The sequence below is a fragment of the Flavobacterium cucumis genome (assembly GCF_900148835.1).
GTDB lineage: Bacteria > Bacteroidota > Bacteroidia > Flavobacteriales > Flavobacteriaceae > Flavobacterium > Flavobacterium cucumis.
The window spans coordinates 173,015-230,685 of record NZ_FRYK01000001.1 but is presented as its reverse complement, the minus strand read 5'-3'; the positions used below and the strand labels follow the sequence as shown (position 1 = coordinate 230,685).

Here is a 57,671-nt window from a genome sequence, read left to right as displayed (position 1 = left end):
AGTTTAGGAAGAAAAGAATGGCTGATTGAAATAGAAGCGATTGCGATAATAGAAAAAAAAAATCCCGATATTATCGGGATTTATATTTTAGATTCTTAAGTTTTGTTATTTAATAAACTCAACCGCTTTCTCCAACGCGGCTGCAATCCCATTCATATTTTTTCCTTTTCCTGAAGCAAAGAACGGTTGTCCGCCACCATTTCCATCGATTAGTTTTCCTAATTCTCTGATGACGTTTCCTGCGTTTAATCCTTTTTCAGCGACTAATCCTTTTGAAATGTAGCAGTGAATATTTGGCACATTATCTTCAACTGATGCTAAGAATACAAATGCGTTTGGTTTAGAAGTTCCAATAGCTTGCGCTAAATCTTTAGTCGAACTCATCGATAAATCTACTTGTTTAGCTAAAAATTGAATGCCGTTTATTTCTTGGAAATCGGTAACCAATGTATTTTTTAATCCTTCGATTTTTTCTTTAACTAATTGCTCTAATTGTTTTTTCAATTTCGCATTATCATCTTGTAACGAAGCAACTGATTTTAAAACATCTTGAGGGTTTTTCAATACTTCTTTGATTTCTGCTAACGTATTTTCTTGCGAAGTATAAAAATCTTTCACCGCATCACCAGTAATCGCTTCAACACGACGAATTCCGGCCGCTACAGCTCCTTCTGAAACAATTTTGAAATGCCAAATATCAGCCGTGTTTTTCACGTGAATTCCTCCACATAATTCTTTGCTTTCGCCAAATTCAATCATACGAACATTATCCCCATATTTTTCTCCAAACAATGCCATCGCACCTTTATCTAATGCTTCTTTGATTGGAATGTTTCTATGTTCTACCAATTGTAATTGCGCTTCAATTTGTTGATTCACACTTGCTTCTACTTGACGTAATTCTTCATTCGAAACTTTAGAAAAATGCGAGAAGTCGAAACGTAAATAATTTGGATTAACCAATGAACCTTTTTGCTCCACATGTGTTCCTAAAATGTTTCTCAAAGCCAAATGCATCAAATGCGTAGCCGAGTGATTTTTAGAAGTCGAAGTTCTTAAATCAGTGTTTACTTTCGCTACAAATCCAGCTTCAATATTTTCTGGAAGTTGTTTTGCAAAATGTAATATTAAGTTGTTCTCTTTTTTTGTGTCGATAATTTCGATGGTTTCGTTTGCCGAAACTAATGTTCCTTTATCACCCACTTGTCCACCACCTTCTGGATAAAATGGTGTTGCATTTAAAACAATTTGATACAAAACACCATCTTTTTTAGAATCTACTTTACGAATACGAGTGATTTTAACGTTGTTTTCGGTTTGGTCATAGCCAACGAAAGTTTCTACGTTTCCATCAATTAAAACTTTCCAGTCGTCAGTCGTTACTTCCGAAGCTGCACGAGAACGCGCTTTTTGTTTTTGCAATTCGGTTTCGAATTCGGTTTCGTTAAACGAATAGCCTTTTTCTTTTAAAATTAAAGCCGTTAAGTCTTTCGGGAAACCAAACGTATCGTACAATTCAAATACTTTTTCTCCTGAAACTTCTTTTCCAGATGTTTCAGCAACTACTTTATCTAATAATTGTAATCCTTGTTCCAAAGTTCTTAAGAAAGACGCTTCTTCTTCACGAATTACATTGGTAACCAATTGTTGTTGCGATTTAATCTCTGGGAAAAATTCACCCATTTGATTCGCTAACACTTCCACTAATTTGTTGATGAAAGGTTCTTTCGTTCCTAAAAACGTAAATCCGTAACGAATCGCACGACGTAAAATTCTACGAATTACATAACCAGCACCTGTATTTGAAGGTAATTGTCCGTCAGCAATAGCAAAAGCTACCGCACGAACGTGATCCACAATAACACGAATCGCAATGTTCGTTTTGTTTTGTTCTTCTTGTATTGACAAGTCGCGACTTGTCATTGCATCATTTGAAGTATATTTTAATCCTGTAATTTCCTCAACTTTCGCGATAAGCGGTGTGAAGACATCTGTATCGTAATTAGAAGTTACGTTTTGCATCGCCATACACAAACGCTCAAATCCCATTCCGGTATCTACGTGTTGTGCTGGTAATTTTTCCAACGAACCATCGGCTTTACGGTTGAATTCCATAAATACGTTGTTCCAAATTTCCACTACTTGCGGATGATCAGCATTGACTAAATCTCTTCCTGAAACTGCATTTCTTTCAGCTTCAGTTCTTAAATCGATATGAATTTCTGAACACGGACCACACGGCCCTTGGTCGCCCATTTCCCAGAAGTTATCTTTTTTATTTCCTAAAATAATTCGGTCTTCCGAAACGTATTGTTTCCAAATATCAAACGCTTCTTGGTCAAACGGAACATTCTCTGCTGGATTTCCTTCAAAAACAGAAACGTATAAACGGTCTTTGTCTAACTTTAATACTTCAGTAAGAAATTCCCAAGCCCAAGCTAACGCTTCTTTCTTGAAATAATCACCAAACGACCAGTTTCCAAGCATCTCAAACATGGTGTGGTGATAGGTGTCAAAACCAACGTCTTCTAAATCATTGTGTTTTCCAGAAACACGAAGACATTTTTGCGTATCGGCGATTCTTGGACTTTTTGGAGTTCCATTGCCTAAGAAATATTCTTTGAATTGGGCCATTCCCGAGTTGTTGAACATCAAGGTTGGATCGTCTTTTAAAACGATAGGCGCAGAAGGAACAATTAAATGTCCTTTTGATTCAAAAAAATTCAGGTATGCTTTACGAATGTCTTGCGATTTCATTGTCAATAATTTAGGTCTTTTTTTATTTGTTTATTGTGATGCGGAAACGAAGTGAAATGTTCAAAAAAATAGCCCAACTAAAAATAAAATAGCTCAAGAATGAAACATTTCTTAAATTTGTTCGTATAACCTATGTCAATCAATAAATTTGGCACAAAAATAGTATATTTTCATATATGTCGAAGGTAAAATATTATTACGATTCAGAAAATTTAGCATACAAACGCATTCAAACTAAAAAGAGAAAGAAATTTGCTTACGTTGTATTGTTTTTGTTATCCTCGGCATTGTTTGGATTTTTAAGTTTCATTTTGTTAATTAACACGAATTATTTCGAAACACCAAAAGACAAAATTCAAGCTAGAGAAATTGAGGTTTTAAAATTGAATTATACCGTTTTAAACAAAAAGTTAGACTTGATGGATGATGTTTTAGAAGCTATTGAAAATAGAGACAACAATATTTACCGAATTTATTTTAACGCTACACCCATTTCAGAAGAAGAACGAAAAGCAGGATTTGGGGGTGTTAATCGTTACAAAGATTTACAAGGTTTCAATAATTCTGAATTGATTGAAAATACTACAAGACGTGTTGATGTTTTAACCAAAGAATTGGTGATTCAATCGAAATCGTTAGACGAAATTGTAGCTTTAGCGAAACAGAAAGAGAAATTATTGGCAGCTATTCCTGCAATCCAACCTGTTAAAAATGAAGATTTAAAACAGATGGCTTCTGGTTTTGGCTATCGAAGCGACCCGTTTACTAAAATTAGAAAATTCCATTACGGAATGGATTTCACAGCAAGAACCGGAACACCAATTTATGCTACAGGGGATGGGGTAGTTTACAAGGCAGATGCTTCACTGTCAGGTTATGGAAATCATATTGAAATCAACCATGGCTATGGATATAAAACCTTGTATGCACATTTGAGTAAGTACAACTGTCGTCCAGGTCAGAGGGTAAAGCGCGGAGATATTATCGGATATGTGGGAAGTACAGGGAGAAGTCAAGCGCCACATCTGCATTATGAAGTATTTAAAAATGGAGAACGTGTAAATCCACTGAATTTCTATTACGGAAGTATTTCAGCAAAAGAATATGTGGAGATTTCAAAATTAGCGAACCAAGAAAACCAATCGCTGGATTAGAGTTGGGAGTTAGGAGATGGAAGTTGGGAGTGATTATAGAATTTAAATTTCATAAATTTCTTAAATCAGTGTTCTAAAAATTAAAAAATGAATTTAAAAAATGCATTTAGAATTAGCACCAAATAAAAGATATTACAGCATTGGCGAAATTGCCAAAGCATTTAACGTGAATGCGTCTTTGATTCGTTTTTGGGATAAAGAATTTGATATTCTAAAACCTAAGAAAAACGCCAAAGGAAATCGCATGTTTACGCCAGAAGATGTAAAGAATTTACAATTGATTTATCATTTGGTAAAAGAGCGCGGATTTACCTTAGAGGGAGCCAAAACACATTTGAAAGAAGGTCAGAAAAAAACACTAGATAAATTTGAAATCATTTCAAAACTAGAAGCGATTAAAGCACAATTGAATACAATAAAAAATCAACTATAAACAATTAATTAAACTTTTAAAATTTAAAAAACATGAGAAAATTTTTGCCTTGGATAATAGTAGGAGGATTATTATTAATCATCGGATTTTGGTACATTGGGATTAAAAACGGAGCTGTTCGTGTAAATCAAGAAGTAAATAAAGAATGGGGTAATGTAGAAACTTCGTACCAAAGAAGAAATGACCTTATTGGAAATTTAGTTAAAACGGTTCAAGGTTCGGCTGATTTCGAGAAATCTACTTTAGAAGCGGTAATTAAAGCACGTTCTGAAGCTACTTCTGTAAAAATTGATCCTACAAACATTACACCTGAGCAATTGGCACAATTTAATCAAGCACAAGGAAACTTAAATAGTTCTTTGTCAAGATTACTTGTAACTGTGGAGCAATATCCAGATTTAAAAGCAAATCAAAACTTCTTGAAATTGCAAGATGAACTAGCGAGTACAGAAAATCAAATTTTAACAGCAAGAACACGTTTCAACGAATCGGTGCAAAAATATAACAACTACATTTTGGTTTTTCCAAATTCAGTGTTTTTAGGAAGTTATAAAGAGAAGCCTTATTTCGATGCAGTGGCTGGTGCAGAAAAACCAGTGGATGTAGAATTTGACTTTAATAACGAGAAAAAATAATGTCAAAAACCGAAGATTTCTTATCAAAAGCAGAAGAGCAAGAAATTGTTAATGCCATTGTTGAAGCCGAAAAAAACACTTCGGGAGAAATTCGTGTACACATTGAAGAACATACAGAAAAATCGCCTCTTGAGAGAGCTCAGGAGGTTTTTTTTGAATTGAAAATGGACGAAACGCAAGATCGAAATGGTGTTTTATTTTACATATGTGTTTCCGACAAAAAGTTTGCTATCATTGGCGACAAAGGTATCAATGAAGGAGTAGAGGCTGACTTTTGGGATTGTACAAAAGATACGGTAATTGCTAGTTTTAAAGAAGGTAACTTCAAGAAAGGCTTGGTAGAAGGAATTCTTAGAGCAGGCGAACGATTGAAAAAATATTTCCCTTATCAATCTGATGATACCAACGAATTGTCTAACGAAATCTCAAGAAGTTAATATGAAAAAGTTATTTTTATTTGTATTAGCTTTAAGCGGATTGATGGCTCATGCGCAGTTTGATATTCCAAAAAAACCTAGTTTTCAAACGAGTGTTTACGATTATGCTGATGTTTTAAATCCGCAAGAAGAAAAAGAGTTAGAAAATAAGTTAGTTCGCTATTCTGATTCAACTTCTACTCAAATTGTAGTAATTTCAGTTGAAGATTTAAAAGGTGAAGACATTGGCATTTTAACTCCAAAATGGGCACATGAATGGGGAATTGGTCAAGAAAAAGAAGACAACGGAATTCTGATTTTATTATCCAAAAACGATAGAAAAATTTGGATTGCTCCAGGATACGGAGTTGAAGATAGATTAACCGCAGGAATTAATGGAGAATTGATCCGAAACATCATTATTCCAGAATTTAAAGCTGGGAGTTATTACAACGGTTTAGACAAAGGTGCCGATGCTATTTTTGAAGTTTTAAAAGGAAAATACAAAGGTTCTAGAAAAGAATCAAGTAATCCTTTACCATTCATCTTAATTGTAGTTTTTATTATTATTCTGTTAGTTTTAGCTTCCAGAGGAAATAAAGGTGGTGGAAATTTTAGAGGTGGCGGCGGCTTAGATTTAGGCGACATTATTATTTTAAGCAGCCTAGGTAGAAGCGGTGGCGGTTTTGGTGGTGGCGGAAGCTTTGGCGGTGGTTCATCAGGAGGATTTGGCGGCGGCTTCGGTGGCGGTGGTTTCTCAGGTGGTGGCGCTGGTGGAAGCTGGTAGTTTGAAATAAGATTCTCTAATCTTGTCATTCCGATGAAAGAGGAATTTCCAACGAAGTAGGCTTACTTTGAGCGAAGCTAAAAATAAACTTGTAATTGAAATTTTAAAAAAAACTCGTTAGCTATACTAACGAGTTTTTCTATTTCTATTTCTGTCTGAAATAAATATCAATTGGAACACCACTAAAATTGTAGTTTTCTCTTAATTTATTTTCAATAAAACGCTTGTACGGATCTTTTACATATTGTGGTAAGTTCGCAAAAAACACAAACTGAGGCGTTGGTGTTGGCAACTGCATACAATATTTAATCTTAATATATTTTCCTTTTAATGCCGGTGGTGGTGTAGCTTCAATAATGGGCAACATCAACTCATTGAATTTCGAAGTCGAAATACGTTGTTTTCTATTTTCAAAAACTTCAACCGCAGTTTCTAATGCTTTTAATAAACGTTGTTTCGTTAAAGCTGAGATAAATAAAATCGGCACATCAGTAAAAGGAGCAATTTCTTCTCTAATTTTTCTTTCGTAATCACGAGTACTCATGGTATCTTTTTCAACCAAATCCCATTTGTTGACTAAGATTACGATTCCTTTACGGTTTTTCTCGGCCAACCAAAAAATACTTTGATCCTGTCCTTCAAATCCGCGTGTAGCATCGATAACTAATAGGCACACATCGCTGTGCTCAATCGCTCTTACCGAACGCATTACCGAATAAAACTCTAAATCTTCTTTTACTTTTGCTTTACGTCTAATTCCCGCTGTGTCCACTAAGTTGAATTCAAATCCAAAACGGTTGTATTTGGTGTCAATTGCATCACGAGTAGTTCCAGCAATATCAGTTACCACAAATCTATCTTCGCCAATTAAAGCGTTAATGAATGATGATTTTCCTGCGTTTGGTCTTCCCACTACACAAAATCTTGGTAACGGATTTTCTTCTTCTACCGCTTCTGGCAATTCTGGTAAAACTTCAACGATTTTATCTAACAATTCCCCAGTTCCACTTCCGCTCATTCCCGAAATCGTGAAATATTCACCTAATCCTAGATTATAGAACTCCACTGCGTCTTTTTCACGCATGGCGTTGTCTACTTTATTGACTACTAAAAGTATAGGTTTTTTAACTTTACGAAGCAATTTCGCTACTTCCTCATCCATTGGCGTAATGCCTTCTTCAACATCAACCACAAAAACAATAGCATCCGCCTCGTCAATAGCTAATTCTACTTGACGACGAATCTCTCCTTCAAAAATATCATCCGAACCTTTTACATAACCTCCGGTGTCAATTACCGAAAATTCTTTTCCGTTCCACTCACTTTTTCCATAATTTCTATCACGCGTAACACCGCTTACCGAGTCAACAATGGCCTCTCTTCGCTGAATTAAACGGTTAAAAAATGTGGATTTTCCAACATTTGGTCTTCCTACAATGGCAACAATATTGTTCATAATTTTATTTTGAATCGGCAAAAGTACGATTTTTTTTGGAGTTTTTTCCAGCTATCCATTACAACGTCAAAATTTTACGTCTTTTTTTCTAAATTTATTGCAGCAATTTCTAAGGGCACTACCACAATAAAAAGAAAAAACAGGTGTAAAATTTGCGAGGTTTTCATTCTTATCTGGGCTAGATTCAAAATTTTATTCAACATTTGTTAAAAATTTATATATTCGCATAAATCCCAAGTGTATGGAACCCGAAAAAAGCATCGCACTTCGTCCCAGATTTGAGGTAGAATCAAATAATAGTGTTGCGCAAATCTTAGAAAGAGCCAAAACTTTAAAATCCGAATTAAAGTCGGATTATCAAATCAAAATCATAGACGAACATCTGTATTTTTATTTCAGTAAAGAAAAGCGAAAATATTATTCGCCTTTTTTGCATTTGGAACTAGAAGCTAATGAAGATAAAACTACCATAAAAGGTTTGTTCGGACCTGAGCAATTGCTTTGGACGCTTTTTATGTTTTTACATTTTATTGTTGCTGGATTGTTTTTGGTTTTTGCCATGATGGCATATACGCATTGGTCACTAAAACAATCTGTAGTTTTAGATTTTGGTATTATGGGTATAATGGTCTTTTTTTGGTTTTCGCTCTATTTTATGGCACGATTAAACCGAGAACGAGGTGTGCCACAAATGCACGAATTAGAAATTTTGATGTACAAGGTTTTGGAGTAGTTATTAAAAAAAAAATGAAATTAAAATTTGTATTTATCTAATTCAATTGCCTCGTCAAAATAAAGTTTGAATTTTTTCGATAATTCAGAATCTTTGAATTTGATTATTGTGTAAGAACTGTCCCAAGCAGTTATTTCAAAAATTGCATTTTCTATTTGAAAATTATCGTTGATCCAAACATTGTCGTTTCCTTCAACAAAAGGTGAATTGAATTTATCGATTTTTGGATTTTCAGATTTATTAATTGTAGAAATTACACCCCAAACAATTTGAATGTCAGTTTCAATTATTTTTTTGAAGTCATCTGATGTGATAACTGAAAAACTTTTATTAAAGTCGATTGGTAATTTTTTCTTTGTAAAATTTATTACATCTAAATCAGATAAAACCCATTCAAATTTAGAAATGTCTATCCATGAATTTAAAAGGTTGTTCAGGTCTGTATGGCAATACAATTTCTTAGTATCTCTGATTATCCAATTCAATTTTATCCCATTTTCAATTTATTAACTTTAATCGTCAGATCTTCCAACTTCCAACTTCTGACTCCCAACTTTTATTTCTGGTTATACCCAAAACGTTTTAATTGGTATGCACTGCTTCTCCAATCTTTATTTACTTTAACGTAAGTAGCTAAGTGAATTTGTTTACCAAAGAACTTCTCTAAATCTTCACGAGCCTGAATCCCAACTTTCTTCAAAGCAGCACCTTTGTGTCCAATGATGATTCCTTTTTGCGTATCGCGTTCTACCATAATTACGGCACGAATTCTAATAATGTTGTCGTCTTCAATGAATTCTTCTGTTTCAATTTCCACGGCATAAGGAATTTCTTTATCGTAATTCAACAAGATTTTTTCGCGAATGGTTTCGTTTACAAAAAAACGTTCTGGTTTGTCAGTCAAAGCATCTTTTGGATAAAATGCAGGTGAAACTGGAAGTAATTCGATAATTCTATCAAAAACGGTTTGAACATTAAAGTTTTCTAGAGCTGAAATTGGGTAGATTTCGGCATTGGGTACTTTTTCTTTCCACATTTGCATTTGTTCTTCCAACTGCTCTTGGTTTGATTTGTCAATTTTATTCAACAATAATAAAACCGGAATCTTAGAATGGATAATTTTATTAAAAAACGCTTCGTCTTTTAATTCTTTTTCGCCTATCTCTACCATGTAAACCAAAATGTCAGCATCTTCAAAAGCCGATTTCACAAAATCCATCATCGAATTTTGTAATTCATACGCAGGTTTTATGATTCCTGGCGTATCTGAAAATAAAACTTGAAAATCATCTCCATTGACAATACCTAAAATACGATGCCTAGTAGTTTGTGCTTTCGATGTAATAATAGAAAGACGTTCCCCTACAAACGCATTCATAAGAGTTGATTTCCCTACATTCGGATTTCCAATAATATTAACATAACCTGCTCTGTGCTCCATTTCAATATATTTATGGGTACAAAGGTAGTGATAACGCTTGAATTAGTAGAAAGAAAACATTATTTTTAAAAAAGTCTTGTATTTTTAAATAAAGGTTGTACCTTTGCACTCACAAATCGCGGGATAGAGCAGTAGGCAGCTCGTCGGGCTCATAACCCGAAGGTCACAGGTTCGAGTCCTGTTCCCGCTACTAAGAATTATTGAATTACAACCGTACATCGCGGGATAGAGCAGTAGGCAGCTCGTCGGGCTCATAACCCGAAGGTCACAGGTTCGAGTCCTGTTCCCGCTACTAGAAGCCCAGCAAAATGCTGGGCTTTTTTATTTTTTAGAAAATTATGAATCCAAAAAAAATTGCCGAGTACAGAAAATTACTCAATGTAACGAAGACTGCTACGCTAAAAGAATTAAAAACCATTTACAGAAATAGCATGAAGGAAGACCATCCTGATACTATTGCTGATCCAATGGAGCGTTTAGCTGCTGAAGAAAGAAGTAAAAATATTATTGAGGCATACCATTTTTTGGTTAGTATTGCTCCTGAAACACAAGAAAAAAATAAAGAAGTTTACCAAAAAATTACTTCAACGGTAAATATTCAAGATTTTTATATGGATAATGGAGTGTTATACATTTCATTCTTAGATGGAAGCAATTACGAGTATTTTAGTGTGCCAAAAGTTACTTATATTAAAATGGTCAATGCAGAATCACCAAGTCGTTTTGCAAGAAGACATATTTATAATGAGTTTTTATATCGGAGTGCTAGCAAAATTGTAGCGGAATAAACAATTGTTAAAAAAATATTCCTATTTTTGATATACTAACCAAAAAACTATATCAATATGGAAATGAATTATTTAGCTGTTTTAGTAGCTGCTTTGTCAAGTTTTGTTGTTGGATTTGTCTGGTACAATCCTAAAGTCTTCGGAACCATTTGGATGAATGAGATCGGAATGACTGAGGAAAAAGCAAAATAAGGAAACATGGCTAAAATATTTGGGTTAACATTCGTTTTTGCATTCATGCTAGCGTTTATGATGCCAACATTGGTAATCCATCAAATTGGTGCTTTGCAATTAGCTGGTGGAAACGAAAAAGACGAGGCTTTTTTAGCTTATATGCAAGTTCATGGGCATATGTTTAGAACTTTTGGCCACGGAGCATTGCATGGTTTTTTTGTTTCTTTATTTATTGCAGTTCCAGTAATTGCAACTAATTGTTTATTCGAACAAAAATCTTTCAGATATGCAGCAATTACTTCAGGTTATTGGATTGTGGTAATGACCTTAATGGGAGCTATCATTTGTGGCTGGAAATAAAATAAATTTTAACATTTAATTATATAGGAATCGCTCTACTTTTGTGGGGCGATTTTATTTTTACCTTGGACAAAATTTCATTTAAAATATACAATTCAGTTGCGGCATTACCTGCACTTTGGGACATTGTTGCCCAAAGTAATGTTTTTCTACAAACACCTTATCTTTCTGTGCTTGAGCGCTCAGCTCCTGTAAATATGGAGTGTTTTTATATTGGTATTTTTGAAAAATCGGAACTAATAGGTGTCTCTTTAGCTCAATATTTAGATTTGAATAAATTGGAATCCTTTGGAGAAAGGGATAAATCGTTTAAAATCGCTATTCGTAATTTTATCTTCAAAAACTTCGCTTCTCACACACTTTTCCTTGGAAATAATATGATTACAGGGCAAAACGGTTATGTTTTTACCAAAGAAATCGAATTTGAATATATCAGTGATATTCTAATTCAAAGTGCAGAGGAAATAACTTCATATTTCAAGAAAAAAGGAATCTCGATTCATTTGGTGTCTTTCAAAGATTTTTACGAACATTGCGCGATAGAGTTGAAGAAATTTCGTTTCTCCAATACTTACGAATTCAATACGCAACCCAACATGATATTTTATCTGGATGAAAATTGGAAATCATTAGAAGGGTATGTAGCCGTACTTTCTAAAAAGTATCGCGACCAATTTAAAAGAGCTCGTAAAAAATTTGATGGCATTCAAGTGAAGAATCTTTACTATGAAGAAGTACTTCAAAATGAAGAAAAGATATACGAATTGTATCATTATGTAGCCAAGAATGCCCCTTTTAATACGTTTTTCTTATCTAAAAATCACTTTTCTACCTTAAAAGGACAATGTGGGAATCGGTTCCAAATTTTTGGTTATTTCTTGAATGAAGAATTGGTAGGATTTCATACGTTACTACTAAATGGCGAAACGCTTGAAACCTATTTCTTAGGGTATAACGAACATATTCAAAAAGAAAATATGTTATACTTGAATATGTTGTACAACATGACTGAATATGGAATTGAAAATGGTTTTAAGCGAATTATTTTCGGAAGAACAGCTCTTGAAATTAAAAGTTCTATTGGTGCAACACCAGTTCAAATGTCGGGTTTCATTTATCATAACAATAAGTTGATTAATCGATTTATTGGTGAAGTTTTTAAAAAATTAGAACCTGAGCTGAATTGGCAACAGCGTCATCCTTTTAAATAATTTTGTTTTATCTTCGTGTAAAATTTAAAGTATGGCACGAACAAGCTCAACAGAAACCCAAATTAAAAATATGCTCATTCCAGTAGTACAAGCTATTGGTCGTTCGGGAAAGTTAATTTATTTGTTGATTTTGTTGGTTGTTGGGTTTTTACTATATCAGTTTTTTACTAAAAGCAGCGAATCTTCAACGGTAGAATACAATTCAGCACTAATTGAAAAGCAAATTAGAAGTGTTGGAAAGTTAGTTGTTACAGAAGGCCATTACGCAGAAGTAATTACGTATAAAGACCAACAAAAGTATTTTATGGATTTCATAACTTTTGAGAAAAAAGCTTTGATTGTAGCGAATGCCGATGTTTTAGTAATGTATGATTTACGTCAGTTACAATATGATATTGATGAAAAGAATAAAACGGTTACTTTGAAAAAAATTCCAGATCCCGAATTAAAAATCAATCAAGATCTACATTTTTACGATGTTGATCAAAGCCGATTTAATCCGTTTAATGCGCAAGATTATAACAAAATAAACAAAAAGGTTAAAGCAGAACTGACTAAAAAAATAGAAAAATCTAGTTTGAAGTCAAATGCTAAAAACCGATTGTTAAGCGAACTTTCTAAAATTTTAATTTTAACCAATACTATGGGTTGGACATTAAGATACGATGGACGCGAAGTAAAAACCGATAAAGATATTGAGTTGAAAATAAATTAGAAAGTCCCGATTCATCGGGACTTTCTAATTTATAATTTGCTCTCTAAACTTTGCCAACCACCACCATTAATGCAGTCAATTCCGTGTTGTTTTAAAATGGAAGTTGCTTGAGCACTTCGCATTCCTGAACGGCAACAAGCGATAATCGGTTTGTTCCATTTTTTAATGGTTTCAATGTTTCCGTTTAATACTTGTAAAGCAATATTTTTAGAACCTTTAATATGTCCGTCTCTATATTCTTCTGGAGTTCTTACGTCTAAAATAATAGCGCCTTTTTGAACATATTCTTGAACATCGTTCGTTTTATTCCCCAATCCTAAAAAATCTAAAATTCCCATAATTGTTTCTTTTTTTGACAAAGATAAAGGCGATTGAGTAGCTTTTCAGTAACAAAAGTTACTTTTGAAATTTGAATGATTTAATAGTGTGATTCTCTATTGTTTTCTATGATAAGTGAAACGACTAAAATCAACGTCAAGTTAAATCTACTGTGTCTATGTGTTTAAACAATACCTTCTTTTTCAAAAATTAATTCCAATCCATTGTCAATCAAATGCGCAACTTCTGGGCGATTGCTTTTTACTTTTTCTAAGTGGTTCAAAACTTTGTCTACCAAATCAGAATTCCCTTCTTTTTTTGCCAATTCTGCAATCTCTACTGATAACAACCAATCATTTGGATGTCCTGAAGACAGGGAAGCGAATGCTTCTTTTAAAGTGGTTGTAGCAGTTTTTCCTTCTCTAATATTGCGAACACTTAAGTATAGCTTTTCTAATTCTTCTCTTTCAGAAGATTTTTTCTGTTTAATCGTTTGCGAAGAGGGAACGTGATTAATCATATCAAAACTATTCACATCTGCTGGACCAGAAAAAGCTGAAATTACTTCTTGTCCCACAGCCATATCATAAATGCCCCATTCGGGTTGGAAAAGAAGAGTGTCGTTGTGAGTTACCGTACAGTTTTTAAATTTGATTATTAAAATTTCGCCTTGTAAGTTGCGTGTTCCGGTTACTATTTCACCAATAACTTTAATATCTCCCTCAAATTCTAAAGTAACTTGTTCGCCTTCATAAATATCGTAAGCACGCAAATCCCTTGGACTCATTTCTTCAATGGCTAAGTTGATACCTTTTAGTTTTCCAATTGGCGAACCAAAACCTGCTGCATGATATTCCGTTCCGTGACCTACTAATTCTTTTTCTCTGTGAGAGAGTGCTGTTTTTCCGGTGGTTTGAATATAAACTGGTTTTCCTTCATCTTCAATTACATTAGTAAATACACCCGAAATTTGAAGTCCAGTACTCAATTCAATAGTTCCTAAGGCTTTAGAATAAATCAATTTTTTAATTCCAGAGAGGCCACCAGTTCTAAGAGCCATTTTGTTTGCAAATTCTTCTAAAACTTCACTTAGTTTTGCGAAATCAGGAGTGACATAAAGTTGCGGTTGTGGTTTTGTAATATCAAAACTTTGATCAGCTGCCGAAATATCATACGGAATTTTCTTCACATTATCCGTCATACACCAAGCACTTTCTCCTATAGAAGAAAGTAATCCAGCACCATAAATTTTTGGGTTATCAAGGGTTCCAATTAAACCATATTCTACCGTCCACCAATGTAAATTTCGAATACGCGACATTTCCGATAATTCACCCATATTATTTTGTATGAAATCGACTTGCTCCTCAGCTTTTTTGATTTCTTCTTCAGGTGTATCTTCTGCTTCTTTTAAAATTGAAAGCAAACGAATCGCTTCATACAATTCATAATCACGTGCCGATGAAATGGCTTTACAACCAATTTCACCAAAACGTCTTAAATATTCCGCGTATTCTGGATTCGCAATAATAGGAGCGTGGCCAGCACCTTCGTGAATAATATCGGGAGCTGGAGTATATTCAATGTGTTCTAATTGACGAATGTCGCAAGCAATAACCAATACATTATAGGCTTGAAATTCCATAAAAGCATTTGGCGGAATAAATCCATCAACAGCGACTGCTGCCCAACCGATTTCTTTCAAAATTCGGTTCATGCCATACATGTTCGGAATGTTGTCGATTTCCAAACCTGTTTTTTTTAGGCCTTCTAAGTACGAACTATGGGCTACTTTTGAAAGATAAGCTACATTTTTACGCATTACATAGCGCCAAACCGCTTGGTTTATCGGTGTGTAATCATCATAAACCTGAGGTTTAATGAATTGTTTTAAATGTTTGGGTAATCTGTCAATCAGCGGATTGCTTTCAAAATGCGTTTCCATAATTTTACTTGTCATGTTTGATGTAAAATTACGACTTTTTCAGAAAGGAGGAAAACATTTTAAGAAATTGCTAGTTAATGTTTATTTTAACAATTTTATCTAATTTGTCTCTCGGAGTAGTTGCTCGTTTTTAGCTTTTCGTTTTTTTAAGACATTAAGATAACGTAGTGCAATTTTATCTCCATAATCGGTGTAAGACTTGGTCGTCCATTCAATGGCAGTATCTAAATTGCCGTTAATTTCGTTAATAATTCCCATGTTATAGCAGGCTCTTCCTGCAATTTTAGGGTCGCTATTTTTGGTTTCCATTAGCCATAATTCGGCCGCGCTATCCCATTGTCCTGCTTGCGCTCTTCTTTTTGCAATTTCAAAATTTGAAGTTCCTTTTACATAATAATCTCTGTTTACCCTTATGCGATAAGGCATAATTTGGGTCGCATAATTAGCTCCGATATCTTTTGCTGCTGAAAGTACAATATCTTTTCGTGATTGAATCGTTTCAAACGCTTTTATAGGATTAATTCCCCTTCCGTTTAATTGAACAGATTTGTTTGTCGAATAGACATCAACAATGGCTTTGTCGTTATTGTCATATATTCTCCAACCTGATTTGATAAGCGTTTTGATAGTGGCTTCGTGTTCGATAATAGGAATTTTTAATCCAAAAGCATTCTTGGCTTCACTTTTAATAGTTCTGTAACTTATTTTAGAATCAGTGTCAAAATAGGAAAGTTCGTAAATAGCATCTAAGTCATTGACTTTACAAATTTCGTTTACTTTTTGCCAAGACAATTCACTAGTAAACTGGTCAATACCATATTTTTTGGAAGCCATCGTATCAATCAATACAACCCTTTCAATTTTATTATTTTTGAGTAGCTCACTTTTTAAATTTTCTACAGCGGTGTAACTTCCTAGTTTATCTAAATCTTTTCCTTCTGCTGTTAAAATTTTATCTACGGCATCAAAAACTTCGTAACTTTTCTCAGGTAAACTTCTGTTGATAATACCAATTTTTGAAGTTTGTTTGTTCAGTAAAATTGGTGCAGGTTCAGTCACGGGAAGTGTTAATCCGTTAGTTGGACTACACGATATTGATAATATCAAAGAAATAGAAATGACTAATATTTTAAGATGATTTTTTTTCATATTTTCAATTTGTTATAAAAATAGAAATAAAATCCACACTCCAATATTTTTTTTCTATTTGAATTATAATAAGGTTTTTAAACTAAAATATTTAAAAAAAAATCTATTCAATACGCTGAATTTCAGAAATATTTGGTGCTTTTATCCAATATTTTATCAAATATTAAATGATAATATTATGCGGGGTAGGCGGAAAAGTATGTTAAGTAATGGAATAGTAAAATTCATTAAGTGTTACTTTAAAGAATTTTTCAAGATATTTTTTAGGTATCTATTATTCAGTGTGCAATCATGTTGGCACAATGGTTTAAAATTAAAATCAAATTTTAATGATAAGGAGCTGGTTATAAACCAACTCCTTGCTATTTATTTTTTCGGGGGATATTGTTCTAGTATTTTTGATACAAATTCTTTAATTCTGGCGTCTTTCTTCTCCGTATTTTTAGTTAAATAACCAGTTCCTTCACCCTGCCAAATTAATTCTTTAGTTTTTGCATCAATAATGTCTATAAAAAGAGTACCCTCTGGAGTTGTGGTAACATTAGTGTATCCCATTCCCCACCAAGGATTCCATCCCCAACCCCAACCGAAACCTACATTATTATAGACATCAACTCGCTCTCTTTCTTTAGTAAATATGCTAATAAATACATCAGGATTATCTGATTTGATATAACCCTTTGTAGGCATAACTTCATCGATAGCATACAAAATTCTTTTTTTGTCTAAATCTGATATTTCAGCTTTATCAATCCCACTTTTCAAATAGGCGTAGGTGTTATAATTTGAAAAAGTTGCTTTTTTGTCATAGTCTGCATTTACTCGAACAGAACTACAAGAAACGAAAGTAACTACCAAAAAAAGTGCTGTTAGAAATTTCAATGTCTTCATAATTTTATTTGTTTAAAGTTTCATGATTCAGGTTTAAAGTTGCTAAGAACAAAAATTAATACAAAACTTTAAACTAGAAATTATAATAACGATTCATCTACTGTATTTGGGATGGTAACTTTTAATAAAGGTTGCGTCTCCATAGCTCTTTTTATCGCAAAAATAGCGCCTTCATTTCTTGCCCAACTCCTTCTTGAAATTCCGTTGTTCACATCCCAGAAAAGCATTGACGCTAAGCGTCTTGATGCTTCTTTACTTCCATCAAGAACCATGCCAAAACCACCATTAATTACTTCGCCCCAGCCAACGCCACCACCATTGTGAATAGAAACCCAAGTAGCGCCTCGGAAACTATCACCAATTACGTTTTGAATGGCCATGTCGGCTGTAAAACGAGAACCATCGTAAATATTAGAAGTTTCGCGATATGGTGAATCGGTTCCTGAAACATCATGATGATCTCTTCCTAGAATTACATAACCAATTTCTCCACGAGCAATTGCTTGATTGAAAGCTTCTGCAATTTTAATTCTTCCTTCTGCATCGGCATATAAAATACGAGCTTGTGAACCAACTACCAATTTGTTTTCTTGTGCGCCTTTTATCCATTGGATATTATCCGCCATTTGTTGTTGGATTTCAACTGGCGAGTTTTTCATCATTTCTTCCAAAACATCACTAGCAATTTTATCCGTTTTAGTTAAATCTTCAGGATTTCCAGAAGCACAAACCCAGCGGAATGGACCAAAACCGTAATCGAAACACATAGGCCCCATAATATCCTGTACATAACTTGGATATTTAAAATCGATATTGTTTTCTGCCATAACATCTGCTCCAGCTCGAGAAGCTTCTAATAAAAAGGCATTTCCATAATCGAAGAAATAGGTTCCTTTTGCAGTGTGTTTGTTGATAGCAGCGGCATGACGACGTAATGTTTTTTGAACTTCTTCTTTAAATTTATCAGGATTGGTAGCCATCATTTCATTTGATTCCTCAAAGGAAAAACCTGTAGGGTAGTAGCCACCCGCCCAAGGATTGTGTAACGAAGTTTGATCAGAACCTAAATCAATATGTAAATTTTCTTCATCAAAACGCTCCCAAACATCCACTACGTTTCCTAAGTAAGCAATTGAAACTACTTCTTGGTTTTCCAATGCTTTTTTAACTCTTGGTACTAATTCGTTGATGTTGTCAATAATTTCGTTGACCCATCCTTGCGAATGACGAATGTGAGTGATTTTTGGATTTACTTCTGCGCAAACGGTAACGCATCCTGCTATGTTTCCTGCTTTGGGTTGGGCACCACTCATTCCGCCTAATCCAGAAGTTACAAATAACCCGCCTTTTGGCGATTTTTTAATTTTTCTGAATCCGTTTAAAACGGTAATTGTGGTTCCGTGAACAATTCCTTGTGGACCAATATACATGTAACTTCCAGCTGTCATTTGTCCATATTGTGAAACACCTAAAGCATTCATTTTTTCCCAATCGTCTGGTTTGGAATAGTTAGGGATGACCATTCCGTTGGTAACCACAACTCTCGGTGCTTCTTTGTGAGAAGGAAATAATCCCATTGGGTGACCCGAATACATGACTAATGTTTGTTCGTCTGTCATTTCGGCTAAATATTTCATTGTTAAGCGATATTGGGCCCAATTCTGAAAAACGGCTCCATTACCACCATACGTAATTAATTCATGAGGATGTTGTGCAACAGCATAATCCAAGTTGTTTTGAATCATTAACATAATTGCTTTTGCTTGTTCGCTTTTCCCAGGATATTCTGAAATAGGACGTGCATACATTGTGTAATCTGGACGCAAGCGGTACATGTAAATTCTACCGAAAGTTTCTAATTCAGCTTTAAATTCAGGAATTAATGCAGCATGATGTTGTGGTTCAAAATAGCGCAAAGCATTTTTTAAAGCTAACTTTTTTTCTTCATCCGAAAGAATTTCTTTTCGTTTTGGAGCATGATTAATGGTTGCTTCATAAGGTTTTGGACTGGGTAAAACCGATGGAATTCCTTCTGTTATTTGTTCTTGAAATGTCATTGTAATTTATTTTTGATTTTTTGATTTTGAACTTTTAGAATATAAAGTCTGAGTATCTAAAATCTATATATCTTATTTCTTGTTTGTTCCTGTTTTTTTATCAAAACCGTAAGGGCAATGACGGCAACCGCTCTTACAACAGTATCCTCTTTTTAGATGGTATTTTTCGGTAAAACACTTGTATCCTTCTGGAGTGTAATAGAAATCTTCCCCTTCTTTTAAATTTCTCGGATTATTATTGTTACTCATAGCCACAAATCGACTTAAAATAATTAATTTTTTTTCAAAATTAATTATTTTTAACAAAGATTACTTCTTTCCTTTGGCTAAATAATGAAGTAAATAATAAATTTAAGAACTTTGTATGAAATGATAGTATTCGTTTTTAAATATTTAGTCCCAAATGGGTTTCGAGGATTTACTTTTTTTCCGTTTGTTTTTTTAGCGGATAAAAAAGATAAATCACATTTGATCTTGCTTAATCATGAAAAAATTCATATTAGACAGCAAATAGAACTTTTAATTTTATTTTTTTTTGTTTGGTATGGTATTGAATTTTTAATTCGTTTTGTACAATATAGAAACAGAAGAGAAGCGTATCGTAATATTTCTTTTGAACGAGAGGCTTATGCAAATGAAAAAAACCTTCACTATCTAAAGCAAAGGTTTTTTTGGAGTTTTTTGAGATATTGTTAGTTGATTCGATACCAATTTGTTCCATTACTCACAATCATAATAGAACCTATAGTTGGTGTTAATATGAAATTTGCGGCAACAGAAGAATTGTAATTTATTATAGAATTAACAGTAGTATTTGATGTAGTGCTTGTATTTCTTATAATGTAAACCATACCATTTGCTACTGAAGCGGCTGGAGTAGCAAATGTACCACCATCTAACAATAAAATTGTATTACTGGTTCCTGATGTTGCTGTAGTTAGAGCTGTAGTTCCACTATTATGCAACCTAGCCTGCGGATTTGGATTTCCAATTCCAACATTTCCTATTAAAAATGCTGAATTAGAACCTGTTCCGCTGGTACCGTTAGCTCCAATAACAAGAGTAGGTCCACCATTTAAGTTGTCAGGTTGACCAAATTGCCATTCGGTCGTGTTTCCGGTTACTTTTCTGCTGACAGCTCTTGTCTCAAAACGAATGTTACTAGTTATAGGTGTTGCAGTTGTACCTGTTCTAAAGATAAAATCGACCAAGTTTGTTCCTGCTGGTGTAGGGTTAAGATTTTCAAAAATGGCACCATTTTCAGCATTTCTGTTTCGTAATCTTAAAACGGATGATCCGAAAGTATCTCCATCTTGTCTTAGAACTAATTCACGATTTGATTTTATAGTTCCTGAGGTTGTATTACCAATAGAAATATCTCCAACTGTCCCAGTTGTACTACCAACAGCATTATTGATGCGCATCCTTTCTGTATTGTTAGTTCTAAAAACCAAATCATTGGCGTCTGATGTTCCAATATAATTAGTTGAAGGGTTTGTGCCGGAGTTACCTGTTAAAGACCAGCCATTTATGGTGCCATTAGCTAATCTGATCCATCCAGCACCATCCCAGTAATAATAACCTGGTGTAACATTATTAGGAGAAGTTCCAGCTGTTGCTGTATTGAAAATAAGTTCAGAAGTACTTGGTAATGTAAGGGGTGTAGCACTATTGGTTGATGTTAATGCTATTCTTGGAATTAATAAGCCATCATCATTAGAATTAATATCTAAAGCAGCAGCAGGGGTTGTTGTTCCAATTCCTACCTGTGCAAAAGATTTTATTATAAATGTAAATAACAAGAAAAAGATAAATTTAGGGGCCATTTTGAGTTTGTATATTTGTTTTTAAAAATTAGGTAAATGTAAAACTTTGACTTTAAATAATGAGTGTTTCTTATAAATTTTAAATCCCTTGTTAACTTTTAGCAAGGGATTTAAAATTTATAAGAAAGTATTTATTTGATTAATAAATAACTTTAAATGTTTTCAAATTACCACTATCAAGTATAACCTCAATAATTAGCGGGTTTTGAGTCTTAGCAATTTTATTAATGATAAAATTATTTTCGTTAATATTTTGAAAAGTGCCTAAAACTCTTCCTAATAAATCATAGACTTTAATGCTTTTTATTGTTTCATTTGATGCAGCAACATTAATATTTTCATTAGTAAAGACTTTAATTGTATCAAAGGTGAAATCGGTATTACCTAAAGTGCCATTGTCAAAGCGTAATACAAAACGGTTTTCATTTATACCCACGCTTTCCGTAAAGCTATAAGGTGTTAGTGTTAAATCGTGAACGACACCTAAAGCCCTATCTTCAAGAAATATTTTTTGACTAGTATCATTAAATAGTCCATCAACTTTTGTAATGCTAATAGTGTGAATACCATTTTCTGATATTTTAATTCCTAAAGGAATTTCATCAGATACGTCAAACGGTAAAGCTCTTCCTTGAATTAAGAATCCTTTGTTTTCGCATAGAGAGTACAATTCATAATTAACTTTTATTCCTTTGTTTGGAGCGTCAAATGAAGTGTCAATTAGATTGGTTGCATTTGTTGCGTAACCTAACAGAATGTCTACGGAATTCAACGAAGGGGAGATCATCTTTAGCCAAATTCGGTGACGCTCGGTGACCTGATTGTTTTCGTTTGTATTTGTAGTTCTGTAAAATTGATCATTACGATGAAGATTTGAGCGCATACTGTTAGTAAATAGTATGTTTTCAGTTGTAGCACCATTATCATTCATTAAAACAAAAAAACCTTGACCTGCTGCAATTTTTCCATCAAAACTGTGCTGTGTGCCACCTAGTGCATTATAACGGTTGTAATTGTTTGGATTGTAGTTTAATGTAAAATTTTGATAGAATGGGCTAGCGATGGCAGCAGGAGCATCACCATGAGTCCATAAATCAACAAAATTTTCTATGATAGTAGCGTTTGTATTTAAGAAAGCAACGGCATCTATAGCTGATGGGTATGGATTTCCAATTAAATTCCAATTATCATCATTTTTAGTGACTGGTGTTGCTGTAGGTCCAGCATAAGGAGATCCTACATAGGTACTTCTACTAATAGGTATTGAAATATTACCGTTGTTAGGTACGCCTGTAAAAGTAGCAGTGTAGATTGAAGGTGTTGGTGTCCAGCTATTTGGAGCTCTTATAATATAGCCTTTACCTATTGCCATATTTTCATTTCCTCCAGTCCAATTTCCAAAATTACTTGTGTAACCTGTTGTAGTAGTAGGTAGCCATTTGTAAATTAAACCTGCTGAGGTACCCGGAGATACTGCACTAGCCGCAAAATTAGCAACAGGTGATGACCAATACACATAATCAAAAGTTTTGATATTGGTATTGCGTTTCATTCTGATAGCCCCTGCGTTTGTAACATTGTCAACTTGAACTAGACTACCTCCATTTTCAATTTCAAAAATTCCTCCTGTTGTTACTGTGACGGTCTCTTTTACAGTTAAGCTTTGTTGTGGTTGGATTTGTAAAGTACCGCCATTTTTAATTACAATATTTTTAGCGTACGCAGCTGGTGCATTTTGAATGTTTGAAATACTTCCATTAGATGGAATAACTACACAATTTGTGATGTCAGGAACCCCATTAGGAATCCAATTACTCGGATCATTCCAATTATTTGTAACACCTTGCCAAGTTTTCGTATTGTTATTAACTGTAATATCTTTTGTTACAGGACACCCATTTCCCAGAGTTGCAGTAGCACTAAAGGTCCATGAACTTTCATTCATTTGAGCTCCAGCTGGTTTTACATATACGGTGGTCACACTTTGAGACGTATATGGAATAGTACAAGCTGCATCAATAAATACGGTAACAGCTCCACTCCAAGTGAAATTTGTGTTTAAAAGTCTTGTTCCAGATAGTTTTATATTATCTATTGCCCAACCGTCATCAAAAGTTGCAGTATATACAAATCGTAATTGAAGACTTGTAATGCTAGGATTGGCATAATTACTTAGATCTATAATTTCATTCTTAAAAATGGAAGCAGAACCTAAATCAGAATTGAAAACTGTTCCCGCAAGAGGATTAACTGCAGCCCATCCGCTACCGTTTATATTTATTTGAATTTGACCTGTATCATTACCATAATTAGAGTAATAATGATCAAACGCTAAAGTTAAAGTATTGAATTGTGATGGATCTACAACTGGGGATGTTAAATAAGTAACAATATTTGAACCACTATAGTCAGAAGTAGTGAAGGCAAATCTGTTTCCTATTGAGCCAACTGCACCTGAGTTAACCGCAGGCTTCCAAACAACAGTTGAGTTTGACTGATACGGACTTGTTTTGACACTCCATTGACTATCTGGGCCTGCACCAGAATTGTTTATGATAGATGTTGTCCATGTTCCGAGTCCTGTTTCAAAATCTTGTATTAATAGATTTTCTTTTACAATATCACCAAGTGCAGAAATTGAGACAGTATTATCTTCGCCACAAACATTTGGTGATGATGGCGTTAAGTTGATGTCGGTTGTGGATAATATAACGGCCTCAACAGGAACTCTGAACCGTGTTTCGCAACTTCCATTCCATGCCGTTACATAATAGGTTGTTGAATTAGATAGTGCTGTTGTTGTGTAAGAATTTGAAGTTGCTCCCGAAATCGGTGTTCCACCAGTTGCTGTTGTGTACCATCTATAGCTTGTGGTAGCTGCATTTCCTTGTGCAGAGAGTACAACGGAACTACCAGCTCCACATGCAGAACCGTTTGTTACACTTGTAATTTTAGCAGCGCAGTCTGCTACAACTGCAATGGTGTAATCTTCTGTTTCTCCACTTCCAAAACTAGAGCAGGGATCTATTGTTGCGCTTTCTCTTGTACGTATCCTAACTCTATAATTTCCTGGTGTTTGGGTTGTAGGGACTATAATTCCGAACGTAGTTCCTCCTGTTAGGGTTGTGCCACCAGAGCTGTATGATAACTCGGTTGTTTCGTTAAAGATACCGTCATTATTCCAATCCACATAAGCTCTTATAGCCTGTCCATTGCCACCAAGTTCTATGTTGAAATTGATTCCAGCACCAGGAATTTGACTGGCTATTGTTGTTGACGAATAATTTCCATAACCGTTATTAGCGTAGTTAGGTGAACCTGAAAAGGAATTGTCTGTTAAAGAGCCAACAGTTGAAATACTTCTTATAAAACTTGTACTAGAGGTTGAACTTGGTGAGCAATAACTCAAATTGTCAGTGATTGTAATTGACCAACCATTAATTAAACAGCCGATATCTTGATTTGTATCATCAATAACTCTAAGGATCCAGTTTCCATTTGGGTTTCCAGTCAACTGATTCATTTGGGTGATGGTAGGATTTCCTTCTGGATAAGTATCACTACCGTCCTGTATGTAGTTTGTAGGAGATACATTTCCGCTAGGGGTAGGTTGCTCTGAATCGGACAAGGTTACACCTCCTTGAACAAAGTTGTAATTTCTATTGTTATTACCATTGTTATTATTTCCTCCAGCATCTGACATTAAGATAATTCTTTGACCTGTTGGACTAATAAGCATGATATCTAAATCATCATAGTAGGTATGTGAAATATTTGGTATTCTAACTGATATTGTAACTATATTTCCAAGACCACTTACTGCTATTGTAGAAGTAATACCATTAGGGTTGCCGTCGGGTGGACATATATTACTTGTATTTGAAAAAGTTGTCTGACCAATCCCATCAAGCCCCCAAAAAAGAGTAAAAAAGAGTGTAAAAATGAAAGGTGATGATTTGTGTTTTTTAAATAGAATAAGTAATTTTTCTAATAAGTAATGCTGCTTCATAAATCAATATTTTTTTGTTTGTTATTGTTTTGAAAGCGAAGTGGATAACTTCAATAAATCACATAAAATAACAGTACAAATGTATAAATTAATGTTAAAAAAAACAGATGTTAAAATCTCCTTCTTGATTTTTTTAAAAAAATCAAGAAAATTACCGACAAGTTGATTTATTAAATCGATGAAAAGCACTTTTGTTAATTTATTTAACATTTTATATATAAGAAAAAATTTATTAAATATGTATTTTTTAAAATAATAAATGGTAAATTTCAGTTAATAAGTGGTAAGTTTTGAGTAATAACTGTTTTATATTTTTTTTAAACTATTATCTTTGCAACCTAATTTACTAAGATTCAGTTTTATGAATAGATTTTTATTTATTACTTGCTTGCTTTTTACCGCTTTTTTTTCTTATTCACAATTGTATGTTAGTCCAAATAGTTTTGTTTTTGTAAACAATCAATTCTTGTATGTAAAACAAGATGTTGATTTACAAAACAATGGAAATTTATTTTTAAGAAACAATTCGCAACTTCTTCAAGGAGGTGCAGGGTTAGGAGTAAACAAAGGAGAGGGTAAGTTGTCTGTTTATCAAGAAGGTACAGTTAATAATTTTCAATATAACTATTGGTGTTCCCCTGTAGGAAATGCGTCTGGGACACCAGGAAATGAACCTTTTGGGATAACTATGTTACATCAACCTACGGGAATAACCACTAGCAATCCAGCAATAATTTTACCAAATAACAATTACAATGGAACAGCCAATCCTTTAGCTATAGCGCCTTATTGGATCTGGCGATTTATTACAGCTAGTTCATACGGTCAGTGGTCTTTTGTAGGAAGTGCTACTGCTATTAATCCAGGTGAAGGTTTTTCTATGAAAGGAACAGGAGGAACTGATACAACAATAGCCCATCCGTTAGAAGGAATTCAAAACAACAGCGGCAGTGGACAACGTTATGATTTTAGAGGAAAACCGAATGATGGTACTATAGTAATGCCAGTGGCAAATGCAAATTCAACATTGATTGGAAATCCTTATCCAAGTGCCATTGATTTATATGCCTTTTTAATGGATCCAGATAATGCAAGTGTTATCAATGGACAAGCTTATTTTTATGAACAAGTACCCATAAATACACACACACTAGCACAATATCAGGGGGGGTACGGTATTTTCAATCCAGCAACAGGGATTTACACGCCAGCGGCTTTTACGAGTGTTGATGCTTCGGGTAATAACGGTCCGTTAACGGGAGGAACAGGTTCATTTTACGAAAGAAGGTTTGTTCCAATTGGACAAGGTTTCATGGTTAGAGGTAGAGCGAATGGAAATGTTACCATGAAAAATAGTTTCCGTGTCTACAGAAGAGAAGGTGCGGTTAACAATTCTCAATTTGCAAGAATTACTTCAAACAATAATACAACAGAAAACCAAAACGAAGAGTCTTCTGAATATTTCCCCGAAATTCCAAATGTAGCAGGTATAGACTACACGCAAATTAAACGAACAACTGCACCTTACATTAGAATACACGCCATGTACAACAATATTGGAGTTCGTCCTACTACAATTGCTTTTTTAGACAATGCTACTGATGGATTTGACTATGGTGCAGATGGTCAATCTCCTTCATCAGAAGCTAATGAGTTTTATTATGTACTAGCAGATAGGCCATTTGAGTATATAGCAACCGCTGTAAAGTTTGATATAGACAAAAGAATTCCTGTTGGGTTTAGATGTGCACAGCCTGCAAATTTCAAAATTCAGGTTAAAGAAGTGTCTAATTTTGATGCCAATCAAAATGTATACCTTTATGATAAAGAGACACAAATTTACCATGATATTAAAAATGGATTTTTTGATATGCAATTGCCAGCGGGTAACAACAAAACGAGATTTGAAATCACTTTTAAGAATACAGATGAAACGTTAACAACCCCAGACGAGGTAGCGTCTATATTTAATGTATATCAAAACAATATTTCAGGGCTTTTAACAATAGCAAATACCTTTAATAAAGAGATTGCTTCTCTATCTTTGTATGATATCACAGGAAAATTAGTAATGATGCAACAAAATTTAGGAACAAATAATACCTACGAATTTTCTACATCAAATTTGAGTGATGGAATATATGTTGTAAAAGCAATTACTTCGGATAATTTAGAATTGAGTAAAAAAGTTTCGATTTATAAAAAATAAAAAACTATTATAGTATATTTGAAAGCAGCTAAATAAGCTGCTTTTTTTATGGAAAAAAGTCTAAATCAAAAAGTAAAAATACAGTTTCCAAACCAAATCGAACTCTATATAAAAAGAGAAGATTTGCTTCATCCTGTCATCTCTGGTAATAAATATAGGAAGTTAAAGTATAATTTGCAAGAAGCAAAAAGAAGCGGGTGCCATACATTATTAACTTTTGGTGGAGCTTTTTCCAACCATATAGTTGCTGTTGCAGCTGCTGGAAGAGCTAATGGTTTTCGAACAATAGGTGTAATTCGAGGGGAAGAACTTGTTAGTCAAATTGAGGATAATGCCTCTCTTCGGTTTGCTAGAAAACACCAAATGCTGTTGCATTTTGTTGATAGGACTACTTTTCGGAATAAAGCAGATGAAACTTTCTTAAAAAAATTAAATGAACTTTTCGGAGATTTTTATTTAATACCAGAAGGAGGAACAAACGATTTTGCCATAAAGGGGTGTGAAGAAATTTTAACAGAAGAAGATAAAATGGCATTTGATTACGTATGTTGCGCAATGGGGACAGGAGGAACAATATCAGGAATTATAAATTCTTCCAATGAAAATCAAGAAAATATTGGATTTTCTTCATTAAAAGGTGATTTTTTATCTGATGTAATTCGTAATTTTGTAAAGAAAGAAAATTGGAACATAAATTCTGACTATCATTTTGGTGGATATGGAAAAGTTACAGAAGAATTAATTTGCTTTATGAATCAATTTTACATGCAAACAAAAATTCCATTAGATCCTGTATATACAGCTAAAATGATGTTTGGTATTTGTGATTTAATTCTTAAAGGATATTTTAAACCGGGTTCGAAAATTTTAGCTATTCATACCGGAGGTTTGCAAGGTATTCAGGGGATGAATGAGTTTTTAAGAAAGAAAAATAAAGAAATAATACAATACAATGAGTAAAAAAGCAGCCTTATTTTTATTGGTTCTTTTTATAGCGAGTTGCAACAGTTCACGATCTGTTGTTAGTACTTCAAAAACTAAAACTGCTACTAAAACCAAAAAGGGGACGGAGGTTATTACATCTCAACCAAAAACTTCAACAAAAACTACCAAAGGGGATAGTGATAAAGAGGTTCAATTAGAAGCGACTTCTAATGTTAGAACGTATGAACAAGAGATTAGATTTTATATTGCAAGTTTTCAAGAGATTGCTAAAAGCAACATGAAAGAACACGGTATTCCAGCTAGTATAACTTTAGCACAAGGGATACTAGAGTCAGGGGCTGGAAAAGGAAAGTTAGCACAAACTGCTAATAATCATTTTGGAATAAAATGTCATACAGGTTGGACAGGAGAAAGTGTAAGGCATGATGATGATGCTGCACAAGAGTGTTTTCGAAAGTACAACCATCCATCCGAATCCTATCGAGATCATTCTTATTTTTTAACTTCTAGAAGTCGCTATGCAAGTTTATTTAAATTAGATAAGGGAGATTATGAAGCTTGGGCCAAAGGATTGAAAGCGGCAGGATATGCAACTGATAATAAATACCCTAATAAATTAATAGGGATTATTGAGCGTTTTGAATTGTATAAATTTGATAATGAAGTATTAAGTCGGGATTTTAAACCTGTAAAAAAAGATGTTTTGTCGGAGAGCTCAACAGGTTTCTATACCATACAGCAAGGAGATACACTTTACTCATTATCTAGAAAGTTTAATCTTTCTGTTGAAGATTTAAAAAAAATAAACGATTTGTCAGATAATGCAATCAATGTTGGACAGAAAATAAAAATTAAATAATGTTATATAAGAGAAGTAGCGAATTATTTGTTGAGGCAAATAAAGTAATACCTGGAGGTGTAAATTCACCAGTTAGAGCATTCAAAGGAGTTGGTGGGACTCCCATATTTGTAAAAGAAGCCAAAGGAGCTTATTTATATGATGAAGATGGAAATCGTTTGATTGATTATATCAATTCATGGGGGCCTATGATTTTGGGGCACGCTTATGAACCTGTGGTCAATGCAGTAGTTGAAAAAGCTAAAAAAGGAACTTCTTTCGGAATGCCAACAGCGTTAGAAACAGAAATTGCTCAATTGGCCGTTTCTATGGTTCCAAATATTGATAAAATTCGTTTTGTTAATTCTGGTACCGAGGCGTGTATGAGTGCTATTCGTTTGGCAAGAGGTTACACTAAGCGCGATAAAATCATTAAATTCTCGGGTTGTTATCACGGTCATTCCGATTCGTTTTTAATTGCAGCAGGAAGCGGTTTAAGCACATTTGGTATGCCAAATAGTCCAGGAGTAACCGAAGGAACAGCAAAAGATACGTTATTGGCTTCCTATAACGATATTGAAAATGTAAAAGCACTTTTTGAGGCCAACAAAAACCAAATTGCGGCTATTATAGTTGAGCCTGTTGCGGGAAATATGGGCTGTATTCCACCAGCAAAAGGATTCTTAGAAGCTTTACGAAGTGTTTGTTCGGAGAATGGTACATTGTTAATTTTTGATGAGGTAATGACGGGATTCCGCTTAGCAAAAGGTGGAGTACAAGAATTATACGGAATTCAAGCTGATATTGTTTGTTTTGGAAAAGTAATCGGTGGCGGTTTGCCTGTAGGAGCTTTTGCTGCTCGAGAAGAGATCATGAATCACTTGGCGCCATTGGGTCCTATTTATCAAGCAGGAACTTTGTCTGGAAACCCATTAGCAATGGCTGCAGGTTATGAAATGCTAAAGGCTTTAAATACAGATCCTGGAATTTTTTCTCGATTAGAAGAAAAAACAGCTTATTTAGAAAGCGGAATTCAAAAAGTATTAACCGATGCTAACGTAGTGTTTACCATTAATCGTGTGGGTTCTATGATATCTGTTCATTTTGATGCGAATCCAGTTTATGATTTTACTACTGCTAAAAGCGGAGATAATGAGACTTTTAAGAAATTTTTCCACGGATTATTGAAACGTGGAATATATATAGCTCCATCTGCATATGAAACTTGGTTTATTACCGATGCATTAACCTATGAAGACCTTGATTTTACTATTGCTGCAATTCAGGAGACAGCAAAAGAATTATAAAAAATAAACCCGCAATTGCGGGTTTATTTTTATTCAGAAGTTAGCTTGTTAAATAATGCGCTATTTTTTTCTAAAAGAATTAACTCAGGTTTTCCTAGCATTTCTTTTATGTTTTTTTTGGTTCTTTTATATAAATCTTTTTTTTCTTCGTTTGAAAGATTAAGAAGGGTTAAAGATTTATGTTTGTGTAAAAACACATCGTATACTTTGGCTGAAAGCTCATCATTTAATTTTAGTGCTTGAGTTAATTCAGCAGTATCTTTTTTTGCTAAACTTTCAATGTTAACCTCTTGAGAAAACATAGCGGTTGTAAAACCAAAAAGTAAAGAAAGTAGTAAAAGTAATTTTTTCATTATAATGTTTTTTGTAGTTCTTTGAAACCAAATATAATAGAATTTTTTAGACAACCCAAAAAAACAAGGAAACTATTTTTCGATTGATTCTGCTTTTTTTCTTTTTATCATTCCTTTTTGTCTCTTGATATTCCTTTTTTCTCTTCTGTTTTCAAGGTTTTGTTCCCATTTAAGAAATTGTTCTGGCTTCAAAACTTTTCTCATTTGAGCTTTTTTTTCAATTTGATCATCAAGCATTTCATTTTTAATTGCAAACTTTTCATCAGCCGATAGTGTATCTCCTTTTTCTTTTCTCTTCTTCAGTGCGGCAATTTTAGCTTCTCTTTTTTTGTTTTGTTCTACAAGTATGGATTTTATTTCCTTTTGTTGTTTTTCATCTAAATCTAATTGAAGCGTCATGTTTTTTACTTGCAATTCTGTTTGTTGCTCTTGAGTCAATTTTTCTCCGCTTTTCTTTCCCTCTTGTGCAAATGTTAGTGTAGATACGAATAGAGTTGTTGTTAAAATCAATTTTTTCATCTTTTTTCTATTTAAAGGTTATTGATAAGATATTAAAAAAATGAAAAGGTTTAATTTGAAACAAAAAAGCGAAACTCTATAATGGAAGTTTCGCTTTTTTTTTTGATCTTTATAAAAGTTTATTTTCCCAAGTATTCAGCAATTTTATTTTCTCCATCAACAATAACTCGCATTAAACCATGCTTGCTTAAGCTTTTACTTGCTGCATCCCATTTTTTACCGCTTAATTCTGATTTTGTTTTTAATTCACCAATAGATATACCTTCGTTAGCTTTTAAAACTTCAATAATATGTTTTTCATCCTCAGTTAATTCTGGACCTTTTTTCTCAGGTCGCATTTGTGGGAAGAACAACACTTCTTGAATCGATTGATTATTCGTTAAAAACATAATTAATCGGTCCATTCCAATTCCTAAACCAGATGTTGGAGGCATTCCATATTCCAAAGCTCTTAAAAAATCTTCATCGATAATTCCGTTTGCTTCGTCATCACCTTTTGCGGCTAAAGCCATTTGAGCTTCGAAACGCTCACGTTGATCAATTGGATCGTTTAATTCGGAATAGGCGTTAGCTATTTCTTTACCGCAAACCATTAATTCAAAACGTTCCGTTAATTCTGGATTATTGCGGTGTGATTTGCACAAAGGAGACATTTCTTTCGGGTAATCGGTAATAAAGGTGGGTTGAATAAAATTACCTTCACATTTCTCGCCAAAAATTTCATCAATTAATTTTCCTTTACCCATGGTATCGTCAACTTCGATTCCCATAGATTTAGCTGCTTCACGCAATTCATCTTCCGATTTTCCAGTAATATCAAAACCAGTAAATTGTTTAATAGCTTCAGTCATGCTTACTCTTGCGTAGGGTGCTTTGAAGTTTACTTTGTGTTCTCCAAAAGTAGCTTCAGTGGTTCCGTTTACTTGTAAAGCGCAATATTCTAATAAATTTTCGGTCATTTCCATCATCCAATTGTAGTCTTTGTATGCTACATAAATTTCCATTGCGGTAAATTCTGGATTGTGCGTTCTGTCCATTCCTTCGTTACGAAAGTTTTTTGAAAATTCATAAACACCGTCAAATCCACCCACGATTAATCTTTTCAGATATAATTCGTTAGCAATTCGCATGTATAATGGAATATCTAAACTGTTATGATGTGTAATAAAAGGACGAGCAGCTGCTCCTCCGGGAATCGATTGTAAAACCGGAGTTTCTACTTCCATATAACCCGCTTCATTGAAAAACGTTCGCATAGCGGTGAACAATTTGGTTCTTTTCATGAAAACCTCTTTCACTTGCGGATTCACGACTAAATCTACGTAGCGCATACGGTAACGTAATTCTGGATCGGTAAAAGCATCATACACATTTCCCGATTCATCTGTTTTGGGTAAAGGAAGCGGTTTTAAAGTTTTACTTAATATTTTGAAATCGGTAACTTGAACACATTGTGCACCAACTTTTGTAGTGAACAATTCGCCTTCTATTCCTATGAAATCTCCTAAATCAGTTAATTTTCTAAAAACTTGGTTGTAAAGTGTTTTGTCTTCACTTGTGCAAATAACATCTCTATTAAAATACAATTGCATTCTACCTTCGCTATCTTGTAATTCAGCGAATGCAGCTTTTCCTTGATCACGAACACTCATCAAACGTCCAGCCAAAATAACCTTCTTTCCTTCCTGAAAATTCTCCTTCACTTGTTTAGAAGTGTGGTTCACAGGAAATAAATCTGCTGGATAAGGGTTAATTCCAAGTTCACGCAAAGCGTTTAATTTGTCTCTTCTAATGATTTCTTGTTCCGAAAGTTGCATAGTATTTTATTTAAGGGTGCAAAGATAATTTATTTTGTTTCAAGTTCAAAAGTTTCAGGTTTCAAGTTTCAGGTTTCAAGTTTCAGGTTTCAAGTTTCAGGTTTCAAGTTTCAGGTTTCAAGTTTCAGGTTTCAAGTTTCAGGTTTCAGGTTTCAAGTTTTTTTAAATTTTCCATATTCCAAACATCGAAAAACTATTCGTATCTTTGCTTCACTTTACAAAACACAATTTCGTTTGCTATGAATAAAGAAGTCCAACTTTTAGATTTAGGAAAAAAAGATTATAAAGACACTTGGGATTATCAAGAAGCATTATTCAAAGAAATTGTAGATATTAAAGTACAAAATAGGATAGAGGAAACTTCAATTGCTACACCAAATTATTTTTTATATGTAGAACACCCTCATGTTTACACTTTAGGTAAAAGCGGTGATATTTCAAACTTATTGCTTTCAGAAAAACAATTGGAAGCAAAAGGAGCTTCGTTTTATAAAATCAATAGAGGTGGCGATATTACCTATCATGGTCCGGGACAAATCGTGGGTTATCCTATTTTAGATTTAGAAAATTTTTTTACAGACATTCATAAATACCTACGTCTTTTAGAAGAAGCTATCATTCTAACGCTAGCAGAATACGGTTTAAACGGAACTCGAAGCGAAGGAGAAACTGGAGTTTGGTTTGATGTTGGAACACCATTTGCAAGAAAAATTTGTGCTATGGGAGTTCGGGCATCACGCTGGGTAACCATGCACGGTTTCGCATTAAATGTTAATGCAGATTTGGGTTATTTTGATAATATTATACCCTGTGGAATTAAAGGAAAAGCCGTTACTTCAATGCATGTAGAATTAAAACAAGAAGTAGACGAACAAAAGGTAAAAGAAAAAATCCTAACACATTTTCAAAAGTTGTTTGAGGCAGCGATTATTGCTTCTAAATTCCAAAATCATTAATTTCAAATCACAAATCTAAAGTTAATTGTTCTGGTAGTAGTCGAAAACTCAAGCGGTGATATCTACAAGGACCATATTTTTTGATTGCCTCCCTATGGTCTTTTGTAGGGTATCCTTTGTTTTTTTTCCAATTATACATAGGAAATTCTTCATGAATTCTATTCATGTATTCGTCGCGATAGGTTTTGGCTAAAACTGAAGCAGCGGCAATACTTAAATATTTGCTGTCACCCTTTATTATGCTGGTATTTGGGATCGATTTTAAAAGGTTGATTTCGTCTTTTGTGAAAATTCTTCCTATTTTTTGTTTCATTCCTAATTTTCCATTTATTGGACGATTACCATCAACAATGAGGTATTCAGGGATTGGGTTAAGTTGTAAAATACATTCCTGCATTGCTTTCATGGAGGCATTTAAGATGTTAATATCGTCAATTTCATTGGGGTAAATGTGGGAAATAGCAAAAGAAGTAGCTTTCTTTTCTATTTCAGGTTTTAATTTTTCTCTAATCTTTTCAGAAAGTTGTTTCGAATCGTTTAAAAGATTCAACTTGAAATTGTCAGGAATTAGAATTGCTGCTGCCGTTACAGGTCCTGCTAAACAACCTCTTCCAGCTTCATCAGTGCCAGCTTCTAGTATTAAATTACTGTAACTTTTACTTAACATTCTTTTTTTTGACAAAAATATAATTTTTAGCGCAACCTTTTTGATAAATCCTCATCTAAAAGATGTTATTGTTTCGCATAATGTTTTTTTAAGACAAAAACTTTAACAAAAATAAATTAGTAATATTCCGAAGTATTATTTGTTTATTTAAGAAATTATTAAGAAGTTTGCGGAATAACTAACTCAAATAAATTTAATATGAGATCGAAGTTCAAATGGATTTTTACGCTTTTAGTAGCGTTTACAATGCAGTTTTCGTTCGCACAAGAGAAAACTGTAACAGGTGTAGTTTCTGACGAACTAGGCCCAATCGCTGGTGCAAACGTTATTGTTGAAGGTACAACTCGTGGTACTACAACAGATTTTGATGGTAAATTTACTATCAAGACTAGACAAGGTGAAGTTTTAATAGTTTCTTACACTGGGAAAAAAACTACTAAATTAACTGTAGGTGCTTCTAATTCTTACAGCGTTTCTTTACAAGACGATGTTGTGGTTGGAAAAGAAGTGGTTGTAGTTGGTTATGGATCTACAACTAAAGAAGCTTTTATTGGAACAGCGACTTCAGTTAAGACAGAGAATGTTGAAGCTAAATCGGTTTCAAATATTACTCAGGCTTTAAAAGGTGAAGTTGCGGGTGTTAATGTAATTACTACTTCTGGTCAACCAGGTACATTTGCAACAATTAGGATTCGTGGTTTTGGTTCGGTTAATGGTAATAGAAACCCTTTGTATGTTGTAGATGGGGTACCGATGAGTGTGGATAATATGAATTCTGTTAATCCTGCTGATGTTGAATCAATGGTTGTTTTGAAAGATGCTGCAGCTACAGCTGTTTATGGTTCTAGGGGTTCAAATGGGGTGATTGTGATAACTACTAAGAATGGTAAAAAAGAGCGCTCTTCAGTTAGTGTGGATTTCAGAACAAGTGTTAACGTTGCTTTGTTGCCAAGATATGATGTCATAGAATCTCCAGAAGATTATATTGGTTTATCATGGGAGGCTTTATATAACAGAGGTGTTGCGACTAGTCAGCCAGACCCAGTTGCTTTTGCAAACAATACTTTGTTTTCTGCAGGAGGTATTAGTCCTGGTTATAACATGTGGAATGTTGCAAGTGGAGCTGATTTGATAGATCCTGTGACAAGAACTGTTAGACCTGGTGTTACAAGAAAGTATTCTCCTGAAGATTGGGAAGATTATGGTTTCCAAACTTCATACAGACAAGAATCTAATGTAAGATTTTCTGGTAGTAGTGATAAAACAAATTTCTTTAGTTCTTTTGGATTTTTAAATGATGAAGGATACATTATAAACTCTGACTATAAACGTTATACGGCTAGATTAAATGTAAATCACAATCCAACTGATTGGTTAAGTGCAGGTGCTAATATTTCATATTCTGGGTCAAGAACTAATAACAACGGACAGTCAGCTGATTCTGGAAGTATCTTCTGGTTTGTAGATAATATCCCTTCAATTTATCCATTGTTTTCAAGAGATGTTAATGGAAATAAGATTCCAGATCCATTTTTTGGAGGTTATCAATATGATTATGGTGATGGAACTTCTGGTTCTAGAGCATTCGGTGGTTTGACTAATGCAATTGCAGATGCTTTATACGATAGAAGTTTGAATGATAGACATGAACTTTTAGGTAATTTTAATTTTGATATTAAATTCACTAAAAATTTAACTCTTGAAACTCGTTATGGTGCTCAATTTTATGATAATGAGTACAATGATAGAAGAAATCCGTTCTATGGTTCTGCAGCTCAACAATTTGGTTCGTTGTTTAAACAACAAACAAGATTGTTAAGACAAAACTTTTTACAATTATTAAGATATAAAAATACTTTTGGTCAGCATAACGTAGAATTATTCGCAGCTCATGAGTCTAACAATCTTAAACAGAATATTTCATTTGCTAGTAAGCAGAAGGCGGTATTGTATGATACTTTTGATTTAGATCAATATATCATTGTTTCTTCTCCTCCAGGATCTTACACAAATACTTCTTCATTAGAAAGTTACTTTGGACAGTTTAACTATAATTATGGTGGTAAATACTATTTTACTGCTTCTGCAAGACGTGACGGTTCTTCTAGATTTAAAAATAACAAATGGGGTACTTTTGGTTCTATTGGAGCATCTTGGTTAATATCAAGAGAGTCTTTTATGGAAAATGTTAGTTTTGTAAATAGTTTAAAACTTAAAACTAGTTATGGAGAATTAGGTGATCAAGAAGGTGTTGGTTTTTATGCAGGTTATGATACTTTCGGAATTGGGAATTTGAATGATGATTATTCAATACCAATTTTATCAAATGGTAATCCTAATTTAACATGGGAAACATCTAAAATTTTCCAAGTTGGTTTAGAATCAAGATTTTTTGATTTTCTTGATGTAAATGTTGATTATTATGTTAAGGATACTGAAGATTTGTTTTTTGATAGACGAGTTGGTCCAGCGGAGGGTATAGCAATTGTTAGAGTTAATGATGGTCAATTACGTAACCAAGGTATAGAATTCGATTTAAATGCTCAACTTATTAAGGGTAAAACAAAACAAGATTTAAGTTTAGAATTCGGTATTAATGGTGAAATTTTAAAGAATGAACTTATAAGAATGCCTTTAGATCCTTCAACTGGAGAGCCTAGATTGATTGATGTTTCTAATGCACCATATGGATGGGCAAAAGGTAAATCAGTTTATGATTTTTATATGAGAGATTGGGCTGGTGTAGATCCTGCTACCGGTGTTGGTATGTGGTATATGAATTTTGACGATATTAATGCTAACGGAATTTTTGATACTGGGGATGTAATTATTAGATCTTTAACAGATTACTTAGGTACAAATGCGAATGCTAACGTTGGTCAAACAACTACTACAAATTATGCTGATGCAACTCAGAAATTTATTGGTAAATCTGCTATTCCAAAAGTGAGAGGTGCGTTTAGATTGAATGCTAATTACAAAAACTTCGATTTAACTACTCAATTTACATATAGTATTGGTGGTTATGCATATGATGGTGCTTATGCTGGATTAATGGGTAACGGTTCTTTAGGTCAAAATAACTGGCATACTGATATTAAAGGAAGATGGCAAGAAGCTGGGGATATAACTAACATCCCAAGATTATCTGCTGCTGCTGATGCTAACGTTAATGCTGTTTCTACAAGATTTTTAACTAAAGCAGATTATTTAGGTTTGAATAATGTTAGATTAGGTTATACTTTGCCAAATGCTGTATCTGAAAAATTGAGATTATCTAATTTTAATATCTATGCATCTGGAGATAATCTATTGTTCTTGAGTAAGAGAAATGGTTTCAATCCATCAACTTCGGAGAATGGGTCTTCTAATACTTATCGTTATTCTCCACTTTCTACATTCAGCATTGGATTAAGAGTTGAATTTTAAAAAAAAAAATATGAAAAAAAGAACTTTAATTTTATCGTTTTTTACACCACTGTTGTTTTTAACAGTTGGTTGTAACTCTGATTTTCTTGAAACTTCTCCTACTGAGTTTTTAACTCAAGAACAGTTAGGTGAGGCTTCTCAGAATAATCCTGACCTTTTGAGAGGTACAGTATCTGGTATTTATTCATTGATGTTTGAAGTTGGTACTGGCGGTACGACAGATCACACTGATTTTGGTCAAAAAGGTGTAGATATTTGGACGGATATGTTGTCTGGTGATATTGCTTTATCTCAAAACACTTACAATTGGTATAGAAACTTTGTTGATTATCAATCAACTGTTGATTTTACCAGAAATGAAAATTATATCCCTTGGAGATATTATTACAGAATTATTCGTTCTACTAATATTGTAATTACAGCACTTGGAGGTAATGATGCTGTTCCTGCTTTAGCAGAAAACAGATGGTTAATGGGTCAAGCTAAAGCTTTGAGAGCTTATTCTTATTTTTATCTTGCTCAAATTTACACCAGAGATTATGACGCTTCGAGAGAGATTTTACCTATTTATACTGAAACAACTCAGCAATCACTTCCAAAGAGTACAACTGCTGAAGTTTACGACTTAATTGAGTCAGACTTACAGGATGCTATTTCACTTATGTCAGATTTTAATCGTACGGCTAAAAATCAGGTTGATCAAAATGTTGCTAAAGCTTTATTAGCTTACACTTATGCTGCTATGGGTAATAATGAAGATGCTTATCTTTTAACAGAAGAAATTATTAACAGTGGTGTTTATCCTTTAACTACTGCTACTGAATTATTAGGTGGTTTTAACAACATTAACACTTCTCCATCATGGATGTGGGGTGTAGATTTGACAACTGATCAAGGTTTAGATCTTATTTCTTGGTGGGGTCAAATGGATTTATACACATACAGTTATCAATGGGCTGGAGATAGAAAATCTATTGATAGAACTTTGTTTAATGCTATTCCTTCTGATGACGTTAGAAAAGGTCAGTTTGATACTCAATTAAGACCTGTTAACAAGTTTTATGATCCTAATAGAGTTATTGGAGGGCAACGTGTAGTTGTTACTGATTATGTTTACATGAGAATAGATGAAATCTATTTATTAAATGCTGAGACTGCTGCTAAGACTGGACGTGAGACTGAAGCTCAAAATAGATTAATTCAGTTGTTAACTTCTCGTATTCCTAGTACTTCTTACATAAGTTCTTTAACTGGTAACGCTTTACAGGATGAAATTTATAAACAAACTAGAATAGAGCTTTGGGGTGAAGGAAAGAGTTATTTAGCGATGAAGCGTAATCAGGCGACAATAAATAGAGGAACTAATCACTTGTTTCAACCTGGTGTAGCCGTTCCTTATAATGATCCAAGATTGAAGTTTTCTATTCCTCAGGCTGAGATTCTTTACAATCCTAATATTAATGACCAAAACTAACTTAAGAAAAATTTAATTATGAAAATACTAAATATGACTAAATATTTTGTAATGTTTCTGTCTTTAGCATTTGTTTTTCAAGGATGTACAGAGGATGATGCTGCTGCTACAGACTTTAATTATGCTACTTTTGAAACATTAACAAAGAATATAGAAGTAGCTCCTGGTGAGACCTTGTCTACAGATGTAAAAGTTTACGTAACGCAGGTATCAGGTGCTGACAGAACTTTTAATGTTGTAGTAGATCCTACTTCTACAATAAATATGGATTATGTTACAATTCCTTCAACTGTTACTATTCCTGCAAATTCAAATTTTGGAACTTTAACTTTTGAGACTGAGGGTTTTGATTTGGATTTGTCTAATGCAAGAAATATTAAACTTAAATTAGTTGAAGAGAATGGTCTTTACACAGGTAAAACGTTACAAGTTAATGTTAGAGAGTTTTGTACACTTAATAAAGTTACTTTATCATTGATATTAGATCGTTACGGAAGTGAGACAAGTTGGGATATTGTTGATGATAATTCTGGAGCTACTGTTGCATCTGGAGGTCCGTATACTGATGGTTCAACAAGTGCGTTACAACCTGTTAGAAATTTTATATTGTGTTTACCTGATGGTGATTATACTTTTACGATTAGAGATCAGTATGGTGATGGTATGGTAACAAGTGCAACTGTAGTAGGTTCTTACATTCTTACTGCTAACGGTACTGTAGTTGCTAATAGAGCAGGAGATTTTGCTTTCTCAAGAAGTCACACTTTTACTCTTCAATAAGTAATTATTTTATTTGATATTAAATAGCCAGTTTTTACTGGCTATTTTTTTTGTTAAAATTAGTTTTTAACTAATTTTTCATCTTATTTTTGTTTTTTATTTCTGAAATGATTAGACTCAATTTTATTATTTTTTTCCTTTTGTTTTTTTCTAGTTCTTTATCTCAACGTAATACTATAAAAGGGCAAGGATTTGGTGTTTCGGCACCCTCAAAATCTAATAATGCAGTAAAGGATACCACATCTTTTAATGTCATTAAACCTGATATTGACCTTTATAAAATATATACACTAGAAAAAGATACCACTTTTGTAGATACTACTTTATCGATTCAAAGTGAGTATAAATACAATTTGCTTAGAAAAGATATTTTTGGGTTATTGCCCTTTTCTAATGAAGGTCATACTTATGCTACTCTCGATTTTGGATTAAGTATTAAGAGTGTGTTACCAAATTTTGGTTTTAAGGCTAAGCATTTTAATTATCAAGAGGTTAGTGATATTCGTTATTATTCTGTGCCCACACCTTTGACTGAATTATATTTTAAAACGGTTATGGAGCAGGGGCAGGCTTTGGATGCTTTTTTAACGGTTAATACAAAACCAAATCTTAATTTCTCAATTGCCTATAAAGGATTACGTTCTCTTGGAAAATATGTTAATAACCTTACGAGCTCTGGAAATTTTAGATTTACGACTAGTTACTTTACGGTTGATAAACGTTATAATTTAAATGCTCATTTTGCTGGTCAGGATATTTCTAATCAAGAAAATGGTGGAATTGTTAATTTAGAAGAGTTTGAAGGAAGCACAGAACCTTTTAATGAAAGGGAGCGAATTGCTGTTTATTTTACCGATGCTGTATCTCTTTTAAAGGGTAATCGTTTTTTTGTTGATCATTCTTTTAAATTAAGTAAGCTTAAGACTAATAGTTTAGTTTTTAAGCATCAATTTAATCAAGAATATAAGTTTTTTCAATTTTCTCAACCTACAATAAATGAACGATTTGGATCTAGTTTTACGAATTCTATTAATAATAAAACAAGATACAATCATCTTTATAATAAATTAGGGATTGCCTACAGCACACAGAATTATGGTGATTTAGAGTTCTTTATTGATGATAATAACTATAATTATTACTACAATAGTGTGGTTTATGACTCCAATGGAGCAATAGCTGTTCCAAGCTCTATTTCTGATAAGATAAATATGTTAGGTGCTAACTATTCTTATTTAATTAATCAATTTAATGTTAAATTACATGTTTCTCAATCCTTAACGAATCAATCTATTTCTTCTGTTGAAGCAAATGCTGGTTACAAGTTGAATGATGATTATGAGTTTTTTTTCAAGTATCAAAAGTTAAATAGTTTGCCTAATTTGAATTATACCCTTTATCAAAGTGGTTATGTAAATTACAATTGGTTTACTAATTTTAATACTGAGAAGCTTAATCAATTTGATTTTTCTGCAAAAACGAAATGGTTAAATCTTTCTACGTCTTATAAAATTTTAAATGATTATTTGTTTTTTGATAATACTACTAATGATATTAGTGAGCTTTTAGTTCAACCAGTTCAGTATGATAAAACAATTAATTATTTTTCAATCAAAGTTGATAAAGAAATCAAATTTTGGAAATTTGCCTTAGATAATACTTTGCTATACCAAAAGGTGAATCAATCTGCTGATATAGTAAATGTTCCTCAAATTGTAACACGTAATACTTTGTACTTTACTGATTATGTTTTTAAAAAGGCGATGTTGCTTCAAACAGGTATTACTTTTCAATATTTTACAAAATATTATGCAAATGATTATAATCCACTGATAGGTGAGTTTTATGTTCAGAATGAAACTAAAATAGGAGGTTTTCCCATGCTAGATTTTTTTGTTAATGCTAAAATTAGACAGACTCGTATTTTTCTGAAAGCAGAGCATTTTAATTCTTCAATTACAGGTTATAATTTTTATACTGCCCCTAATTATCCTTATCGTGATTTTATGATTCGATTTGGTTTGGTTTGGAATTTCTTTCAGTAGAAATTCATACAAAAAGCTTTATTATGGTTCGATTTTTTATTTCTAAAATTCACACTATCTTTGCAAAATAATTAAAAGAGTCAGATGAAATACGCAAAAAATATATTAGAAACTATTGGTAATACCCCTTTAGTTAAATTAAATAAAGTTACTGCTGAAGTGAATGCTTTGGTTTTAGCTAAAGTTGAAACTTTCAATCCTGGAAATTCTGTGAAGGATAGAATGGCTGTGAAGATGATTGAAGATGCTGAAGCAGATGGGAGATTAAAGCCAGGAGGTACTATTATTGAAGGTACTTCAGGAAATACCGGAATGGGATTAGCATTAGCTGCAATCGTTAAAGGTTACAAATGTATTTTTGTGATTTCGGATAAACAATCAAAAGAGAAATCAGATATTCTTCGTGCCGTTGGTGCAAAAGTAATCGTTTGTCCAACTGATGTAGAACCAACCGACCCCCGTTCTTATTATTCGGTATCTAAAAAATTAGGTGAAGAAATTCCAAATTCTTGGTACGTAAATCAATATGATAACCCAAGTAATGCAATTGCGCATTACGAACAAACGGGGCCAGAGATTTGGGAACAAACCGAAGGCAAGATTACACATTTTGTTGTAGGTGTTGGAACTGGTGGTACAATTTCTGGAACTGCAAAGTATCTAAAAGAGAAGAATCCAAATATCAAAATCTGGGGAATTGATACGTATGGTTCGGTTTTCAAAAAATACCACGAAACTGGAATTTTTGACGAGAACGAAATTTATTCGTATATCACAGAAGGAATTGGTGAAGACATTTTGCCGAAAAACGTTGATTTTTCATTAATTGACGGATTTACAAAAGTGACTGATAAAGATGCAGCCGTTTATACCAGAAAAATTGCTTTAGAAGAAGGAATTTTTGTTGGAAACTCCGCTGGAGCCGCCGTAAAGGGTTTATTGCAGTTAAAAGAACATTTTGGTCCAGAAGATGTAGTTGTGGTCTTATTTCACGATTCTGGAAGCCGTTATGTTGGAAAGATGTTTAACGATGATTGGATGCGCGAAAGAGGTTTCCTTGAAGAAGAAATCACTAAAGCAGAAGATTTAATCAAAGAGCATATTGAAAAACCATTAGTAATTGTACGTACCGAAGAATTAGTTTCGCACGCTATCGAAAGAATGAGAAAATATAAAATTTCTCAAATTCCTGTAGTTGATGTAAATGGATTTGTAGGTTCTGTTGATGAATCGGATTTATTCCAAAGTTATATCACGGATAAAAATACAGCGGAACGACCAATTCGTGAAGTAATGGGCAAACCATTTCCAATTGTTAAATTAGGAACGCCAGTAGAAGAAGTTTCTAAATTAATCACCAAAGAAAATCAAGCTGTTTTAATTGATTTAGGAAACGGAAAACATCATATCATTACAAAACATGATATTATCAATTCGATAAAATAATATTAAATTTATTTAACTGCAAAGAGCGCTAAGAAATCGCTAAGAACGCAATAAAAACTTTGCGAACTTTGCTTTAAACCTAGCGAACTTTGCGGTTATTTTTGAACAATTTTTTCTATTCCAAATTATTCTCCTAGTAAAACACCTGAAACATTCCAAGCACTAAAACTTCCACCTTCGTTTGGACCTTGTGGGATTTTTACTTGTATGGTATGTGTTCCCGCTTTCAAATCTCCTAATTCAATATAAATCGGATTCGTTGCGGTTCCTGGACACCAATTCGAGCGACTCAAATCAGATGATGATAAACCATCATTAAAATTTCCGGATGCTGGATTGAATAATCGGTAGCCACCACAATCTTGTCTCCATGGAATAAATGAAAATACTTCTTTTCCGTTAAAAAAAAGGGTATTTCTTTTTGGAACAAATTCGTCACCGTTTTCCCAGCCACCATGACCAGTAGTTATATAGCGCAATTTAGCATTTTTGATTTTTTTATCTAATGTGAATGTAACTTCCAATCCTTTCTCATGATTGAACATTGTCGCATATTCTTGTCCTGCCATTTCCATTACGTTTGTCGTGTTGAATAACGGAGTAGAAATATTAGTTTTATCCAAAGAACTTTCGCTTGGATTAATTGTGATGTTCATCGAAATTTTATGTCCGCCTTTATCATAATTACCAATAAAAGTTCCTACATAAACGGTTTTTCCTGATAAATTTGGTTTTAAATCGGTAATGTCCATTCTGTAAGGAACAATTTCGTGCCAAGTTTTGTCTTTCAATTGAATGTAATTGTATTGCTTTATTCCGAATGGTGTAAAAAAACGCATCAATTCAATAATAGGAGAAAATTCTGGAGTTGCTACAATACCTTGATATTGCTTTCCATTTCCGTTTTCATAAATAGGCAATGTTTTAGCGCCATTTTGCAAGCCATCTAAAAACGATTGTTTCTTATCTTGCGGAATCATGAAAACGGAACCCGTTCTGTCATAGGCATCACCATTAGATTGTTCTATTAAGTCTAAAAAGATTAAATTTCCTTTTTTAATTTCAGGAAAAGTGATTTTTTTCAAAATGATAGTTCCGTTTGCAAATCGCAAAATGCTATCATTTGATTTGGAAGCTTCTGAAAAATTAATGATTTCATTTTCAAATACTTTAATCGTTGTAAAACGGTTTTTCCAAACTAAGTCTTTATAAGTCAATCCATCTAAAATAGGGCTTTTAGTTGTACTCTTTTGCAATTCTAAACTTGGATTAACGGATTTCATTTTATCTATTTTAGTAGCTGAAATCACAAAATTTCCATTGCGAACCATTTCCAAAACCAGACCAATATTTTGTCCTAATGTTGTTGGTGCTCCTTTCACTTCTAATTCATTGGTATACCATAGTTCAAAGGTATTTGAATTAATTATAGTTTTTGCTTTTTGACATTTATAGCCCAAAATAGTTTTGGTGTCTGGAAGGAATTCGAAGTTTTGTTTCTCTAAAGAAATACTATCAACCGTAGTAACTGATTTTTCTTTTTTGAGTTGGGTCACCTGAACCATTTTATTTTCAGAACGATTTATTAACGTTTGTTCGAATGGAAATTCCGCTTTTCCAGCGCTCATTTTTTCAGTTGTCACTAAAGTTTCAATTGCATTTGTAAAGACAAAAATAGCATCTTGATTTTCGATGGGCTTCCCGTTTGAACTTCTAGTATAGGTAATTTTGAATCCTTTAAGTGGTTTTGTATCGGTTTGAGATTGCGCAAACGTAAAAAGACTTAATAAAGAGATGGTTATAAATTTTTTCATAAAAGTTGGGTTGTTCCGCAAATATAATTTTTTATCTTTGTTTTTCAGTTATATACGCCATACAGAATGAAAGAAGATTTTTTGCACCACTTGTGGCAATTCAAGAAATTTGATATTGTCAATTTAAAAACCACAAAAGGGGAATCTATTCAGATTCTCAATTCGGGTCAATATTTACAACTTACTGGGCCTGATTTTTTTAATGCGCAATTGATTATCGGAAATCAAAAATGGGCTGGAAATGTTGAAATTCATCTCAAGTCATCAGATTGGTATATACATCACCACGAGCAAGATTCGAATTATGATTCCGTTATTTTACATGTCGTTTGGGAACATGATGTGCCAATTTTTAGAAAAGATAATTCTGAAATTCCAACGTTAGAACTCAAAGCATATGTTGCGCTTTCGGATTTGCATAAATATCAATCTTTAATTAGTCAGAAATCCTGGATTTATTGTGAAAATCAAATTGGAAGTGTTGATCATTTTATCCTCAAAAAATGGCAGGAACGTTTATTTTTTGAGCGTTTAGAAAAAAAATCTCAATTGATTTTTGAATTATTAAAGGAGTTAAATCAGGATTGGGAGGCTGTTTTATTTTGCCTTTTGGCTAAAAATTTTGGATTGAATACTAATGGAGAAATTTTCTTTAAAATTGCTAAATCGATTCCATTTTCAGTTGTTCGTAAAGAATCATTTTCCTTAGAATCCTTAGAGTCCTTATTGTTAGGAAAAGCGAATTTACTTTCTCATGATTTTCAGGATAGTTACGCGAAAGAAATAAAGAATTCCTATTATTACTTAGTTCAGAAGTATCAACTGAATATTAAAGTAGTTGGCTCTGTGGAGTTTTTCAAACATCGCCCAGATAATTTCCCAACCATTCGCTTAGTGCAATTGGCTAATTTGTATTTTCATCGAAAAAATCTTTTTTCAATTTTGATACAAAGTAGTAGTATAAATCAATTGTATCAGGTTTTTAATGTAGGAGTTAGTATGTATTGGGAAACCCATTACAATTTTGATAAGGAAAGTTCAAAGAAGATAAAAAAACTTTCTAAATCCTTTATTGAATTGATAATAATAAATACTATTATTCCATTGCGATTTGCTTTTGCTCAAAGTCAGAAAAAAGAGATTGCTCAAGAATTAATAGATTTAGTAATTGCTATACCATCAGAGCAAAATACGATTATCGAGAAGTTTCAGTCTTTCGGAATCGAATCGAAAAATGTTTATGAATCTCAAGCTTTATTACAATTAAAAAATAAATATTGTGATAACAAAAAGTGTTTAAATTGTGATATTGGATATTTTATACTTAAAAAATAATCGTATTTTTGAATAAAATAGCTGAAATGATTCAAAACTTATTGCATTTTTTTGAAAAACACGGTTTTTTTGTGGCATCTCGATTTGCGGATCGTTTGGGTATGCGAGCGACTAATGTTCGTTTATTTTTTATTTACATTTCTTTTATTACAGTGGGTTTGGGGTTTGGATTGTATCTTACTTTGGCATTTCTATTAAAGTTAAAAGATATGATAAAAACTAAAAGAAGTTCAGTTTTTGACTTGTAAAATTTCATTAAATGTAAGTTTTATTTGAATTTTAGATACTTTTCTTATCTTTGAGGCTTTAACAACCAAATTATTTATATGACTGCAAAAGTAGAATCATGGGGTTCACGTATTGGACTTATTTTAGCCATGGCCGGAAATGCTGTCGGATTAGGGAATTTTTTAAGATTTCCAGTTCAGGCAGTTCAAAATGGAGGTGGTGCATTTATTATTCCTTATTTAGTATGTTTTTTATTAATGGGTATCCCCTTATTGTTGATTGAATGGTCGACAGGCCGTTTTGGTGGGAAATTTGGTAATCATAGTACGCCTTACATACTAGATACGATGGCAAAAGGACGTATTTGGAAATACATAGGTGTTTTTGGGATTTTTACCAATATTGCAGTTGCGGCATATTACTGTTATATAGAATCTTGGACGATGTCTTATGTCTATCATTCAATTATAGGAACATTTGATGGAATGAGTCAGGCTGATGTTGCTGGATTTTTTAATTCGTATGTAGATATTTCACATTCAACTACTGGTATTCCATATGAGGCAGTAATCTTTTATATTATTTGTCTTTTGCTTAATACATGGATTTTGTCTAAAGGTCTTGGAGGAATTGAAAAAGTAGCTAAAATCGGAATGCCATTATTAATTTTGTTTGGTGTTATTTTAGCTGTAAGAGGTGTGACTCTTGGGACTAGTGGCGCATCTGAAATATTTCCTAATGCGAATGCTTGGGATGGTTTGAATTTTTTATGGACACCGCAATTTGATTCTTTGGCGAATCCTAAAGTATGGTTAGCAGCTGCTGGGCAAATTTTCTTTACCCTGTCAGTAGGAATGGGAACTATACATTGTTATGCAGCTTATTTGAAAGAACGAGATGACGTGGCTTTAAATGCGGTATCAGCTGGTTTTATGAATGAGTTTGTAGAGGTGGTTTTAGGTTCTTTGATCGTAATTCCAATTGCAGCTGGGTATTTAGGATTGGATTGGGTTATTCAAAATGCTGGTTTTGGTATGGCTTTTCAAACGATGCCTTATTTATTTCAACAATGGGGTGGTGTAATTGCTATTTTAGCTGGTGTGTTCTGGTTTGGACTTTTATTTTTTGCTGGAATAACTTCTTCATTGGCAATGGGAACTCCTTGGATGGGCTTTATGTCAGATGAATTTGGGTGGTCTAAAAATAAAGGAGCTTGTTCATTTGGAGCATTAGCTTTAATAATGGGCTTACCTACAGTAATTTTCTATAACCAAGGTGTTTTTGATCAGTATGATTATTGGGCTGGAACTGTAAGTTTGGTTGTGTTTGCGTTTTTAGAAACCGTCTTGTTTTCTTATATTTTTGGTATCAATAGAGGTTGGGAAGAAATTAATAAAGGTGCGGATATAAAATTACCTAAATTTTACAAGTATGTAATTTTAATCATTACTCCTTTGTTACTTGGGGCCGTTTTAGTAACTAGTATACCCGATTGGATAGATCAAGTTCAAAATAAAGATACGAGAAATAAAGAGTGGTTTGCAGTAAACTACTATGCAGAGAATTTTGAAAGCTCTGGTCAGGTTCCAGCTAAAGTCATTGAGGTAAGACCGGATTATGTGAAATTTGAATTTCAAAATGAGAGAAAAAAGTTTGATAAAAAATCGAATCAGGTTTTACTTGAGAAGTTTAATGATACAAAGGAGTATAAATTTGACTCAGCTTTAAATCAACAAGTAACAGTACAAGTTGGGGATGTAATTAAACCTGGAGCTCCAATTGCTGAAGGAAATTTTACTAACAACACCTTATATAAGTTTATAGGAAGAATGTTGTTGTTGACACTTTTTATATTTATTTCAATAATTGTTTACGTTGCTTACAAGAAACGTGTTAAAGAAGGGAGAGCTACACTATGAATACAGCGGCATTAATTACAATGGTATTAGCACAAGGAATTGTTATTTGTTTAACAGGTTTCTTTTTCTATAAAGTACTTACAACTCCACCGGTAAAAGAGCCTGATTCTTTTGAGGATAATGATGATGAGTTAATTCGTAAAAACGATTAATATTTAAAAAATGAAAAAAATAAAATCCTACTTCCTGTTTTCAAGAGAACACAGAAGTGGGATTTTTTTGTTGTTTATAATCCTTATTTTAGTTCAGTTAGGTTATTTTTTTCTAAAGGATAACTTTATTTCTGTTAACCATCATTCAGAAGATAAGGCTTGGTTGTCAGTGCAGTATGAAATTGATAGTTTAAAGCATGCTCAAGTAACAAAAAAGGACACTATCTATCCGTTTAATCCCAATTACATCACCGATTACAAAGGGTATAAGTTAGGAATGTCAGTTCAGGAAATTGACCGTTTACATGCTTTTCGAAAAAAAGGTAAATTTGTAAATTCTGCAGAAGAATTTCAGCAAGTGACCCAGGTTTCGGAAGCTTTTTTGGAAAAGATCAGTCCTTATTTTAAGTTTCCATATTGGGTTAAAAATAAAATGGATGCTACTTCAGAAAAGTTTCAAAAGTTTTTACCAATAGAAAAAGAAAAGATTATTCAAAAAGACATTAATACGGCTACACGAGAAGATTTGATTGCGGTTTATGGCATTGGAGAAAAATTAGCTGACAAGATTTTGCAGGAAAAAGAAAAGCTGGGCTGTTTCGTTAGTATGGAGCAATTTCAATATATTTGGGGAATTAGTCCAGAAGCCTTGTTAGACCTAGGTAAAAGATTTTCCATTAAAAGTCAGAATGGGTTAAAGAAAATAGCTATTAATGATTTGTCGCTGCGAGAGCTGTCAAAGTTTCCTTATTTTAATTACAACTTAGCCAAAGAAATTGTGATATACCGAACCATGAATAATGGAATAAGTGGTATTGAGGATTTAACAAAAATTAAGGGAATGCCTAACGAAAAAATAAATATAATCGCCTTATATTTGATTTTTTAAAAATAACATCAATAAACAATACAATTACACATTATATGAATTCAATGTATTTCACAGAAGAACACGAATTATTCAGAAAAAGCTTTAGAGATTTTTTACATAAAGAAGTAGTACCTCACATAGAGAAATGGGAAAAAACAGGGACGATTGATCGTTTTATTTGGAAAAAATTTGGTGAAATGGGCTTTTTTGGTTTGAATTACCCAGAAGCTTATGGTGGATTGAATTTAGATTTGTTTTATACGGTTGTTTTTTTAGAAGAGCTTCAAAAAGTAAAATCATCTGGTTTTGCCGCGGCAATGTGGGCACATGCATATTTAGCTATGACACATTTGAATGCTGAAGGAGATGAAAGAATTAAGCAAGAATATTTGGTTCCAAGTATTGCTGGTGAAAAAATAGGAGCACTGTGTATTACGGAACCATTTGGAGGAAGTGATGTGGCAGGTATGCGAACAACAGCCATAAAAAAAGGTGATAAATATTGTATAACTGGTTCGAAAACTTTTATAACTAATGGTGTTTATGCGGATTACTATGTGGTAGCTGCTAAAACAAGTCCGGAGTTAGGAAATAAAGGTGTTAGTATTTTTTTGGTTGATGCAAAAACAACAGGAATTTCAGCAACTAAATTAGATAAATTAGGATGGAGAGCTTCTGATACTGCTGAGTTGGCTTTTGATAATGTAGAAGTTCCTCTTGAAAATTTAATGGGAGAAGAAGGAAAAGGCTTTCCATACATTATGCAACACTTTGCTTTAGAGCGTTTAATTATGGCTATTAATGCACATGCAAGGGCAGAATACGCTATTGATTATACTATTGAATATATGTCTCAACGTGAGGCATTTGGAACAAAAATTAATAAATTTCAAGCATTAAGACACACGATGGTTGAACATGCGACAGAAGTGGAACACTGTAAGATTTTTAATTATGCTGCTGTAGCTCGTTTAGACAAGGGAGAATATGTGGTTAAGGAAGCAACAATGGCAAAGTTAAAATCTACAAAAGTAGCTGATGAGGCTATTTATAGTTGTTTGCAAATGTTAGGTGGATATGGTTACATGGAAGAATATCCATTAGCACGTTTGTTGAGAGATAGTAGATTAGGTCCTATTGGAGGAGGAACATCTGAGATTCTAAAAGAAATTTTATCAAAAATGATAATTGACAACCAGAATTATAAGCCAGCGGTTAAATAAATTATTTTTTTGTTTTTAGTTTCAAATTAAATCAATACATTTGCACCCTTAATGAGAGGAGGTGTCAATATTATGTTAATTATACCAATTAAAGACGGAGAAAATATCGATAGAGCATTAAAGCGCTATAAAAGAAAATTTGATAAAACAGGTACTGTTCGTCAGTTACGTGCTCGTCAAGCTTTCATTAAGCCATCTGTTTTAAACAGAGCTAAGATTCAAAAAGCGGCTTATATTCAAAACATGAAAGACAACTTAGAAAGTTAGTATTTTTTTTGAATAACTATATCAACCGATAGCTAATAAAGTTTAACTTTGTTTCTATCGGTTTTTTTTATGACATCAATTGTGCAATTTTATCAAGATTATTTGATTAAGGAGAAAAATTATTCTGCTTTAACCGTGCGGGCTTATGTGGCAGATGTAACGTCCTTTCAAGGATATATATGGGAGTTTCATGATAAATTGAGATTGGAAGACGTAAGTTATACACAAATAAGAACTTGGATAGTTGTTATGTTTGAAAACAACCTTACTTCTAGCTCTGTAAACCGTAAAATTTCTTCGTTAAAATCCTTTTATAAGTTTCTTTTAAAAATTAGGCAAATAGAAACTAATCCTCTGTTGAAACATAGGTCGTTGAAGGTTGAAAAGAAAATTCAGATTCCCTTTTCGGAAAAAGAGTTGAAAGATGTGTTTGAGTTTAATGTCTATTCAGATGATTTTGAAGGAAAAAGAGATCGATTGATAATAGAGTTGTTTTATACGACTGGAATTAGAAGGGCTGAAATGATAAATCTTAAATTAAATGCTATTGATTTCATTCAAAAAAACATTAAGGTTGTTGGTAAGCGTAATAAAGAACGTTTGATACCATTGTTGGATTCCACTTTAGAGTTGATTAAAGTTTATGAAGAAGATCGAATTAAATTGGAAAAAATTAAGGATACTGAGTTGTTAATTTTGTCAAAAAACGGAAATAAAGTTAGTGAATCGTTTGTGTATCTTTTGATAAATGATTACTTTAGTACTGTGTCACAAAAAACAAAAAAAAGTCCACATGTCCTTAGGCATTCATTTGCAACGCATTTGTTGAATAATGGGGCTGATTTAAATTCAGTTAAAGAGTTGTTAGGTCATTCTAGTTTGTCTTCTACTCAGATTTATACACACAGCAGTTTGGCTGAGTTAAAAAAAACATATAAAGAAGCTCATCCTAGAAGTAAATAATTACTCATTTGTATAACCTTTTAATTATAAGATTATGAAAGTTAATGTCCAAGCGGTAAACTTCAATGTTGATAAGAAGTTGGTAGATTTTATTCAGGAGCGAATGGATAAATTGGAGAAATACTATGATAAAATTGTTTCTTCTGAAGTTTTTTTAAGGCTTGAAAATACTAGTGATAAGGAGAATAAGACGGTTGAAATAAAAATTAATGTACCAGGAGATGAGTTTTTAGTAAAGAAGACTGCTAAGAGTTTTGAGGAGGCAGCGGATTTGTCTGTAGATTCTCTTGAGCGAGTTATCTTAAAGCGCAAGGAAAAATTAAGAGCCCATTTATAAAATTAAAAAAAACATTAAAAATGTTTTGATTCAAAAATAAATTATATACATTTGCAGTCCGTTAGAAATAGCGGACTTTTTATATTTAATTTGCCGGTGTAGCTCAGCTGGCTAGAGCAGCTGATTTGTAATCAGCAGGTCGTGGGTTCGAGTCCCTCCATCGGCTCAAGTTGTAAGCAAATAAGTATAAAAGGTTTGGGGAGATACTCAAGCGGCCAACGAGGGCGGACTGTAAATCCGCTGACTACGTCTTCGCAGGTTCGAATCCTGCTCTCCCCACAAAAGAATTTAGAATTTGAACTTTAGGATTTTTTAAAATTCTAATTTCTAGTTTCTAACTTCTGATTTACATTAGCCGGTGTAGCTCAGGGGTAGAGTGCTTCCTTGGTAAGGAAGAGGTCACGGGTTCAATTCCCGTCATTGGCTCTTAAAGAAGTTTATTTTTGAACACTAATATATAACTAAGATTAAATTATTAAATCATGGCAAAAGAAACCTTTGATCGTTCGAAGCCCCATTTAAATATTGGAACTATCGGACACGTTGACCACGGTAAAACTACGTTAACAGCTGCAATTACTAAAGTATTAGCTGATGCAGGTTTATCAGAAGCAAAATCATTTGATCAAATTGATAATGCTCCAGAAGAAAAAGAAAGAGGTATTACTATTAATACATCTCACGTAGAATATTCTACAGCTAATCGTCACTACGCTCACGTTGACTGTCCAGGTCACGCGGATTACGTAAAGAACATGGTTACAGGTGCTGCTCAAATGGACGGTGCTATCTTAGTAGTTGCTGCTACAGATGGTCCGATGCCACAAACTAGAGAGCACATCCTTTTAGGTCGTCAAGTAGGTGTACCTAGAATGGTTGTATTCATGAACAAAGTGGATATGGTTGATGATGCTGAATTATTAGAATTAGTAGAAATGGAGATCAGAGATTTATTATCTTTCTATCAGTATGATGGTGATAATGGTCCTGTAATTCAAGGTTCTGCTTTAGGAGCTTTAAATGGTGAGCCAAAATGGGTTGACACAGTATTAGCCTTAATGGAAGCTGTTGACAATTGGATTGAGTTACCAGCTCGTGATGTTGATAAGCCTTTCTTGATGCCAGTTGAGGATGTATTTACAATTACAGGTCGTGGAACTGTTGCTACAGGTCGTATTGAAACTGGAGTTGCTAATACAGGTGATGCTGTTGAAATCATTGGTATGGGGGCTGAAAAATTAACTTCTACAATTACAGGAGTTGAGATGTTCCGTAAAATTCTTGATAGAGGTGAAGCTGGAGATAACGTAGGTTTGTTATTAAGAGGTATCGCTAAAGAAGATATTAAAAGAGGAATGGTTATTATTAAGCCAGGATCTGTTAAGCCACACGCTCACTTTAAGGCAGAGGTGTATATCTTGAAAAAAGAAGAAGGTGGACGTCACACTCCATTCCACAATAACTACCGTCCACAGTTCTACGTACGTACAACTGACGTAACGGGTACTATTTCTTTACCAGCTGGTGTAGAGATGGTTATGCCTGGTGATAACTTAACAATTGATGTTACTTTGTTAAGTCCTATCGCTTTATCAGTAGGTTTACGTTTCGCTATCCGTGAGGGTGGTAGAACAGTAGGTGCTGGTCAGGTTACTGAAATTTTAGACTAATTATAAGTCGATAATAATTAAAACCAGCAGTTCGCTGCTGGTTTTTAACAAACGGGCGTAGTACAAGGGCTAGTATAGTGGTCTCCAAAACCATTGATGGGGGTTCGAATCCCTCCGCCCGTGCAAATAAAGATTAAGATGACAAAAGTAGTTAATTACATATCTGAAGCATTTCAAGAATTAAAATCAAACGTTACTTGGCCTGTTTGGTCTGAAGTTCAGCGTTTGACAATTATTGTTGCTATATTTTCAGTTGTTTTCGCTCTGTTAACATGGGGTGTTGATGAGTTATTTGTTAAGGCTCTTGAAGGTTTTTTTAACATAATAAAATAATACCCAGAATGGCTGACAATAATGTGAATAAATGGTATGTGGTAAGAGCTGTAAGCGGTCAGGAAAATAAAGTTAAAGCTTACATTGAGACAGAAACTGCGCGTTTAGGTATGGCAGATTATATTTCTCAAGTTTTAGTTCCTACTGAAAAAGTTGTTCAAGTTAAGGATGGTAAAAAGATAGCTAAAGAAAAAGTATATTTTCCTGGTTACATAATGATTGAAGCTAATTTAACTGGAGAAATTCCTCATATTATCAAATCAATTCCTGGTGTTATTGGTTTTTTGGGTGAGACTAAGGGTGGAGATGCAGTTCCCTTAAGACAATCTGAGGTAAATAGAATGTTAGGAAAAGTAGATGAATTATCTGTTAAAGAAGATAGTGTTTCTATTCCTTATGCAGCTGGTGAAACTGTAAAAGTTATCGATGGCCCTTTTAATGGTTTTAATGGAACTATTGAAAAAGTTAATGAAGAAAAGCGTAAACTTGAAGTTATGGTTAAAATTTTCGGAAGAAAAACGCCATTGGAGTTAAGTTTTATGCAAGTTGAAAAAGTATAATTTTCGTTACATATATAAATCACATCAATCGCTTCCAATTGATAGATGTGCTAAATTTTTTTAAAAATGGCAAAAGAAGTTAGTAAAGTAGTTAAACTACAAGTTAAGGGAGGTGCTGCGAATCCATCGCCACCGGTTGGACCTGCTTTGGGGGCTGCTGGGGTTAACATCATGGAGTTCTGTAAGCAATTTAATGCTAGAACGCAAGATAAACCTGGCAAAGTTTTACCAGTACAAATTACTGTGTATAAAGACAAGTCTTTTGACTTTGTTGTTAAAACGCCACCTGCTGCGATTCAGTTATTAGAAGCGGCAAAATTAAAGTCTGGTTCAGGGCAACCTAACCGAAAAAAAGTAGCAAATGTTACTTGGGATCAAATTAGAACTATTGCTGAAGACAAAATGGCAGACTTAAATGCTTTTGAAATTGAAAAAGCTATGAGTATGATTGCTGGAACAGCTAGATCTATGGGTATAACAGTAACAGGAAATGCTCCTTTTTAATCTCTAAAAAGAAATTAGACAATGGCAAAATTGACAAAAAAGCAAAAAGAGGCTGCAGCAAAAATTGAGAAGAACAAACTTTATTCTTTAAGAGATGCATCTGCATTAATTAAGGAAGTTGCTTCTGCAAAATTTGATGAGTCTGTTGATATCGCAGTTAAGTTGGGTGTAGATCCTAGAAAAGCGAATCAAATGGTAAGAGGGGTTGTAACATTACCTCATGGAACTGGTAAAGATGTTAGAGTATTAGCATTAGTTACTCCAGATAAAGAAGCTGAAGCTAAAGCTGCTGGTGCTGACCACGTAGGTTTAGACGACTATTTACAGAAAATTAAAGATGGTTGGACAGATGTTGATGTGATCATCACTATGCCTGCTGTTATGGGTAAATTAGGTCCATTAGGGCGTGTTTTAGGTCCAAGAGGTTTAATGCCAAACCCTAAAACAGGAACTGTAACTATGGATGTTGCTAAAGCGGTGCAAGAAGTGAAAGCTGGTAAAATTGACTTCAAAGTTGATAAAACTGGTATCGTTCACGCTGGAATAGGTAGAGTATCTTTTGATGCTGATAAAATCTATGACAATGCACACGAAATCGTTCAAACATTAATCAAATTAAAACCAACTGCAGCTAAAGGTACTTATATTAAGTCTATTCATATATCAAGTACACAAAGTCCTGCTATTGCTTTAGATCCTAAAGCAGTATAATTGGTAGTTAAAAATTTTTAGTATGACTAGAGAAGAAAAATCAATCGCTATTGAAGATTTAACTGCACAGTTAGCGGATGTAAATGTTGTTTATTTAGCAGACATTTCAGGACTTGATGCAGATACTACTTCAAACTTAAGAAGAGCTTGTTTTAAAGCTGGTATTAAATTAGAAGTTGTTAAGAACACATTGTTAGAAAAAGCAATGGAAGCTTCTGATAACGACTATGGTGATTTAGCATCAGTTCTTAAAGGAAACACTTCTATGTTTATTGCTGACACCGCTAATGGCCCAGCAAAAATCATTAAAGAATTCCGTAAGAAAGGTGAGAAACCAATCTTTAAGGGAGCTTACATTAACCAAGAAATTTTCATTGGTGATAATTTATTAGATAGTTTAGTTGCTATTAAATCTAAAGAAGAAGTTATCGCAGAAATTATTGGATTATTACAATCACCTGCTCAAAGAGTTATTTCAGCTCTTCAGAATCAACCTAACAAGGAAGAAGGAGCAGAATAATAAGTACGCACTTAATAAATTATATTTTTACAAAACATTTTAAACGATAGAAAAATGGCAGATTTGAAACAATTCGCAGAACAATTAGTTAACTTAACAGTTAAAGAAGTTAACGAATTAGCAACAATATTAAAAGATGAGTATGGTATCGAGCCTGCTGCTGCAGCTGTTGTAGTTGCTGCAGGTGGTGGTGATGCTGGTGCTGCAGCTGAGCAAACTGAATT

General features: G+C 33.5%; 53 protein-coding genes, 6 tRNA genes and 1 pseudogene (2 of these 60 running past the window's edge). 43 read left to right on the top strand and 17 right to left on the bottom strand.

What is annotated here, in order from left to right; all coding sequences use genetic code 11:
- Positions 1-99, top strand: the 3' portion of a protein-coding gene (locus BUE95_RS01100; protein ID WP_073580610.1) for a RidA family protein. The gene continues 315 nt to the left of window position 1, outside the view; only the last 99 of its 414 coding nucleotides appear in the window; its start codon lies off the left edge, out of view; it ends in the stop codon at positions 97-99.
- Positions 100-105: 6 nt separating this feature from the next.
- Here BUE95_RS01100 and alaS read toward each other — a convergent pair whose 3' ends face one another.
- The gene (alaS, locus tag BUE95_RS01095; RefSeq protein ID WP_073580608.1) at positions 106-2,757 is read right to left on the bottom strand and encodes an alanine--tRNA ligase; all 2,652 of its coding nucleotides are present in this window, start codon (positions 2,755-2,757) and stop codon (positions 106-108) included.
- 176 nt (positions 2,758-2,933) lie between these two features.
- On the opposite strand from alaS, the gene BUE95_RS01090 reads away from it, so the two are divergent.
- From BUE95_RS01090 to BUE95_RS01070, 5 genes are all read left to right on the top strand, one after another.
- Positions 2,934-3,911 (top strand): M23 family metallopeptidase, encoded by a 978-nt coding sequence (locus BUE95_RS01090; RefSeq protein WP_073580606.1) that lies wholly within the window; start codon positions 2,934-2,936, stop codon positions 3,909-3,911.
- 100 nt (positions 3,912-4,011) lie between these two features.
- A complete protein-coding gene (locus BUE95_RS01085) occupies positions 4,012-4,344 on the top strand; it encodes a MerR family transcriptional regulator (RefSeq protein WP_073580604.1) in 333 nt (110 codons plus the stop codon).
- Positions 4,345-4,376: 32 nt separating this feature from the next.
- Positions 4,377-4,979 (top strand): LemA family protein, encoded by a 603-nt coding sequence (locus BUE95_RS01080; RefSeq protein WP_073580602.1) that lies wholly within the window; start codon positions 4,377-4,379, stop codon positions 4,977-4,979.
- Positions 4,979-5,416 carry a TPM domain-containing protein gene (locus tag BUE95_RS01075; RefSeq protein WP_073580600.1) on the top strand — a complete coding sequence of 146 codons (438 nt, stop codon included), beginning with the start codon at positions 4,979-4,981 and terminating at the stop codon, positions 5,414-5,416. Before BUE95_RS01080 ends, BUE95_RS01075 begins: the two co-directional genes overlap by 1 nt.
- A gap of 1 nt (position 5,417) precedes the next feature.
- Positions 5,418-6,182, top strand: coding sequence for a TPM domain-containing protein (locus BUE95_RS01070; protein WP_073580598.1), 765 nt, complete (start codon positions 5,418-5,420; stop codon positions 6,180-6,182).
- A 145-nt stretch (positions 6,183-6,327) separates the two neighbouring features.
- Here the strand turns inward: BUE95_RS01070 and der are convergent, their stop codons facing one another.
- Entirely contained in the window at positions 6,328-7,638 is a 1,311-nt protein-coding gene (gene der / locus BUE95_RS01065; RefSeq protein ID WP_073580596.1) for a ribosome biogenesis GTPase Der, read from the bottom strand.
- A gap of 241 nt (positions 7,639-7,879) precedes the next feature.
- Here der and BUE95_RS01060 point away from each other — a divergent pair, with 241 nt between their 5' ends.
- A complete protein-coding gene (locus BUE95_RS01060; protein ID WP_073580594.1) occupies positions 7,880-8,371 on the top strand; it encodes a hypothetical protein in 492 nt (163 codons plus the stop codon).
- Between the two features lie 20 nt (positions 8,372-8,391).
- Here the strand turns inward: BUE95_RS01060 and BUE95_RS01055 are convergent, their stop codons facing one another.
- Positions 8,392-8,856, bottom strand: a complete 465-nt coding sequence (locus tag BUE95_RS01055; RefSeq protein ID WP_143165209.1) for a hypothetical protein — start codon at positions 8,854-8,856, stop codon at positions 8,392-8,394.
- Between the two features lie 71 nt (positions 8,857-8,927).
- Positions 8,928-9,812 (bottom strand): GTPase Era, encoded by an 885-nt coding sequence (gene era, locus BUE95_RS01050; protein WP_073580586.1) that lies wholly within the window; start codon positions 9,810-9,812, stop codon positions 8,928-8,930.
- 117 nt (positions 9,813-9,929) lie between these two features.
- On the opposite strand from era, the gene BUE95_RS01045 reads away from it, so the two are divergent.
- The 6 genes and pseudogenes from BUE95_RS01045 to BUE95_RS01020 all read left to right on the top strand — a co-directional run bounded on the left by BUE95_RS01045 (position 9,930) and on the right by BUE95_RS01020 (position 13,060).
- Positions 9,930-10,002: transfer RNA gene (locus BUE95_RS01045), tRNA-Met, on the top strand.
- 29 nt (positions 10,003-10,031) lie between these two features.
- A tRNA-Met gene (locus tag BUE95_RS01040) sits at positions 10,032-10,104 on the top strand.
- Positions 10,105-10,150: 46 nt separating this feature from the next.
- Positions 10,151-10,600: a KTSC domain-containing protein gene (locus BUE95_RS01035; RefSeq protein ID WP_073580584.1), complete on the top strand. Its 450-nt coding sequence runs from the start codon at positions 10,151-10,153 to the stop codon at positions 10,598-10,600.
- Positions 10,601-10,657: 57 nt separating this feature from the next.
- A pseudogene (locus tag BUE95_RS01030) lies at positions 10,658-11,134 on the top strand (DUF1761 domain-containing protein).
- A 65-nt stretch (positions 11,135-11,199) separates the two neighbouring features.
- Entirely contained in the window at positions 11,200-12,345 is a 1,146-nt protein-coding gene (locus tag BUE95_RS01025) for a GNAT family N-acetyltransferase (protein ID WP_073582344.1), read from the top strand.
- A 31-nt stretch (positions 12,346-12,376) separates the two neighbouring features.
- Positions 12,377-13,060 (top strand): DUF4230 domain-containing protein, encoded by a 684-nt coding sequence (locus tag BUE95_RS01020; RefSeq protein ID WP_317041527.1) that lies wholly within the window; start codon positions 12,377-12,379, stop codon positions 13,058-13,060.
- A 29-nt stretch (positions 13,061-13,089) separates the two neighbouring features.
- On the opposite strand, the gene BUE95_RS01015 is transcribed toward BUE95_RS01020, so the two are convergent.
- From BUE95_RS01015 to BUE95_RS00975, 8 genes are all read right to left on the bottom strand, one after another.
- On the bottom strand, positions 13,090-13,398 hold the full coding sequence (locus BUE95_RS01015; protein WP_073582340.1) for a rhodanese-like domain-containing protein: 309 nt from the start codon (positions 13,396-13,398) through the stop codon (positions 13,090-13,092).
- A 164-nt stretch (positions 13,399-13,562) separates the two neighbouring features.
- Positions 13,563-15,323 carry an aromatic amino acid hydroxylase gene (locus BUE95_RS01010; RefSeq protein ID WP_073582338.1) on the bottom strand — a complete coding sequence of 587 codons (1,761 nt, stop codon included), beginning with the start codon at positions 15,321-15,323 and terminating at the stop codon, positions 13,563-13,565.
- Between the two features lie 99 nt (positions 15,324-15,422).
- Positions 15,423-16,472 carry a DUF6340 family protein gene (locus BUE95_RS01005; RefSeq protein WP_073580582.1) on the bottom strand — a complete coding sequence of 350 codons (1,050 nt, stop codon included), beginning with the start codon at positions 16,470-16,472 and terminating at the stop codon, positions 15,423-15,425.
- 366 nt (positions 16,473-16,838) lie between these two features.
- Positions 16,839-17,363, bottom strand: coding sequence for a DUF4136 domain-containing protein (locus BUE95_RS01000; RefSeq protein WP_073580580.1), 525 nt, complete (start codon positions 17,361-17,363; stop codon positions 16,839-16,841).
- 80 nt (positions 17,364-17,443) lie between these two features.
- A complete protein-coding gene (locus BUE95_RS00995) occupies positions 17,444-19,420 on the bottom strand; it encodes a urocanate hydratase (protein WP_073580578.1) in 1,977 nt (658 codons plus the stop codon).
- A gap of 72 nt (positions 19,421-19,492) precedes the next feature.
- Positions 19,493-19,669 carry a C1orf53 family protein gene (locus BUE95_RS13615; RefSeq protein ID WP_159433487.1) on the bottom strand — a complete coding sequence of 59 codons (177 nt, stop codon included), beginning with the start codon at positions 19,667-19,669 and terminating at the stop codon, positions 19,493-19,495.
- A gap of 443 nt (positions 19,670-20,112) precedes the next feature.
- Positions 20,113-21,246: a hypothetical protein gene (locus BUE95_RS00980; RefSeq protein WP_073580572.1), complete on the bottom strand. Its 1,134-nt coding sequence runs from the start codon at positions 21,244-21,246 to the stop codon at positions 20,113-20,115.
- Between the two features lie 139 nt (positions 21,247-21,385).
- Positions 21,386-25,255: a GEVED domain-containing protein gene (locus tag BUE95_RS00975; protein WP_073580570.1), complete on the bottom strand. Its 3,870-nt coding sequence runs from the start codon at positions 25,253-25,255 to the stop codon at positions 21,386-21,388.
- 361 nt (positions 25,256-25,616) lie between these two features.
- Here BUE95_RS00975 and BUE95_RS00970 point away from each other — a divergent pair, with 361 nt between their 5' ends.
- Genes BUE95_RS00970 through hemL form a run of 4 tightly spaced genes read left to right on the top strand, consistent with a single transcriptional unit; the run spans position 25,617 to position 30,554 of the window.
- Positions 25,617-27,464, top strand: a complete 1,848-nt coding sequence (locus BUE95_RS00970; protein ID WP_073580568.1) for a T9SS type A sorting domain-containing protein — start codon at positions 25,617-25,619, stop codon at positions 27,462-27,464.
- Between the two features lie 48 nt (positions 27,465-27,512).
- Positions 27,513-28,424 carry a 1-aminocyclopropane-1-carboxylate deaminase/D-cysteine desulfhydrase gene (locus tag BUE95_RS00965; RefSeq protein WP_073580566.1) on the top strand — a complete coding sequence of 304 codons (912 nt, stop codon included), beginning with the start codon at positions 27,513-27,515 and terminating at the stop codon, positions 28,422-28,424.
- Entirely contained in the window at positions 28,417-29,268 is an 852-nt protein-coding gene (locus BUE95_RS00960) for a glucosaminidase domain-containing protein (protein WP_073580564.1), read from the top strand. The genes BUE95_RS00965 and BUE95_RS00960 overlap by 8 nt, the downstream gene beginning before the upstream one ends.
- Positions 29,268-30,554 (top strand): glutamate-1-semialdehyde 2,1-aminomutase, encoded by a 1,287-nt coding sequence (hemL, locus tag BUE95_RS00955; protein ID WP_073580562.1) that lies wholly within the window; start codon positions 29,268-29,270, stop codon positions 30,552-30,554. Before BUE95_RS00960 ends, hemL begins: the two co-directional genes overlap by 1 nt.
- Positions 30,555-30,583: 29 nt before the next feature.
- Here the strand turns inward: hemL and BUE95_RS00950 are convergent, their stop codons facing one another.
- From BUE95_RS00950 to lysS, 3 genes are all read right to left on the bottom strand, one after another.
- Positions 30,584-30,907, bottom strand: a complete 324-nt coding sequence (locus BUE95_RS00950; RefSeq protein ID WP_073580560.1) for a hypothetical protein — start codon at positions 30,905-30,907, stop codon at positions 30,584-30,586.
- A 72-nt stretch (positions 30,908-30,979) separates the two neighbouring features.
- Entirely contained in the window at positions 30,980-31,426 is a 447-nt protein-coding gene (locus BUE95_RS00945; protein ID WP_073580558.1) for a hypothetical protein, read from the bottom strand.
- Between the two features lie 119 nt (positions 31,427-31,545).
- Entirely contained in the window at positions 31,546-33,243 is a 1,698-nt protein-coding gene (lysS, locus tag BUE95_RS00940; RefSeq protein WP_073580556.1) for a lysine--tRNA ligase, read from the bottom strand.
- A 239-nt stretch (positions 33,244-33,482) separates the two neighbouring features.
- Here lysS and lipB point away from each other — a divergent pair, with 239 nt between their 5' ends.
- On the top strand, positions 33,483-34,199 hold the full coding sequence (gene lipB, locus BUE95_RS00930) for a lipoyl(octanoyl) transferase LipB (protein ID WP_073580552.1): 717 nt from the start codon (positions 33,483-33,485) through the stop codon (positions 34,197-34,199).
- 7 nt (positions 34,200-34,206) lie between these two features.
- On the opposite strand, the gene BUE95_RS00925 is transcribed toward lipB, so the two are convergent.
- Positions 34,207-34,866: a ribonuclease HII gene (locus BUE95_RS00925; protein WP_073580551.1), complete on the bottom strand. Its 660-nt coding sequence runs from the start codon at positions 34,864-34,866 to the stop codon at positions 34,207-34,209.
- Between the two features lie 198 nt (positions 34,867-35,064).
- Between BUE95_RS00925 and BUE95_RS00920 the strand changes: the two genes are divergently transcribed.
- The 5 genes from BUE95_RS00920 (at position 35,065) to BUE95_RS00900 (ending at position 44,040) form a co-directional block, all read left to right on the top strand.
- On the top strand, positions 35,065-38,295 hold the full coding sequence (locus tag BUE95_RS00920) for a SusC/RagA family TonB-linked outer membrane protein (RefSeq protein WP_073580550.1): 3,231 nt from the start codon (positions 35,065-35,067) through the stop codon (positions 38,293-38,295).
- 10 nt (positions 38,296-38,305) lie between these two features.
- Complete coding sequence (locus BUE95_RS00915; RefSeq protein ID WP_073582336.1) at positions 38,306-39,769, top strand: RagB/SusD family nutrient uptake outer membrane protein; 1,464 nt, start codon at positions 38,306-38,308, stop codon at positions 39,767-39,769.
- Positions 39,770-39,787: 18 nt separating this feature from the next.
- Positions 39,788-40,549 carry a hypothetical protein gene (locus BUE95_RS00910; protein WP_143165208.1) on the top strand — a complete coding sequence of 254 codons (762 nt, stop codon included), beginning with the start codon at positions 39,788-39,790 and terminating at the stop codon, positions 40,547-40,549.
- A gap of 140 nt (positions 40,550-40,689) precedes the next feature.
- Complete coding sequence (locus tag BUE95_RS00905; RefSeq protein ID WP_234977615.1) at positions 40,690-42,594, top strand: putative porin; 1,905 nt, start codon at positions 40,690-40,692, stop codon at positions 42,592-42,594.
- A gap of 84 nt (positions 42,595-42,678) precedes the next feature.
- Positions 42,679-44,040, top strand: coding sequence for a pyridoxal-phosphate dependent enzyme (locus BUE95_RS00900; RefSeq protein WP_073580548.1), 1,362 nt, complete (start codon positions 42,679-42,681; stop codon positions 44,038-44,040).
- Positions 44,041-44,165: 125 nt separating this feature from the next.
- Here BUE95_RS00900 and BUE95_RS00895 read toward each other — a convergent pair whose 3' ends face one another.
- Positions 44,166-45,854 carry a GLPGLI family protein gene (locus BUE95_RS00895; protein WP_073580547.1) on the bottom strand — a complete coding sequence of 563 codons (1,689 nt, stop codon included), beginning with the start codon at positions 45,852-45,854 and terminating at the stop codon, positions 44,166-44,168.
- A gap of 66 nt (positions 45,855-45,920) precedes the next feature.
- Between BUE95_RS00895 and BUE95_RS00890 the strand changes: the two genes are divergently transcribed.
- The 20 genes from BUE95_RS00890 to rplL form a co-directional block, all read left to right on the top strand.
- Positions 45,921-47,189 (top strand): DUF2851 family protein, encoded by a 1,269-nt coding sequence (locus tag BUE95_RS00890; protein ID WP_073580546.1) that lies wholly within the window; start codon positions 45,921-45,923, stop codon positions 47,187-47,189.
- Positions 47,190-47,215: 26 nt separating this feature from the next.
- Entirely contained in the window at positions 47,216-47,437 is a 222-nt protein-coding gene (locus BUE95_RS00885; protein WP_073580545.1) for a PspC family transcriptional regulator, read from the top strand.
- 78 nt (positions 47,438-47,515) lie between these two features.
- Positions 47,516-49,336: a sodium-dependent transporter gene (locus BUE95_RS00880; RefSeq protein WP_073580544.1), complete on the top strand. Its 1,821-nt coding sequence runs from the start codon at positions 47,516-47,518 to the stop codon at positions 49,334-49,336.
- Complete coding sequence (locus tag BUE95_RS13710) at positions 49,333-49,488, top strand: hypothetical protein (protein ID WP_200778594.1); 156 nt, start codon at positions 49,333-49,335, stop codon at positions 49,486-49,488. Before BUE95_RS00880 ends, BUE95_RS13710 begins: the two co-directional genes overlap by 4 nt.
- A 10-nt stretch (positions 49,489-49,498) precedes the next feature.
- Positions 49,499-50,377 (top strand): ComEA family DNA-binding protein, encoded by an 879-nt coding sequence (locus BUE95_RS00875; protein WP_073580543.1) that lies wholly within the window; start codon positions 49,499-49,501, stop codon positions 50,375-50,377.
- Positions 50,378-50,412: 35 nt separating this feature from the next.
- Entirely contained in the window at positions 50,413-51,582 is a 1,170-nt protein-coding gene (locus tag BUE95_RS00870) for an acyl-CoA dehydrogenase family protein (protein ID WP_073580542.1), read from the top strand.
- Between the two features lie 72 nt (positions 51,583-51,654).
- Entirely contained in the window at positions 51,655-51,849 is a 195-nt protein-coding gene (gene rpsU, locus BUE95_RS00865; RefSeq protein ID WP_073582332.1) for a 30S ribosomal protein S21, read from the top strand.
- A gap of 69 nt (positions 51,850-51,918) precedes the next feature.
- Positions 51,919-52,812 carry a tyrosine-type recombinase/integrase gene (locus BUE95_RS00860; RefSeq protein WP_073580541.1) on the top strand — a complete coding sequence of 298 codons (894 nt, stop codon included), beginning with the start codon at positions 51,919-51,921 and terminating at the stop codon, positions 52,810-52,812.
- A gap of 34 nt (positions 52,813-52,846) precedes the next feature.
- Positions 52,847-53,149, top strand: coding sequence for a ribosome hibernation-promoting factor, HPF/YfiA family (gene hpf / locus BUE95_RS00855; RefSeq protein ID WP_073580540.1), 303 nt, complete (start codon positions 52,847-52,849; stop codon positions 53,147-53,149).
- A gap of 92 nt (positions 53,150-53,241) precedes the next feature.
- Positions 53,242-53,315, top strand: a tRNA-Thr gene (locus BUE95_RS00850).
- Positions 53,316-53,346: 31 nt separating this feature from the next.
- A tRNA-Tyr gene (locus tag BUE95_RS00845) sits at positions 53,347-53,428 on the top strand.
- 75 nt (positions 53,429-53,503) lie between these two features.
- Positions 53,504-53,575: transfer RNA gene (locus BUE95_RS00840), tRNA-Thr, on the top strand.
- 56 nt (positions 53,576-53,631) lie between these two features.
- On the top strand, positions 53,632-54,819 hold the full coding sequence (gene tuf, locus BUE95_RS00835) for an elongation factor Tu (protein ID WP_073580538.1): 1,188 nt from the start codon (positions 53,632-53,634) through the stop codon (positions 54,817-54,819).
- Positions 54,820-54,870: 51 nt separating this feature from the next.
- Positions 54,871-54,942: transfer RNA gene (locus BUE95_RS00830), tRNA-Trp, on the top strand.
- A gap of 15 nt (positions 54,943-54,957) precedes the next feature.
- On the top strand, positions 54,958-55,152 hold the full coding sequence (gene secE / locus BUE95_RS00825) for a preprotein translocase subunit SecE (protein WP_073582330.1): 195 nt from the start codon (positions 54,958-54,960) through the stop codon (positions 55,150-55,152).
- An 8-nt stretch (positions 55,153-55,160) separates the two neighbouring features.
- Positions 55,161-55,712 (top strand): transcription termination/antitermination protein NusG, encoded by a 552-nt coding sequence (nusG, locus tag BUE95_RS00820; RefSeq protein WP_073580536.1) that lies wholly within the window; start codon positions 55,161-55,163, stop codon positions 55,710-55,712.
- Positions 55,713-55,778: 66 nt separating this feature from the next.
- The gene (rplK, locus tag BUE95_RS00815; RefSeq protein ID WP_026724872.1) at positions 55,779-56,216 is read left to right on the top strand and encodes a 50S ribosomal protein L11; all 438 of its coding nucleotides are present in this window, start codon (positions 55,779-55,781) and stop codon (positions 56,214-56,216) included.
- Between the two features lie 21 nt (positions 56,217-56,237).
- Entirely contained in the window at positions 56,238-56,927 is a 690-nt protein-coding gene (gene rplA, locus BUE95_RS00810) for a 50S ribosomal protein L1 (RefSeq protein ID WP_073580534.1), read from the top strand.
- A gap of 22 nt (positions 56,928-56,949) precedes the next feature.
- Entirely contained in the window at positions 56,950-57,447 is a 498-nt protein-coding gene (gene rplJ / locus BUE95_RS00805) for a 50S ribosomal protein L10 (protein WP_073580532.1), read from the top strand.
- 54 nt (positions 57,448-57,501) lie between these two features.
- Positions 57,502-57,671 carry the 5' portion of a 50S ribosomal protein L7/L12 gene (gene rplL / locus BUE95_RS00800; protein ID WP_026724869.1) on the top strand. 202 nt of this gene lie beyond the right edge of the window, so the window shows 170 of its 372 coding nt (coding positions 1-170); it begins with the start codon at positions 57,502-57,504; the stop codon falls past the right edge of the window.

What these genes read in the sequence shown, in the direction of transcription:
- BUE95_RS01035 (WP_073580584.1), top strand. Translation starts at nt 10,151, where the DNA reads ATGAATCCAAAAAAAATTGCCGAGTACAGAAAATTACTCAATGTAACG.
- BUE95_RS01075 (WP_073580600.1), top strand. Translation starts at nt 4,979, where the DNA reads ATGTCAAAAACCGAAGATTTCTTATCAAAAGCAGAAGAGCAAGAAATT.
- BUE95_RS01090 (WP_073580606.1), top strand. Translation starts at nt 2,934, where the DNA reads ATGTCGAAGGTAAAATATTATTACGATTCAGAAAATTTAGCATACAAA.
- BUE95_RS13710 (WP_200778594.1), top strand. Translation starts at nt 49,333, where the DNA reads ATGAATACAGCGGCATTAATTACAATGGTATTAGCACAAGGAATTGTT.
- BUE95_RS00980 (WP_073580572.1), bottom strand. Translation starts at nt 21,246, where the DNA reads ATGGCCCCTAAATTTATCTTTTTCTTGTTATTTACATTTATAATAAAA.
- der (WP_073580596.1), bottom strand. Translation starts at nt 7,638, where the DNA reads ATGAACAATATTGTTGCCATTGTAGGAAGACCAAATGTTGGAAAATCC.
- BUE95_RS01080 (WP_073580602.1), top strand. Translation starts at nt 4,377, where the DNA reads ATGAGAAAATTTTTGCCTTGGATAATAGTAGGAGGATTATTATTAATC.
- rplJ (WP_073580532.1), top strand. Translation starts at nt 56,950, where the DNA reads ATGACTAGAGAAGAAAAATCAATCGCTATTGAAGATTTAACTGCACAG.
- BUE95_RS00920 (WP_073580550.1), top strand. Translation starts at nt 35,065, where the DNA reads ATGAGATCGAAGTTCAAATGGATTTTTACGCTTTTAGTAGCGTTTACA.
- BUE95_RS13615 (WP_159433487.1), bottom strand. Translation starts at nt 19,669, where the DNA reads ATGAGTAACAATAATAATCCGAGAAATTTAAAAGAAGGGGAAGATTTC.
- hpf (WP_073580540.1), top strand. Translation starts at nt 52,847, where the DNA reads ATGAAAGTTAATGTCCAAGCGGTAAACTTCAATGTTGATAAGAAGTTG.
- era (WP_073580586.1), bottom strand. Translation starts at nt 9,812, where the DNA reads ATGGAGCACAGAGCAGGTTATGTTAATATTATTGGAAATCCGAATGTA.
- BUE95_RS00860 (WP_073580541.1), top strand. Translation starts at nt 51,919, where the DNA reads ATGACATCAATTGTGCAATTTTATCAAGATTATTTGATTAAGGAGAAA.
- rplK (WP_026724872.1), top strand. Translation starts at nt 55,779, where the DNA reads ATGGCAAAAGAAGTTAGTAAAGTAGTTAAACTACAAGTTAAGGGAGGT.
- BUE95_RS00960 (WP_073580564.1), top strand. Translation starts at nt 28,417, where the DNA reads ATGAGTAAAAAAGCAGCCTTATTTTTATTGGTTCTTTTTATAGCGAGT.
- BUE95_RS00895 (WP_073580547.1), bottom strand. Translation starts at nt 45,854, where the DNA reads ATGAAAAAATTTATAACCATCTCTTTATTAAGTCTTTTTACGTTTGCG.
- rpsU (WP_073582332.1), top strand. Translation starts at nt 51,655, where the DNA reads ATGTTAATTATACCAATTAAAGACGGAGAAAATATCGATAGAGCATTA.
- BUE95_RS01085 (WP_073580604.1), top strand. Translation starts at nt 4,012, where the DNA reads ATGCATTTAGAATTAGCACCAAATAAAAGATATTACAGCATTGGCGAA.
- BUE95_RS01020 (WP_317041527.1), top strand. Translation starts at nt 12,377, where the DNA reads ATGGCACGAACAAGCTCAACAGAAACCCAAATTAAAAATATGCTCATT.
- nusG (WP_073580536.1), top strand. Translation starts at nt 55,161, where the DNA reads ATGGCTGACAATAATGTGAATAAATGGTATGTGGTAAGAGCTGTAAGC.
- BUE95_RS01070 (WP_073580598.1), top strand. Translation starts at nt 5,418, where the DNA reads ATGAAAAAGTTATTTTTATTTGTATTAGCTTTAAGCGGATTGATGGCT.
- BUE95_RS00925 (WP_073580551.1), bottom strand. Translation starts at nt 34,866, where the DNA reads ATGTTAAGTAAAAGTTACAGTAATTTAATACTAGAAGCTGGCACTGAT.
- lipB (WP_073580552.1), top strand. Translation starts at nt 33,483, where the DNA reads ATGAATAAAGAAGTCCAACTTTTAGATTTAGGAAAAAAAGATTATAAA.
- hemL (WP_073580562.1), top strand. Translation starts at nt 29,268, where the DNA reads ATGTTATATAAGAGAAGTAGCGAATTATTTGTTGAGGCAAATAAAGTA.
- rplA (WP_073580534.1), top strand. Translation starts at nt 56,238, where the DNA reads ATGGCAAAATTGACAAAAAAGCAAAAAGAGGCTGCAGCAAAAATTGAG.
- BUE95_RS00885 (WP_073580545.1), top strand. Translation starts at nt 47,216, where the DNA reads ATGATTCAAAACTTATTGCATTTTTTTGAAAAACACGGTTTTTTTGTG.
- BUE95_RS00915 (WP_073582336.1), top strand. Translation starts at nt 38,306, where the DNA reads ATGAAAAAAAGAACTTTAATTTTATCGTTTTTTACACCACTGTTGTTT.
- alaS (WP_073580608.1), bottom strand. Translation starts at nt 2,757, where the DNA reads ATGAAATCGCAAGACATTCGTAAAGCATACCTGAATTTTTTTGAATCA.
- BUE95_RS00880 (WP_073580544.1), top strand. Translation starts at nt 47,516, where the DNA reads ATGACTGCAAAAGTAGAATCATGGGGTTCACGTATTGGACTTATTTTA.
- lysS (WP_073580556.1), bottom strand. Translation starts at nt 33,243, where the DNA reads ATGCAACTTTCGGAACAAGAAATCATTAGAAGAGACAAATTAAACGCT.
- BUE95_RS00875 (WP_073580543.1), top strand. Translation starts at nt 49,499, where the DNA reads ATGAAAAAAATAAAATCCTACTTCCTGTTTTCAAGAGAACACAGAAGT.
- BUE95_RS01015 (WP_073582340.1), bottom strand. Translation starts at nt 13,398, where the DNA reads ATGGGAATTTTAGATTTTTTAGGATTGGGGAATAAAACGAACGATGTT.
- BUE95_RS00890 (WP_073580546.1), top strand. Translation starts at nt 45,921, where the DNA reads ATGAAAGAAGATTTTTTGCACCACTTGTGGCAATTCAAGAAATTTGAT.
- BUE95_RS00995 (WP_073580578.1), bottom strand. Translation starts at nt 19,420, where the DNA reads ATGACATTTCAAGAACAAATAACAGAAGGAATTCCATCGGTTTTACCC.
- BUE95_RS00975 (WP_073580570.1), bottom strand. Translation starts at nt 25,255, where the DNA reads ATGAAGCAGCATTACTTATTAGAAAAATTACTTATTCTATTTAAAAAA.
- BUE95_RS01060 (WP_073580594.1), top strand. Translation starts at nt 7,880, where the DNA reads ATGGAACCCGAAAAAAGCATCGCACTTCGTCCCAGATTTGAGGTAGAA.
- secE (WP_073582330.1), top strand. Translation starts at nt 54,958, where the DNA reads ATGACAAAAGTAGTTAATTACATATCTGAAGCATTTCAAGAATTAAAA.
- BUE95_RS01005 (WP_073580582.1), bottom strand. Translation starts at nt 16,472, where the DNA reads ATGAAAAAAAATCATCTTAAAATATTAGTCATTTCTATTTCTTTGATA.
- BUE95_RS00910 (WP_143165208.1), top strand. Translation starts at nt 39,788, where the DNA reads ATGAAAATACTAAATATGACTAAATATTTTGTAATGTTTCTGTCTTTA.
- BUE95_RS00900 (WP_073580548.1), top strand. Translation starts at nt 42,679, where the DNA reads ATGAAATACGCAAAAAATATATTAGAAACTATTGGTAATACCCCTTTA.
- BUE95_RS00965 (WP_073580566.1), top strand. Translation starts at nt 27,513, where the DNA reads ATGGAAAAAAGTCTAAATCAAAAAGTAAAAATACAGTTTCCAAACCAA.
- BUE95_RS00870 (WP_073580542.1), top strand. Translation starts at nt 50,413, where the DNA reads ATGAATTCAATGTATTTCACAGAAGAACACGAATTATTCAGAAAAAGC.
- BUE95_RS00950 (WP_073580560.1), bottom strand. Translation starts at nt 30,907, where the DNA reads ATGAAAAAATTACTTTTACTACTTTCTTTACTTTTTGGTTTTACAACC.
- BUE95_RS01000 (WP_073580580.1), bottom strand. Translation starts at nt 17,363, where the DNA reads ATGAAGACATTGAAATTTCTAACAGCACTTTTTTTGGTAGTTACTTTC.
- BUE95_RS01010 (WP_073582338.1), bottom strand. Translation starts at nt 15,323, where the DNA reads ATGGAAACGCATTTTGAAAGCAATCCGCTGATTGACAGATTACCCAAA.
- BUE95_RS00945 (WP_073580558.1), bottom strand. Translation starts at nt 31,426, where the DNA reads ATGAAAAAATTGATTTTAACAACAACTCTATTCGTATCTACACTAACA.
- BUE95_RS00970 (WP_073580568.1), top strand. Translation starts at nt 25,617, where the DNA reads ATGAATAGATTTTTATTTATTACTTGCTTGCTTTTTACCGCTTTTTTT.
- tuf (WP_073580538.1), top strand. Translation starts at nt 53,632, where the DNA reads ATGGCAAAAGAAACCTTTGATCGTTCGAAGCCCCATTTAAATATTGGA.